Genomic DNA, 55201 nt, shown 5'->3' on the forward strand with positions numbered 1-55201 from the left:
CCATTGGGGTTGATCACGCTGTCAGCAGCCTTCACCCCAAGAAGATCCGCCGTTTCACATTCGGCCCGTTCCTGTCGCCAGCATTCTCCGCCGCGTCCGGCCCCATGATGGACCTGTTGCGGGCCGCGGCCCCGGCTTCGGAAGAAGAGTGGGCATTGCGGATCCGGATGGAGACGGTCCGCTCGCATGGGGAATTCCAAAGCGGCGGCATTCTCAGCTCGACCCGGCGCCAGGAGTTCACCCCCTCGCCGCAGCAACGGGACGGCTACCTGATGACCACGCTGGCCTTTCAGGCAATTTGCGAAAATCATTCCGATGATTTCCGCGGCGTCCGGAAATATGTGATCACCGGCAAGAACCGGATCACCGCCCACGGCTGATCCCCGCACCCCGGCAAGACATTCAAAACGAAAGCAGACTGACATGAATCAGAATGAGATGCCCCTGTCCGAGGCAGAAATCCGGTCCCACTACAGCGCCGCAACGACGGTGCTGACATCCCTCGCCCATGCCCCCCGCATTGCCAAGCCGGTTGCTGAAGCCGCGGCGGCGCCGGCGGCCGCCCGTTCGCCGGGGATCACTGCGTCGCCGCGCCGTATGCGGTCAACAACTCCCGGCCTGGCCACCCGCGCTCCGCGCGCAGCCACCGGCACTGTCCGGCTGATCGACCGCATCTCGAGCCTGGGGGACGATGAGCTGCCCGGGCCGGTTCAGGCGGCGACGGTGCGCGCGCTGCGCCGCGCGGTTGCCATTGCCTATACCGTCGGGGATGCATTTGCGCAGCGCTGCGCGCTGGCTGAGATGAAGCAGGCCAACAAGACCGGAACGCTGCCGGCAGCAAGCCGTGCGGAATTTTCCCAGCTCCTGACCGCGGAATCTTTGATCGTGCTGTCGGTCTTCGGAAATGCCGCATCCTATCTGCTGGCCTCCAACGCGGGAGAAGCGCAGGTCGAAATCGGCCCGGTTGAGGAGATCCTGACCGACAATGCGCCTCAGGCCATTCAGGGCGCCCTGTGGGAATTGGATCAGGACATCGCGGCCTTCGCGGGCGGCGATGAGACCAAGCTCGTCCCGGTCGTTCTGGCCTACTGCGAGGCGCTCATGTCGCGTGTCCGCGATCGCGCGGCAACAACTCCGCACCTGGAAGCCTTCACCGACGCGGCATGGCGCGTTGAAGCGGATGATCTACCGATTTCCGGCTTTGACCCGGCGCGCAAGGCAAAGGGCAGCCAGCTGGTCATGGCCTTCAAAAAGCCGGAAGAGGTGATCGGCAACGCCGTTGCCAAATCGCAGGCGCTGCGCCTGTCAAAGATGCTGATGGCCTACGATTTCCAGCGCAAGCTGAACCCCTTCGCCGAGCTGGGCGGGTTCATCTTCACCTTCATGGGGGATGGGAACCCGGGCACCGGTAAGACCACGCTCATTCAGATGATGGGCGGCCTGCTGAACGATTACTGCCAGAATGCCGGCTACCCGTTCCGCTATGAGAACTTCGGCATCGATCAGATCGACAGCTACCAGGGCAAGTCCGGCCAGAACGCCAAAGCCTTCATCAACAATGTGATGGATCCGGCCGTCATCGGCTTTGGAACGGTTGACGACATCGACCAGATCGCAGGCAAGCGCGGCGACAGCCAGTCCTCCGTTGGCCAGCAGGAGGTGACCGCGGTGCTGATGGAGGCATTCGCCGGTGCGAACACCATCGTGCGCGGCAACGCGACGTTTGGCATGTTCTCGAACTATCCCGAGAACGTTGATGATGCGCTGCGCCAGCGCGCTGGCGCCCGCTTCCTGATCGATGGCCCTCAGAGCCGCGAGGACTACATCGACATCCTGACCCTGCTCCTGGGCAAGAACCACGCGATCCCGGTTGGCGATCACGACCTCTTTGCCACCCAGGAGATCTCCCGGGCCGTGAAGGCTTCCTACGATCGCCATTCGCGTCCGCAGGAAGACGCCCTGGCACAGGTGTTCGATGCCGTGACAGGGCGCGTGGGCGAGCTGGACACCCTGGAGAAGATCGGCACCTATCTGAAGGCGATCCAGGAGGCCGACGGCCGTTTCACGGGCCGCGCCATCAAGAACATCACCGACGCCGTGAAAGTCCGCGCGATGGACTTTGAACTGCCGGATGAATGGATGGAGAATCCGGAGCTGTTCCTGTTCAAGGACTATGACGCCAAGAAGGCAATGATCGAGGAACTGCGTGAGCCGATCACCACCGCAATGGTGATCCAGGAGATCAACCGCTACGCCGACAGCGAATTCCGCTACGCGGGCAAGTCCGATGAGGCGGAAATCTCCAAGATGGTTCGCAACATGGGCCTGCAGAAGAAAGCAGCAGCCCGCTTCGCCTCCTGAACGCAAGGCGAGGCGCGCATTGCGCGCCTCGCCAGCCAGGTCATCTGCCGCGCCATGGAACGGCGCGAACAAGGCGGGCCGCCGGATATCCGGCGGCCCTCTCTATTGCCGATGTGAGGCCAAGCCCTGATTAGCGCCGCGCCGCCGCTCGCCCCTCATCTGTCAGCTCCAGAAACGCCGTGAAGGTGAATTGCTCTCCATCCCCAAGGTCGATCGGCTCTTCCTCGGGGATCAGAACGAGCCCCTTGCGCACCAGCCCCATCCAGACCCGGCGGCCCGGCACCGGCATGCCCCATAGGTCCAGGCCATTGCGCTCGGGAAGGTCGTCCTCACTGATGGGACGCGCGCGACCAGTGTCAGATAAGCGCAGCGCATTCAGCGCGGCCTGCTCCATCTCGCTCAGCTTCAACTCTTGCATGGTACTTCCTGACCTCCCTCCCCGGAATACCGTATATTTTTTCGCATTTCAATTGCGGCGCACCACCCCGTCTGGTATCTTTTTCGCATATCGCGCCGCTCGCCGGCCAGAACACCTTTACTCGGAGCAATCGATGATCAGACTGATCGAACGCGGCCTCATGTTCGGTAACCTGGTCCGGGTTGAAAGCCCGGTGCAAGTTGCCCGTTACAACCGCGCCCTCAAACAGCTGACCGGCTTGCAGACCGCGCTCACGGATTTTCATATCGACATTTCAGGCTACAGCCCGGAAATCGGTGACGAACTCAACGACCGCCGGTACCTGAATCACAATGGCTGCAACCGCCAGTTCATCCTGTTGACCGTCGAGCAGAAGTCGGCGCCCTTGCTGAATGCGCATTTCTCGACCAACAGGGAAATCCTGAAGCGCTTCATCGAGGCAAACGAAGCAGCTCTGACCAGCCTGACCGCCAGAGATGCCTTTGCCGGCGAAATGGAGAACTCGGTCTTCTCGATCGATACAACGGATCACCTCCTGAACCACCGGCAGGTGGTTGTGTGCGGTGATACGACCTCAAACCACATTGCGGCGGCCGATCAGCTCAAAGGAAAAATCGCCCGGTTTGAAACCGAGCGGGATGCCTGGCGTGATGATGTGCTGATCGCTGAGATCGTCGAGCTTGCCCGGCAGACAGGAGACATCACCCGGCATCCGCTATCCTTGAAGGAATGCGAGTTTGAGACGCCGGACTATTGGACATCTCACCTGGGCGGTGCATATGTTTTTGCGAGCCTGGAGGAGCCTGTGATCATCGCTTGCGACCCGGCCCGCCTGAACTGCGACCGCAGCGCGGAGGTGATCCCCTTGGAGCACCGCAACCGGCTGGCGTCTTTCCTGGAGCAGAACGGTCTCGTCGAGAACCTGTTCGCGGCGCCGCGCGAGAAAGCGATCCGGATCCTTCGCCAGAAGATGGACTTCATCCTGATCGGCATGGCGGCCGAGACCGGCCAATTCACCGGCGGCGTCTCCCGTCGTGAGATCAACGCGCTCCCGCGCATCCTGGGGGATGCCCTGCCCTGCTCGTACCGGGCGCTGCAGGACGTCATGCACTGGGCCGAACACGGCGGCAGCTGGCCTTTCATCGAGAGCACCCACCCCGCCTATTTCTACATGCTGCGCGCAGCTCCCGGCCCGAACCGGGATCTCGTCAACATGCTTCTCTCTGAACTCTGCCCGAGGGATGTCCAGAAGATGTACATCTTCCACAAGGAGATGTTCTACGGGGCGTACCGCGGATGGGCTGATGCGAAAAAGGAGTTTGTCTCTGACTTTTTGGCGCGGTCCTACGCCATGAACAAGTCCGGGGTCCGAGAAGAACTCTTCGGCCCCGGGAGCCAAGAAGCCATCAGCAGCGAGGCCGCACAATGATTGCCCTGCTTATTGCCCTGGTAGTCGCCTACGGGGTTCGCACGCTCATGCACTATGATCTCGAGGAGCGGATCTATCTTGGCTGGAAGTTCCGGGAAGAACTGGGCTTTCCTGCCAAACTGAGCTTCGAGGAATTTACCGACCATCACACCAGGGCGGCGCGCCCGCAGACCTGGTTCATCTCTGGCCTTGCCGGCCTCTTTACGGCGGGCATTGTTCAATACCTGGCGGAACGGGCTGATCTGAGCCGCCGCGCTGTTTAAGAGGGAGATCCCTGTGAAGTTAATGAAGCCGCCCCGCGCATGGAGGCCAGTATGATCATCAGCCTGATCCGCCTGATCATCTTTGCCACAATCGGGATGTCCATCGCTTATCTGATGGCGCGCTACTACATCAGCTCCACTCTGCGTGAGGAGCTCGAGAGGGAGTGGCAGGAGCTGCCGATCGCTGTCCGCGGCCCATCCTGCGACCTTTGGGTCGGTATGCGCATGGCTCGCAGCGCGAATTCCATCCGGCTCCGCGCCTTCCTGATCGCCTTCGCGGTTCCGACACTGTCGGGGCTTGCCATCATTCTGACAATCAACTTCCTCTGAAAGGGTATTCTGTGAAAAAGATTCTGAAATGGGGTGCGCGTCTTGTCTTTGCAGCCGCCGCCGGCGTCTTTCTCCACTACACGCTCCCGCAGCATGACATCGTTCAGGTCGTGGGGACCGAGAACCGCCGGATCGACTTCGGCGAAAACTCCATGTTCTGGGCTTCGCCGGACTCCGGCACGGAGAAGCGCTCCAACCGGGATGTGTTCTTCATCCAGACCAAGCTGGCCAACGGGTCGACCATGGTCTACCGCAACGAAGACACCGGCTGGGACTGGCCGCCCTACTTCAAGTTCGACAGCCAGAACCTTCAAGCGGAAGCCGCGGGCGCGGTCTCGACCAACAGCGACCCGCAATACTATGCGATCACCCATTACGGCTGGCGGATCAAATGGTTTTCCATCTTCCCCAACGCTGTAGCCCTGAAGCCCGTTGCCGGTCCGGATGCCTATGTCGTGCCATGGGTGAGCGTTGCAATCCTAGCCATGCTGGCCGCCGCCTGCCTGGGCATGCTGGCCGTTGTGCGCCGCTTCAAACGCCGTTTCATTCAGCCCAAACTGGATGAGGCGCGGGAGTTTGCCGAGGACGGCATCGAGGGATTGAGCGCAGCAGGCGATGCAGTGGCCGGACAAGCCCGCAAAAGCCTGTTCTCCTTCACGCGTTGGATCGACACATTTAAAGGCAAGCCGCGTCTCTGACCCAAGGCGCACAATCCAATCGGAAAGCCGGGCCCTTGCGGCCCGGCTTCAGTTTGCGCAGGCGCGCAATACCGCATCTAGCTCAGCAGTTGCATCGCGGATCAGTTCGGTCGGGTCACGGCCGTCCCACGGTCGCTGATTTGCTGCGGCGAGACGTTCCGACAGGGCCGCAAGCCGGTATCCGGATCCTTCTTGGCATGGTGCCTCTGCCGCTGACGCTTCTGTAGCGTCGACAATCACTTCCACGATCGAATCCACGTGTCCGACTATGGTCTCGCTGACATCGGAACAACGCACTTCCCCGACAAAATTTCCGACGACCGCGCTGGCAGATATGCCCCCGCCCTCACGCGAGAACCTGATGAAATTTGGCCCCGACATCATCGTCAGATCGCGCCCCGCAACCGCTGCCGAATATTCGGAATGTGGTGGGAGAGCCCAAACATCCCCTTCCTCGCCGAATTGAAAGCCGTAGACGATTATGTCATCGTCGAAAGCGCAAGCCATATACGTCCTCAATTTCAATGAAGCGATATCAGGCTTTGGCGCCTCGGCGCCAGCAGGCACACTTGCGAATGATGCTGCTAGCGCGAGCCAGGACAAGGCTCTAAGGCGTTTATGAAATGGCACGCGGTCCTCCTGAGGCGCTGGGAATACTGGGTTCCAGATGACCCGCGACGCTGTGCCCTGTCAACTTCCGGTGGCACTAGGGGAAGAAAGAGCCGCCCTGCACATCCTAACGCGTCCAGAGTGGTGGGACCTGAACTGGGCTGCCAATGTTCGCAGGTGTTTTTTGAGCGATCCGAGAAATCGGCCACCAGGCCGATTGCATATGAAGACTGGAGCTTGGGCTCCAGTTTGCGAGAAATCACCATGTTGGACTTCAGCAAATCAACATCTTCCCCGTCATACAGGCGAGGCAGACGTTAAAGAGCGCGGACAGTGCCCGCGAGCAGCCGCATCGCTTCACACAGAAATTTAGCATGTGATCCCGCAGCGGGATTGGCTATGCTCGTGGGCAGCTGACGAAGGGAACACCGCATGTGCCAAGTCTTTGCCGGACAGGACCCGGCCCGCTACGCCTCGACCACGCGGAGGCTCCGGCTGAATGGGCTGAGTACCAGCATCCGGCTGGAGAATGCTTTCTGGGAGATCCTCGACCAGATCGCCGAAGCAGATGGGGTATCGACCCCCGCCTTCATCTCCAAACTGCATTCCGAGGTGCTGGAAACCCGCGGCGAGCCGGAAAATTTCACCTCACTCCTGCGCACCGCCTGCCTGGCTTTCACGGCGCAGCCGCATGCGCGGGCACATCAGGACCATGGTATGCACCTGGCCGCCGAATAACGCCTCCAGGGCTGCCAGACCCTGTGTATTCCGTTTTATATCAGCGCGCTAAGCTCAAAATACCGCTGTAGTAAGCCGTTACTACCCGCAGGGCGCGGAGACCCGCCATCCTGAATTGGTAAGAAATTAGAACCGATTCAGGAGGCCCCCTTGGCCAAAGCGATCCACAGCATGATCCGCGTCCTCGACGAGACGCGCTCGACCGATTTCTACCGCCGCGCCTTCGGGCTGGAGGTGGCGGAGCGGCTCGACTTTTCCGAGTTCACGCTGGTCTACCTCAGCAATGCGGAAACCGGCTTCGAGCTGGAGCTGACCGTGAACAAGGGCCGCACCGAGCCCTATGACCTCGGCGACGGCTACGGCCATCTGGCGGTGTCGGTGAGCGATCTGGACGCCGAGCACGCCCGGTTTGAAGCCGAAGGCTTTGCGCCGCGCAAGCTGGTCGAGTTCGCCCCCGACGGCAAGTTGGTCGGCCGCTTTTTCTTCGTCGCCGACCCAGACGGCTACCAGATCGAAGTGCTGGAGCGCTCCGGCCGCTTCCAGTGACGCTTGCCCGGCCTCCGCTGCGGCGGGCGCCGGGCATTATTCTACCGGTCCATAGGGAGGAGACCATGACCAAGCCAGACCCGCGGGGCTTGACCCGCCGCCAGCTGTTGAGCCGCGCCAGCGCCGCAGGCGCCGCCTTTGTTGCCGGTGCCGGCTTCATCGCCGCGCCCGATGCCGCCTGGGCCTATCAGACAGCCCATATCGAACCCGCCGCCTTTGCCACGCTTGTGCAAATGGCGCGCGACATCTACCCGCACGACCGCATCGCGGACGAACACTACGTGACCGCCGTGAAGGGCTATGACACCCTCGAGGCGGCGCCCGCAATCATGGCGGGGATCGCCGCGCTGGATGCCGCTGCCCGCGGCAAGGGCTTTGCCTCCTACCTCGCCACCGGCTGGGAACGTGACCGCGCGGATATCCTGCGCGGCATGGAAGACAGCGCCTTCTTCCAGCAGATCCGGGGCGGGCTGGTCACCGGGCTCTACAACCAGAAAGCGGTTTGGCCCCTTTTCGGCTACGAGGGCGAGAGCTTCTCTAAGGGTGGCTACCTCGAACGCGGCTTCGACGACATCAACTGGCTCTGAGGCCGAGGGAGGATTGGCACCATGACGGCACCTTTTGACAAGAACGACGACAGCGTCGTTGTCATCATCGGCACCGGCGCAGGCGGCGGCGTGCTGGCAAACGAACTGGCCCAGAAGGGCATCAGCGTGGTCGCGCTGGAAGCGGGCGGGCGCTATCTGCCCGAGGATTACATCAACGACGAATGGGAAAGCTTCGGCCAGCTGGCCTGGACCGATCCCCGCACCACCTCGGGCGACTGGCGGGTGGCGAAGGACTTCAGCGGCCTGCCCGCCTGGATCGTGAAGGCAGTGGGCGGCACCACCACCCATTGGGCGGGCGCCTCGCTGCGCTTCCAAGAACACGAGTGGAAGGCGGCGAGCACCTATGGACGGGTGCAGGGCGCGAACCTGCTGGACTGGCCCATCGACGCGGAGGAAATGGCCCCTTGGTACGCCAAGGCCGAGGAAAAGCTGGGCGTTACCCGAACCGGCAACCGCCCAGGCCTGCCCGGCAACAACAACTTCAAGGTGTTCGAGGCCGGCGCCCGCGCATTGGGGTACGAGAAGGTCCACACCGGCCGCATGGCGATCCAGACCCGCGAGGACGGCGACCGCATCCCTTGCCAGCAGACCGGCTTCTGTTTCCAGGGCTGCAAATGGGGCGCTAAATGGTCTTCGGCGTATACCGATATCCCCGAGGGCGAGGCCACCGGCAACCTGGAGGTACGGGCGCACGCACACGCCGCGCGCATCTTGCATGACGCCAGCGGCCGGGTCACGGGCGTCGAGTATTTCGACAAGGACGGCAACCTGCAAATGCAGAAGGCGCGGATCGTCTGCGTTGCGGGCAACTCCTTCGAAAGCCCGCGGCTGCTGCTGAACTCCGCGTCTTCGATGTTCCCGGACGGGCTGGCGAACTCCTCGGGCCAGGTCGGGCGCAACTACATGCGGCATGTGACCGGCTCGGTCTACGCGGCCTTCGACAAACCGGTGCGGATGTGGCGCGGCACCACCATGGCGGGCATCGTCCAGGACGAGGCACGGCACGATCCCTCGCGCGGGTTTGTCGGCGGTTACGAGCTGGAGACTCTGAGCCTCGGCCTGCCCTTCATGGCGGCCTTCCTCGATCCCGGCGGCTGGGGGCGCGAGTTTACCTCGGCGCTCGACAGCTACGAAAATATGGCCGGTATGTGGATCGTGGGCGAGGACATGCCGCAGGAGACCAACCGGGTCACCCTGAACCACGATGTGACCGACCAGCACGGGCTGCCGGTTGCGAACGTGCATTTCAGCGATCATCCCAACGATATCGCGATGCGCGATCACGCCTACAGGCAGGGCATGGCGGTCTATGACGCGGTGGGCGCGACCCGCACCTTCCCGACGCCGCCCTACCCCTCGACCCATAATCTCGGCACCAACCGGATGTCGGAAAACCCGCGCGATGGGGTGGTGAACCGCTGGGGCCAGACCCATGACATCGCCAACCTCTTCGTCTCGGACGGCTCCCAGTTCACCACCGGCGCGGCGGAGAACCCGACGCTGACGATCGTGGCGCTGGCGATCCGCCAAGCCGATCATATCGCGGGCGAGCTGTCGCGCGGCAATATCTGAGGCCTTCCGCGCTTCCCGGGCGTCACGCCTGGGGCGTTAAACCCGAATGGCGCCTGCCGCAGCAGCGGCAGGCGCCATTTACCGTTCATGCCGCCGCCGATCTGGGCGGCTACTATGCAGCTCGAGCTCGCCCTCAGCGGATTGCAAACCCCTCTCCGGAGGGATCCAGACCGATGCGGATCCCATCCCCCGTACGCGCTTTCCAGATTTCGGAGACGACCAGGTTCCGGATCGGTCCCTGGACCGCAGCGCGGATCGCTTTCGCAGCTCCCTGGGCAGCCAGGACGTCCATGGCAGCCTTGTCCATGACCACGGCGAAGCCCATCTCCCGGAAGGTCGCGGCCAGCTGTGAGAACTCAGCGCTTGCCAGCGCGTGACCAAGCTCTTGCGAAGGCTGAGCCAGGCGGATGACGCGGCGCGCAGATGCAAGCAGTCCGGCATCCAGCAGGCTCCGCAGATCCTCATTCTCCTCGCGTTCACGGGCAAACCCCAGTGCCTGACGGCTACCGGCCGGATCACAGATGCAGGACATGAAGATCCAGGCCCCGCGCAGCGAGACCAGCCGCCCGTCAGCCGCCCGGAACATGCCGGTCTTGAGGACTTCAGAGACCAGCTCCTGAACGGTCTGATCTGAGCGCTCGATATTTTCGAGCATCAGAACCAGATCCCGGTGCCCGTCCCCCGCCTCGACCAGCTGACCGGTGCGGTCAGCGCCGACGGCGCCAGGCAGCCCGATCAGCTGATGCATGCTGCTGCGGTCCCGCATCTGACCCATATCGATGCGCACAAAAGGCAGCTCCATCGCGCTGGCGAAGGCCCGTGCGACCCGCGTCGGCGCGGCGGCCGCTGGCCCTGCCAGCAGCATGGAGGAGACCGGGCCGCTGACGTCCAGGTTCAGCACCGCGGCGCGGGCCTCTTCAGAGATCTCTGCGATCGCCGCTTTCTGATCCGAGAGACGATCATGGATCGAGGCTTCAAGGCGGGTGAGCCGGAAGATTTCATCCTCCGACGGCATCTTCGGCCGCCGCAGTCCGAGACGGTCCGCCGCTTCGCGCACATGCTCGATGGTCAGAAGCGCCTCCTCGGAGGCATGCCTGCCTGCGGCCTCCTCAACGGCGACCACGCAGGCCGTATCGAGGAGGTCGAACGCTTTGTCAGGGAACCTGCGCTCCGGCTGATAGAGATCGGTGATCCGGCAGATTTCCTCCACAACCCCCTCGGTATCCTCGAGATCGTGGTGGCTCAGATATGACCATGCCGCGCCGCCAAGAATCTCGATGGCCTCTTCACGGGTCGGCTCTTTGATCTGCATGGTGTCGAACCTGCGCATCAGCGCGGCGTCCTGGCGCAGTTCACGCATTTCGGCCGGTGTCGTGGCTCCGATCACGGTGATTTCGCCGCGGCCAAGCGCGGTCTTCAGCATGTTGGCGCCATCCATGCCGCGCCCATAGGTCGAGCCCGATCCGACCACCATGTGGAACTCATCCACGAACAGGATGGCTTTCTCTTCACGCAGGCGGGCGATCAGGATTTTCATGCGTTCCTCGAAGTCACCCCGGAACTTGGTGCCCGCAACAAGGTCCTGCAGCGCAAGCTCGTAAAAGGGGCGCTCTGCAAGCTTCTTGTCGGTAGCCGCCGAACGCAGCCGCAGCGCCAGTCCTTCCGCGATCGCGGTCTTGCCCACCCCGGCTTCGCCGGACAGGATGATGCTCGACTTCCGGCGGCGGCGCAGAACGGAGATGATCCGGTCGATCTCCTCGTCCCGGCCGACAACCGGATCGATGTCGCCGCGGGCCGCCTTTGTGCCCAGGTCCAGCAGACATGCATCGACATCCTTGCCGACGTCCGCCTCGCTCCGGCCGGCGCGGCGGCCGGCGGAGTTGTTGCTCTGAGGCTTTTCTGCCGCTTTCTCCGCCCGATGCTTGTTCACGAGATCCGCCAGCGGCGGATTGGCATCCTTCTCCTCGCCGAACAGCATGGCGTCGTCAAAGTCTTCGAGGCTCTTATCAAGGAGCGCCGTATCGCGCTGCTGCGCACTCTCAGCCGCCTCCGCATTCCGGGAAGCCATGTAGTCATAATCGGACTGATAAAAGTCCACATCCTCTGCATCCAGCAGCAGCGAACCGGCGCCGCAGTCCTGAAGAGCAGATTCAGCGATCATGGAGCCGAGTGCCGCACGCACCACCTTGAGGTAGAAGTCGGCCAGGGCCGTTTCCGGCTCATCCGCATCGGGGCCTTTGAAATCCTCTCCCATCAGAGCAACGAGCTTGTTCATTTCAGCCGACAGCTCGAGGCTGGGCGAAGCGGAGCTGAACTGATGGTGCTCCCGGAAAGAGCGGGCCAGAGACCCGCGGCACGCGTCGACGTCGCCGCCTGCGCTCTGGATCAAAGCCCCGAAGCCGGGCTCATCAAGAAGCTCATGCATCAGATGCTCAACGCCAAACAGCCTGAACTGAAACCGCCGCGCCAGGTCAGCCGCTGCCGAGAATATGCCCGCTTGCAAGGGGAAGCGGCGCAGATCAGGAAACCGGGGATCCGTTCCGTCAAAAGCAACGGCGCTGGAAACATCTTGCATGACAACCTCTTCCTTCAAAAACTTTTGCAATCTGGGTGCCGCCACGGAAGCAATGACGGTGTTCGCGGATATTTACCTGAGAGGCATGCGAGAATCTATAGCATAACCACCACTGGAAGAAAATTTATTTCGATTATTCGCACTTGTCAAATGTGTGAATTTGTAAATCCTAAGCACAAAAGCCATGCCGGCAGCCGAAGCCGCACTCCGGCTTGGCAGAACGGTCATCCGGAGGGCTACGCGCCTCACCGCAAAGGTTCAACGCATTCCATAGGCGCTTCGCCCGGATAGAACATCAAGGTAAGGATCCAGAGCTTCTCCGATGCTCTGGGGATCGGCGCCAATATCGCGCAGCGCGCTCAAGAGCGCCTCACCCGCGTCGTCGCCCATCTCATCCGGGTCCAGGTCATCTGCATCAAAGATATGTGTTGCTCCGCCGCGGGAGCGATCAGCCAATGCGTCAGCAATAGCCATTTCCGGCAGCAGAACCGGCCAGCCGGTTTCAGAGTGCCCCATGGGGCAGCACCAGTTCAGCAGCATATCGAAATGCTCCGGCCCCCGGCAGCGGATGCGCGTCCCTGTCAGCACCGCCGTTGTCCGCCCACGGACCAGGATCTCCGGCATTCGCTGAATTTGGGTTGTCCATCCGGCATCCGCAACAGCAGATGAGCCGCCGACGATGAAATCGCACCCAAGGTGATTGCGCATGGAGTGTGTGCTCAGAAGCTGCATCCCGCGGACTCTCCTGCATCCCCTGGCGCTGACTCAAGCGCCATTTCTGAAACCATGCCCTGACCGATCGCAAACTCAGCTTCGAAATCGCTGAACAATTGCCGCAGTCGGCCGGTCTTTTCCAGCTCAGCCATCTCGGCTTCACTGAACCACCGCGCCATATTCTCGCGGTACCCCTCGAAGTCAACAAGCCCCTCCGTCACCAGGTCCCGCGCAAGCCCCTGGTGGATCTCTTGAGCCGTGCGGCCGTAGATCCCCATCGTCGCGCTGAGCGCATCTTCGCGGTCATCGTCCGGGCTGACCAGCGGATGGAGGAAGCCCAGATCGTGAATATCGCGATGCTTCAATGCCGGCCGCTGCGCCATTGCAACGATTTTGTCTGCCCAGATCGAGCGCGGAGTTGCGGCAAGCAGCTCGCTGCGGGAAACGGTGCCGCCCATCTCCGGCCGCCTGACTTCTGCAGAATATGCAGCAATGCGTTCTGGCGGGCAGATGTAAAATTCGACTTTCACTTTCACTGCACCAAGGTAGCCCGGATGCTCCCAGCGGATCTGCAGACGATCGACATCCCCCATTTTCGGCTGCGGGTTCGTCATCTTGCTGGTCAGCGAGACGCTTGAGCCAGGCATGATCAGAGAAGAACGCAGCTGCAGGGCAGCCTCGATATTCGCAGACCTTGACATGAGATTTCGCACAGTTTCCGGCGCCCCCATGAAGTCCAGGTCTTCCGACCACCTGGGAGATCCATGGATGATCGAAAGAGATGTTCCCCCATGGAAAACGAGATTGGCGCCCAGCTCGTCAGTCTTCATGTAGTGGCCGATTTCCTCCAGCGCCCGCAACTGCAACTCCTTGGAGATGCGGATTTTCATGTCGCTAGTCAGAGGCTTCCGGTTCAGCCTGATCATCTTGTCGACCACTTTGCTCGTCCTTTTTCTGTTTTTCCTCGCCTCTCCGGGCGATACCTGCCTACCGGCCAACCGGCGGCATTATTGAATGGCGCTGCGCCGCGCCACATCACATGCCGGGGCCTTCAGCGCCCTCCTCAAGGTCAGCCATACGGTCACTGAATACGAAGATGTGGTCCGTCAGCGCAGCGAAATCCACATCCTCCTCCTGGAGGTCCAGCATTGCCAGCACGCGCTCTCGCGCATTGATGACCGGATCATCCGTCCGGTCTTCATACTTGCGCCCCGGCCGCAGATTGTCTCCGGTCACGCCCGCATCCCGCATGATCTCGGCGATTGCATCGTTGAGGTTCTCTGCGATCTCCAGCTCACCCGCCTGGCGAAGCTGTTCAGCTGAGGTTCCGAAGGCGGGAAGGATCTTGTGAACGATATCATCAACCCGCTCATCAAATTGTCTTTTCGCATGACTGCTCATTTTCAGGGCTCCATTTCCGAATTGCTGTTCAAACCTGCGGAGGGATGCACAAAGGCGATCGCCTCCTCCACCGCATCGCGGCTGTCTTCCTCCACCCAGTAGATCTCCCCCGGCTCACCGTCATTTACAGCCGAAAAGGCGTAATCCGTGTCCTCATCGTAGCCCCAGCTCTGGATCTGCAGATCCGGAAACCGCTTGGCCAGCGCTTCGATGAATGCATGCGGAGAGGCGTTGACGGTGTCGAAGCGGACGGTAAAGCCGCCCTCTTCGGTGATCAGAAAAAGGGCGTCCTCAGCGTGCGCACGGGTCCCCCAATGCGTCTCACGCCAGGCGGCCGGGTTGGAGTATCCGGTGGCATCAACGCTTCTGGCGAGAGCCTCGCCCGCCTCAAGAATGCCGGGGTGGTCCTGTTCCGCTTTGCGGCGGGCCTCATCATATGGCAGTCCGCTATAACCGTGGCGCTCCAGCACGCTGATCCTTGTCCGGGAGAACTCCGGCGGCATCAGATGCTCGAACGGATCCTCATGAGAGGTCAGGGCAATGTAGTCGACATCGCTTGAAGAGAGCGCCAGGGCAAGATCGCTCAGCCCCAGGAGCCGCTGAGGGACAGCTGCCGTGATATCCAAAAGCGGGACAACCCCCGCAAAGGTCAACGGGCACCAGGCTCCGTATCCCGGCTCCCCTGCCCGAACCATCTTCAGCGCCTCATCAGCGGAGCGCCCGGTCAGGATGCTGGCGAGCCGCCCGAGATCCCCTTCGGAAATGGCCCCGCTGGATGCCGAAAGAGAAATGCGATTTGTAACCAGGTTTCCCATTTTCAGAACTCGGCCCCGGCAGGCCCGAAATCTTTCTGCCGAACCGTTGCAGGGAATTCCTCCCGCAGGCGCCGGGCCAGGCTGTCAATCTGGTCTGAGCAATCCAGAGAGCGCGCATGGCGCAGAATGGTCCGATGCAGCTCTCCGGCGTCCTGCCCCTCATCGATCTCGATGTCTTCCGCAAGATCAGCCAGCTCCAGCCGAGGCAGGCCAACGGATGCGCCCGGAATGCTCTCCAGTTCGTGCTGCAGGGCACGTACCACATTGGGATTTCCCGCATCGCAAATCTTGCGGGCCAGGACGGATGCAAGATCGATCCGGTCTGCAGGAGGCAGCGCCAGAATGGCTTCAGCTTCGCCAAGCTCCATTTCCCAAGAACCGCGAAGGGGAAGCTGGTATCCGGTCCGGGTCCGCTCATCCTGGATGTCAAAGGTTGAAACCGCCTCCAGGGGCGCCCTGGCCGTCACCATCATCAAGAGCCCCTCACCATTGAGGGTGCGCCCGCTTTCCACCCGAAAGCCCTCCAACCGGCGGCTGGCCAGCGCAGCCTCTGCAGCACGCGCCTCACCGGGAAGGTCAAAGATCATGAAACTGGGCCGTCCAGCGCCTTCGAGATCACCTCGCAAATCAGCGATATTGCCCCCATGCACCAGCAGCTGCTCAGCGCCAGGCTCCAGCGAATACCCTGCCGGAAGGCCCTGGGCCTCGTTGCCCGGTTTGAGCCAAAGGGGGATCATGTCTGCTGTTCGTGTCAATGCGGTCACCTGCGCTCTCCTGCTTTCTGATAGCCTAATGTTTTTTCGCGAAAATTCACGACAATCATTGCAAGCCGCATGCGGCCTTATAAGCAGGAAGGGCTGCCAATTCCGCCCCAGTATCTCCGGATAGGATTTTCGGTGCAATACTTTTTCGCAAACGAAAAACGCCGCCCGAAAGGGCGGCGTCAGTTTGTCAGGTCCCGGAGGAATTACATGCCGCCCGGAGCCATGTCGGCTTCCGGCGCCTCAAAGGAAGCGAACTGCACCTTGGCACCCTTTTCGATGCCCGCGACGTCCGGGAAGCGCTCCTGCAGTGCGGCCGCGGCTTCGTCGGTTTCCAGCTCCCAGGCGCGGCCCAGCTTGGTGACGGTGACCTCCGTACCGCCGGCGGTCACGGTGTCGCCTTCGGCAACTGAGCCTTCGATGACCGGCACGCGGGTCTTGTCGCGCTCGATCGCAGCCGCGCGGGCTTCTTCGGCCTTCGCAGCTTTTTCTTCTTCGGTCAGCTCTTTTTTCGGAGTGCCGGCGCCTTTGGCCGCCTTCAGCTCTTCTTCGCGGGCCTTGCGGCCTTCCTTGCCGAGCGCGATGTCGCGACGCGCCGCTTCGCGGATCTTGGGCTCGACTTCTGCCAATTTGGCGGTCTCGATCTCCCACTGGGAGCCCTTCCAGATGCCGCCGGCTTCCTTGATCGCGGCCTGCGCATCACGGTAGCTGTACGGCGTGAAGACGTAGGTTTTCGAGGGATCCTTGGAGCCCGTGCTGAAGCCGATATTGTCTTCCAGTTTCTTTTTCTCGTCAGCCATAATGTCCTCCGTGGGTGGGCTGTTCAGGTTGATCGTCTGCCTACAAGGGTAGGAATCAGGCGCGAAAATTGAAATACCTTTTTCGCATTTCAGGGCCCGGCCGGTGCAGTTTCCTCCGCCTCAACAGCTTCCGCCGCGGGCTGCGGGCGCTTGGAGCGTTCGATAAGGATCGCTGCCGCTTTTGGGTTCATTGCAGCAACCAGGTCGCGGGCGCCTTTTTCCCGGAAAATAACCTCTGGAGAGGGAGATTTCCCGAATTGGCCGCCCATGATGTAGCGCCACTCTTCCCAGGCGGCTTGCCGCCTCTCAGGAGACTGCCACTCCATGCCGATGACACCTTTCCAGGTGACATTGAGCGCCGCGTCTGAGGAAACACCAGCACCCCCCGCAAGCCTCCATTCCTGGATTTCCTTGAAATTGATCCAGAGGTCACCGTCTTTGAGCTTTTTGAACCACTCGGCTTCCGCATCCTTGCACTCTTGCGGTGGGACTTTATTCGACCTAGCCCGGTGCTGGATGACGGAGAAGTTCCGGCAGGCCTGTGCAAGCGTTTCTCCTTTGACCGGGCTGAGCTCGATGGTGGAATAGCTCTTGGAGGCATCTGCATTCTGTACAGAGAAAATGAAACAGCCCGCTTTCTGCGCCTTACCGAGATACGCACGGCCAACGCAGTGATTGAGGCGGGAAGATTCCCTGCGCAGCATTTCAAAACTGGTCAAATTGCGGATCACCAACCCATTACTTGCGTGGAAAGCATCCATCAGGCGTGGGAAACTTTCCGCTCCATAGTGAGCAAATTGCCCCTCTGGCAGAATGTTGTCATCCGTCTCATAACCGGTTGCCTCGATGAGTGTCGGGATCCTGGAGGCATACCGGCGCGCCATTTCCAGCAGTGAGCCAGCGGTGTTCTTCGTCTGGCCGGTGCAGATGGCAGTTGCAACCTTGGTGGCCCAGGAGAAGAACTCGTTTGAGACATCCGGCACCGCCTCGCCTGTTCCATCGATGGAATTCAGCGCGGTTGGCAGCACAGCCGTTCGGGAAAAATCCTCGATAGCCTCGATCGCATCAATGGTCGACAGAGCAATGGCCCGGCGGTCAAAATCGGCCGGATCGAAGTCTGCAGCCTTGGCCAGGGTTGCGTGGAAAGCTTTCCAATCCCCCTTACAGGCTGCGAGTGTCCTGGACACAGGAATGCCGAGGGCATTTTCCAGCGGGATTGCACATCCCGCGAGCACATCATGATAAATCAGCCAGGACGCATCATCCTGCGGCATCCGGTCAGGCGGCAGTTCAGAAAGATGCTTGAGGGCGACATCCAGGCTGACAGTGCCGGATACCGTGAAGCGCCGCAGCCGGTTCACGCCGAGCGCATCCTCGCCCCTGGTCTCCTCACCTGCCTCAAAGAGCCGTCCTACAGGCAGCCCTTTCGAGAGCTTGCCCAAACGCTTCAGCGCCGCTTTGCTGAGGTGTGTCCGCTTGATAAGCAATGGCTGCAGGGACTCGCGGTTGTCGACGGCCCGGGCGAGGAGCGGATTGTCCGCGATCATCCCGGCAAGCACCGGAAAGGAGGCCGCGGCCTGGGCCCGGTCACGCGCGGTTTCACCTGTTGCGGAAGCGTACCAGTGAACCGCACGCGAGCTCGGGCGCTCCACCGCTGAAAGCGCTTTGCGGGCGGCCTCGATATCACCAGTGCTGTCGGACGGAATGTGACCAAAGACCTGAGCGATTGCCTTGCGCACCGCGAGAACCTGAAAGCCGGAAATCGGGGCGCCGACCTGATGGGATGAGGTCCGGATGGGCGTATAGATGCCGCCGGTATTCTTCATGAAGCGGTTGCTCATCAGCCAGTCGGCCTGCTCCGAAGTCAGGTCGACGCTTTCATCTTCGGACACCTCAGGCGCGGCTTCGCTTTCGGACTTGCCGGGTCCGGCCAGGAAACTCTCCCACTCGCTAAGCTGCTCCCGCATGGACATGGCCTGTTTCTGGCCAATCACGGTTCCACGCAGGTTGGATGAGGCGATGAAAGTCCATAGTGCCATGCTGCCAACCGTTTCCGGCGTGATGGCAGCATGCTCCAGCGCCACCGGCCTTACTGTCGGCAAGCCGCCATGCGCCGGGCTCGCGGCGTATCCGGAGAGCCTTCCGGTTTCGCTCTGCCAGCGCAAAATCATCCACGATGGATCCTTGCCGGATCCGGCCATGTAGATGTCGGCCCCGTCATCACGGGGCCGGAATTCAGTTTGGAGCTGCATTTCTTATCTCCACTCGACAGTTTCAAAGCTCAATTCTTCAGCCTCTTCTTCAGGCTCAACGGCCGCCTCATCATGCCCTTGAGGGCATTCCTGATGAGCCGCCGCTTCTTCGCCGGCCTCAGGCGCGGCATCGAAGCTGTGTTCCGTTGCGCCAGGCTGATCGACTTCGTTGATCGCGCTGTTGATCAGGTTGCGGAACTTTCCGTCCGTCAGCAGCGGCACATCGAGCGCCTCAAGGATGGCCAGTGCGCGCTGGCGCTCCTCATCGCTTTCAAAGCGGATGTGAACGATGTGGTCCCCTTTGGTGCCCGGGCGGCGGTACGCCTTGGCTGGCGCTTCGGAACGTGCCGGAAGAGGCTTATTGTACATCAGCTCGTAGAGCCCCGGACGCTCGGCGTAGAAGTCATAGGTCGTCCGGCGCAGCGGCAGCATGTCCAATTTGAACGATCTTGCGGTGACCGTGAGGATCAGCTCCGCATCATTGCGGTCGCCCATGCCGCGGTTGCCGCTTACAGCGCCCCAAGCCTTTGCAAGCCCCTCTTTCTCCACCAGGCCATCTTCCGTGAGGAAGCGATGCACGAATTTCGCAGCGACGCGCCCGTTGGGAATGGTCACCGGCAGATTTTCCATGTTGACCTTGGATTTGTTCACGACAATCCCGCGATGCACATGGTCGTCCGTATCCCGGTAGAGGGAGACGGTTCCGAGATCATGGCGGGCGGCCTCATTGATGGCCTGCAGGATGTTGCCGGACAGGACCTGCACCGGCAGACGGCGGGTCATGAGGCTGTCACGGTCAAATTCCTCGAGGTAGCTTTCCTGGAAGCTTTCCGAGAGGCCCGGCCGGAAGAAGATGCGCTCCATGTCGATGCTGAGGATCCGCGACAGCGAAGTCGTTTCCGGCTTGGCCATGCCCGGCGAGATGGTCTTGATCTTATACGCCGACGGAATGTCGTAGAACATGGGATCGTTCGGCGGAACCAGGCCGACGATGGTCCGGTTGGTGGACGCTTCAACATCGAATTCGGTCGGGAACCGCAGTGAAACGCCCGGCTTCATGTTCTCCAGCAGCCATGCGAGATCGGTGAACCGGGAGTGGCGGACGAGGAATTTCTGGCCGACCGCGCCCGGGTTCTCCAGCGCATCTTCCATCGCTACACCTTCCGGCAGGAACGGCCGCATCAAGATGGGGAGGTTCTGGTAAATGCGGTCTGCCCATGGCTGGAAGCCGTCGGCGCCATAGAGACGGCGGCACGCTTCAACCTCGGTCACGAGCTTGTCGCCGCTCCAGGCCTCTTCATTGAAGTGGTGGATCCCGGTGTGGATGTAGAGCGGCGAGAGGAAGGCGGAGGTGTCCAGATCCCCCTCTTCAGTTTCCATGCCGGAATAGATTGTCGTGGCACGGACTTCGACCTGCCCATCGAGCTGTTTGGGGCGCAACGGGTTTGCATTACGGCTCTCGAGTTCTTCGATCAGCGCATCGAACTCCATCCGGATCCTCTGGACCAGGTCATCCTGCTCCCGTGCGGTCAGCATGATGGAACGGGCAAGGACCTTGTTTGACAGAGAGTCGATGTCGGTCTTCGCGGTGCCGGGCCCGGTGTCGACCGCCTCGTTGCCGCGGTTTTGATTCTGCGGGTCTTCGGCGAATTCCGGGAAGCCGAGACGGCGGGACAGAGCCGGCATGGACATCAGCACGTTGCGGGTGGCCTCATCGCCAACCTTGTTCAGAAGATCCGGCACGTCATCCAGCAGAAGCGGATGCGAGCGGTTGCCATCGACCGATGCGCCGAGCGACCGCAGTTTACGGTTGCGCTGCTGCAGGATGCGCATTTCCGGTGTCAGGCCGGTCATAACGGATTTGACACGCGGGTTGTGAACCTGGCCATAGCGGTTGCCGCGGCCCTGGCTCTGCACGTATTTGATGACGTCAACAGGCGCTTCCAGCTCCAGCATCGTCCGCGGCCGCTGGTCGGCAAACTTCGGAGAAGCGTGGTAGCTGCCACCGGTCGCGCCGGCGGAGTTGTAGATCAGGACGTCCAGGCCGCCAGCGTTGAAGTTGTCGACGGTCTCACGGCGGTTTCGCCCCTGACGGCGCTGGATGCGGTTATCCCGGTAGCACAGCGTGCGGCCTGAGATTTCCCCGACGGTGACACCATTCTGCTCCAGTTTTTCAACCAGCGCATCAATCGGCGAAACCGGAAGGCTGTCCGGGATTTGCTCGATCTGCGCATCGATCAACTCAAAGGTGCGCGCGATATCCGGGTAGACCTCACGCGCGTCGCGGAACTCCCCTTCGATTTTCACACGATACATACTCGCATGAATACGGCGGATCTGGTCCTTCAGGGTCAGATCAGTTGCCGCGTTCATCGCATCAGTCGAAGTGCGGCCATCCGGCCCTTTCGACAATTCCTGCAGCAAGCTGGTGTTCGTCGAATGGAAGGTGATCAGCGGCTTGCGGCCTTCAGCGATTTCCTGCAGCGCGTCATCGACCACCTGATCGATCTTGATCGCATTCATGGTGATACGTGCCAGGTTCGCCAGCGGGGAACCCAGAGCAATGGAATATTGGTTCATCTCGTTGGTCATGGCTCGCGCCGCTTCGCGGGACATCCCCTGCTGCAGCATACCCATGTAGGCAGCCGACTGACGCCGTCCGAGATGCTCCCCGATCTGGCCCGAGCACTCGATCATCAGTTCAACGACCGGAGAGAAAGTGTTCATGATCTCCTGGTAGCGCAGCATCTGCTCGTCGTCGGGCAGTGACACCTGGAAATCGATGTTCGAGAGATCATGGTCGCGCCGCAGAAGAACGCCGTCTTCAGCCAGCATGGTGGCAAAAGCCTCCTGGGCGACTTCACCGCCAGACACCATGTTGTCCAGAAGCTCGTCGAGACCAGCATCCGAAGTCTGCGGCAGCAGAGGCTTGTAGAGGTTCATGCCCGAAGGGTCGCGCGACGGCGTTGCGGTGCCGTAGACCACGTTGGCCGGCCCAACCTGGTCCAGCATGTTGCGAACATTGCGCCCCTGCCGGGATTTCGGGTTCAGCGCATTATGCGCCTCATCCAGAATGATCAGGGTGTGCTCATCCAAGGCGTTCGCAGCCCAAAGCGATGACGGGTCATCCTCCGCGCCACGGAATGAAGAGTAGGTGCTGATGATCAGGTTGTTTTCCTCGGGCCATGCTTCAGAGGAAAAGATGTTCCTACGGCGCGCAGCTGGCGGAGACGTCAGCTCCTGAACAATCTCCTCCCCGGTTTCGGGGTCGATAGTGACATCCCGCATCCGCGTGTTTGCGGTCATGAACAGCGTGCGGCATTCAGGCCAGGCGCCTACATCCTTCAGATCGCGGCCGACATCGGGCGCATTGATTTCGGCACTCTCAGTCAGGTAGAGAACCTTGTTGCGCGGATCTGCGCGCAGATGCTCGCGGGCGATGGCGGCCAGAGAGCGCCCTTTTCCCACGCCGGTCTGGTCGGCGAGCAGGAAGCCGCGACCGCGTTCGCGGGCGTTCATGCGCATGGCAACCGCATCCACCTGCTCCGCAGTCAGGATGTCGCCAAGGCTATCAATCGACTGGCCGAGTGCAGCGGCAACAACTCCGTCCACGCCCCCGCGGTCCTCAAAGTCGCGGCGAACCCGATCGAGCGCCTTGGAGGTGGCGCCCTCCAAGGCAACCGGAATCATCGTGAATGGTTCTTTCACGGAAGACAGCGGCTGATAGGGCTTCTGACGCAGGTTTTCTTCACGATCATCCTCAACATCCTTCGCGGTGGCTTCCACCCCGTTGTGGAAATCGCGGATCCTGGCCTGCGAGCGGGAGATCTCGCGCTCCAGGTTCATCAGATCGTCTGTGGTCAGCACGGAGAAGGTGCGCAGCGCAGCCTGCGGCAGAGCATCCAGTGGCTCCGGCCGACGCTCACCGATCAGCATGATGGTTGATGGATCGCCGTCCTGCATCCCATCCGCAACGGCGGAATTGATTTCTGCTACCACTTCGAGCGCATAATTCCGGCCGACTTCGGCGCGCAACTTCTGCATGGCGTCATTCGAGGCGCTCAGAGGAACGCGGAAAATGGTCCGGCCCACTGCCGGGCGGCGCGCGAGGACGTTGGAAGCGTAAGCACTGAGGCCATCGGCAGGCATGCCACCCAGGTCATGAACCTGGAGCGGCGCATCATCACGGCTGATGCGCGGCATGGCGATACGCAGGTCATCCGAACCGCGGAAGTCGACCGCGGTTTGCCCACGCACAGCCCGGCGCATAAACGCGATCATCGCTGGCGAAGGCGACAGAACGGAATCCGGTTCGGACTTTGCCGAAAGAACAAAGCCGGTTGCTGTTGCGATCCGCAGCGCAGCGATGAATTTGTCCCTGGAGGCGTCGTTCTCGATGGCAATGGCAGAGATTTCGCGCAGCATGTGGTAGCGCACCGCCGCAAAGACCTCGTCCATTTCCATATCGAGCTGCCCGTGCGGACCCGGCTCGCAGGCGGCTTCAACGACACGGCGGTAATCTGCAGAGTGAAGGGTGCCCCGCGAGCCCATGACGACCAGGCTTGAGGCGATCACCTCAAGGTCTTCCTTCCGCCCCGCACGCAAGAACAGGGTTGTGTTCTCGCCCTCCCCCTCGTGAACAAAGCGGCTCCGGCCGTCTGCCTGGTTCACCCTGCGGAAAAAGCGGCCGGTGCCATCCCGCACAACTTCCTCGCCGCGGATGTTGAGGCCGATCGTTTCGATGTTCTTCGGATCCGGCTGATGGTTTTTGGTTTTCGCAATTTGCGCAACAGCTGGCGCCCGTTCGGACAGGTTGATGGTCCATTTGTCCGACAACAGGACATCACGGTCGACCGCAAAGGTCTCACCGCCGAGGGCCGCAGCCAGGGCGTTTGCGCCGAAGGGGATTTTCCCATCCGGGAACAGCATCCGCAAGGTGCCCCGCGTTTTCAGCTCGGTGAAGCCGAAACTCAAAGCTTTTTCGCGGATCGTTTCAGCAAGATCCCCTTCGGTGGTGCGCAGCAAGAGACCTTTGGCGCCACCCGGCACCAGCACGCGGCGCAAGATTGCGGCGTTATCGGCAAAACCCACCCAGGCTACAAGGTTCGCACGGTTATTCTCTGGCTGGTTCTGAGTTGCCATATCGATAATCCCTCAATGTGCTTTGATCAGCGTCGTTTCAGATTTTCGCGTTTCGGGGTGAAAACAGCAAGCCGATCAGAAGGGGAATAAATCAGGAAAAGAGCAATGTTTGTGAAATTATTTTTGGGCAAGCGCCCGGCTGCTACAGATGCGGGGCGGCCTTGCGGACAAACATAAAAAAACCGCCCGAAGGCGGTTTTTCTTTTTCGCATAGAGGCCCTGTATCAGGACATCGGCTCGTTGCCGATTTCGTTCAGCATGTCGTCGATGCTTGCGGCTTCCTCGGCCTGGGCTTCCGACTGTTCCGCAGTCTGCTCAGCCTCGTTTGCAGCAGGCTTCTCAGCTTCAGTCGACTTGGCGGCGGGCGCCTCCTCTTTGGCTTCAGCAGTTGCGGCCGGCGCTTTGACCACGGCCAGAACCGCGTCGTGCAGTTCGGTGGCATAGGCCGCACGCAGCTCATCGCAGCACTTCAGCGCCGGATAGGGCGAGCCGTAGCGGTTGGCTTCGTGGGTCTTGGCCGCGAAGAAGTCGCTGCCGCCGTCGAACTTCTGCAGGTGGATGGACGCGTTGTTCCAGGTCATCGAGGGGTGCTTCACCAGCGACACGCCATTGGCCTCGAAGAAGTCCTTCAGGTCGGTGTCGGAAACACCGCGCCAGCCGTCTGCGTGGAACGACGCTTTGGCATCTTCCTTGGCGGTGGACAGGAACGCATCTTTCAGGCGCTCGGCGTATTCGGCCGCGATTTCCAGGTTGCCATCACGGTCCTTGCGGGCCAGCGCGCCGGACAGGCGGATACCCAGGGACGGTGCTTCGTAGGCATAGGGGTTGACGGTCATGATCCGGGCTTTTTCGCCAGCCGCTTCGGCTTTCTCGATCGAGGCCTTGGTTTCCTCGGCCGACTTCGGGCCGACGGTGATGTTGCGGACGGGCACGATGGTCAGGCCCTGGGTCGACAGGATATTGCTGAAGATTTCCTTCGCTTCCGGGTCCAGATCCTCGATAAGGCTCGTGGCGAATTCGATCGGGTCCTTGTGGACATAGGTGTCGCCTTCACGCTTGCCCGGCAGATAGTAGGACATGGTCGCGAAACCTTCGGAGGTATCGACAACCATCGCCGAACGGCTCGAAGCGAAGGCGTCGGCCAGCGCGTCGCGCATTTCGTCCAGGCTGGTGACCTTCTGCTCGTTGTCGCGCTTCAGCACGCGCAGAGAGATGATCGGCTGATCGTTCGAATTCGTGCGGCCGGTGTCGTAATAGGACACCTGCTGGTCTGCCAGCAGCTCGTGCTCATCGCCGGGGTTCTTGATCCAGGCGTTGGTCCATTTCGACTTGTAGGTGCCGTCGTTCTGCGCCGAAACGGAGTCAAAGCGCAGGATGCCGCCGACGGGGGTGTAGGAGGAGGTCTGTGCCTTCGATTCCTTCTCGAAGTCCTTGACCTTCTTGTTGCCGGGATCGATGTCGATCTCCTGGCCGGCGATCGGGCCGCTCAGGACCTCAACCTTGATGGTCTTCTCGCCGTACTCGAGTACCTTGCCCACCATATTGGCGCTGCCGCGCAGCGTGCGCGGGGTGTTCTTGCGCATGGACTTGTTCAGGGCTTTCAGCAGGGTCGACATTTAGGTTTTCCTTTTTTCGCATCAGTAGTCGTCCTAACGCGGCACAAGGCCGTCGTTGACAAAGCGAGAATTAATCAGGTTCAAGAAAAGCGCAATGCGAAAAATATCCTATACGATGTTTTTTTCGCAAATCCGCCCCGGCCGCGCGGGCCGGGGCGATCACCGCAGATCACGCGGTCTGTTTACGGCGGCTGCCGCTGGACTTCTTTGCGCCGCCCATCATCTTGTCGATGAATGCGGAACAGTCCTTCATGTTCTTCTTGACCGCTGCCGGCAGGTCCACATTGTTTTCTTCGGCAAGCTTGGTGGCAAAGGCGAGCTGTTTTTCGGATGGCGGCCGGGGCGGCGCCTTCTTCATCGCAGCATCAATCCAGGCCGACAGCGCCTTTGAGGATTCCTTGACATCATCCGGAACCTGCGTGCCCGCCTCGCCTGCAAGCTTGGCGGCCAGGGCAAGCTGCTTCTCCGAGGGCGGATAGGTTCCGCCTTGCCCCGCGGGGGCGTTCGGGTCACGCTTGGGAAGATGCTCATCAAGGAATGCCCGGCACACGGAAGCATCCGTTGTGCATTTCGCAGGAAGCTTGATCTTCTTGCGCTCAGAGATTGCCTTTGCCGCAGCAACCATCTTGGGGCTCGGCTTCACCGTCTTGCCGATCGTGATGCTCACCGATCCGGACGCGTTGGTGATATTCTGGATCTCCTTCTTTGTCTCCTGGAAGATTTTCTCCAGGGCATCCTCGGCGGCCAGCCTCCCCTGCTCCACGAGATCGAAGATCGTCTCCCAGATCGCTGTGCGTGCCGGATCGACGACATTCGGGCAGGCTTGCATGAGGGATTTGTAAAGCCGCATGCCGCCCTCTGTCGGGATGAAGCTCTTACCCTTCATCTTAACCTGCCCCTGCTCGATGAGACCCTTCACAACATCCCCGCGTGTCGCGGGTGTTCCGATGCCCTTTGCCGCCTTAAGCCGCTCGCGGTTCGGGCCGGGCGGCACCAGGCGCCAGGCCTCCTGCATCAGCTTGATCAGGCTGCCTTCGGTATAGCGCGCAGGCGGCTTGGTTGTCACGGTGCGCAGCTTTGCGCTCTCGACGTTTCCTTTTTCGCCAGTATTGATGGCCGGAAGCTCCTGCTCGCCATCTTTCGCAGATGAGCCCGCGCCGCCAAGGATCTCTTTCCAGCCAGGAACCAGCGGGACCCGCCCGGATGTCCGGAAGTCCCAGTCATGCCCTTTCCATGGGAACCGCATCTCGATGGTGGTTTGGCGGTACTCAAAATCTGGTGCCAGCGCCGCAAGGTACTGACGGACGATGACATCAAACAGTTTCGCTTCATCCTGCGTTAGGCTTGGCACGGTCGCACCGAAGCTTTCGGCCGTATTGACGTTGGGGATGATTGCATAGTGAGACAGCCCCTCGAGGGCCTTGTTGGAAAAATGCCCGCTTTTCCCTTTCCGCACTTGCGGAGACTGCAGGAGCGGCTGATGACGTCCGAATTCCGGCAGGCGCAGAAGCGCCGGCACCAGCTTGGGAATGTCCGCAATGTTGTTTTCGGGAAGGTATTTTGCTTCACCGCGCGGATAGGTGATCAAGGTTCGTTCTGAATAGAGCTTCTGAGCGATTTCCAGCGTCTTCTCACCGGTCCAACCGAACTTGGAGGAAGCGGTCGACTGCAGGGCGGTGAGATCGAACAACTTCGGAGGCCCTTGCCGCTTCTTCTCCGACTTTGAACGCAGATCACCCTTAAAGCCCACAACCGCGGCGCGCAGACCCTCCGCGATATCGCGCTTCATGATGCGGCCGGACGTGTTTTCCTGCTCCTGCAGAGCTGCCTGGTCTTCAGTCAGCTCCTCTTCATCCTCATCCTCCGCATCTTCGATCTGCTCTTTGAGAAGCGATTTCGGAAGCTTGGAGCAGGTCAGAGTGAAGGCGCCAGCGGCCACCGAGGTCAGAGCGTCGACTTCGAACATGTCCTGCGGCTGGAAGTTCTCAATCTCCAGCTCGCGTTTGCAAATAATCCCGAGAACCGGGCTCTTCACCCGTCCGATGCCAATAGCGCCGCGCGAGCCCGGATCCTTGAGGCAGGCGGTCGCGGTACGGGTCAGGGAGAGGTTCGTGGTCTGGTCGGCCTGTTCCCGGGCCTGACCGGACATGTAAAGGCCCCGGAATTCTGAATTCGGCCGAAGGTTTGCAAATGCCTGCTGCAGAGACTTCGGATCCTCGGCGTTGAAGATGCAGCGCAGCACCTCTCCGCGAAACCCGAGATACTCGACGATCTCATCCCCGATCAGCTGACCTTCCCGGTCGCAGTCGGTTGCGATGATGATGCGGCTGGCGGAACGTGCCGCGCTGCGGATTGCGTCGAGCTTGGCCTTCGTCTCAGGCACAGGCTTCTTCTCATAAAAGCGCCCGGGCCACAGAAGCCCAGGGCGCCATTTCCCCGCCCATTCCTCACGAACCTCATCAGGCTCTTTCAGAGTCAGGATGTGCCCTTGCGCGGGCAGAACCTGGCCGAATTTAGAACCGACAGCCCGCTTGATTGCCTGGGCTTGCTTTCCTTTTTCGCAAATTACAATCGAAGAACTCAATCGAACACTCCTTTTCGCCCGCGCGTCAGGTCAGAGGGCGGATTCCATTTCATTATTCGCAAACTTATACGCAGAAAGGGGCCTTGTGCAATCACCCTCGAACAGGGTGTCAAATGTAGTAACGATATGCATGGTCTGCTCATCGTCATGATCATGCCCGCGCAGCGCCATCGAGCAGCGCAGCTCGCGCGCTGCTTCCAGCAGGCTATCCGACATATGATCGCCCGACAGAAGATGCAGGAAGGCAGCCCGGCGGAACAGAAGGCCAGGCTCCATCGCGTGATCCGGGTGCGGACATCCCAGGATGATCTGCTCCTTGCCTTCCAGGGCGCCGCCGAACTCATCCAGCCAAAATTCCTCCAGGCTCCAGGCCTGGCGAAGCATTTGCATCAGATCCCGCCCTGTCCGCAATGTGGCCCCGACGCCTGCAAGCCCTTCAGCCTGCTCCGGCCACACTTCACGCAGGGTGCGCGCAACGCTGTCGCGGAACGCGCGCAGGATCTCAAGATCCGAACTTGTTGTGTCACCGGCTTGAAGCGCCATGCCCGCTAGCCGGTCCTGAGAGGTTGCACCGCCTTCAGGCGCCGAAGGCCGCTTGAGGGTTTCTGTCTTTCCATACCGGTCAAGCATGATCTTGGGGGAAGACAGGAATTCCGCCTCCATATCCGCGAGCCGTTCATGCCCGCGCTCGTCAAGCTCCATGCCAAAGGCAAATACCGACGGATCAGCCGGGATGCCGCTGAACCAGTCCCCGAGGGGCTTTTCCCCTGAAGAGAGCGGCGGCGGCGGACCCAGCAGGCTCAGGTAATCCAAGGGGATCTCAGGGCTGGCAGCCCGCTCCTGCGGGAAAAGGGTCAGGTCGGGCGGTCCGCCTGCAAACCTGGCCGGACCGGATTGCTCCGCAGCAAGCTCGCGCCGGATATCGAGGGTCATGGTTTCCTGACCCGATACCTTGGATTCCGCCGCCGCCTGCTGTTCCGGCGCGGCCGCCACACCCTCACAGGACATGATCGCTTCGGTCAGAAGCCCCACAAGAAAGTTCCGCAGCTCGGTGCGGTCATCACGGCTGGCCCGGGCGTCCTCCATCAAGCGGCAGGAGACCAGCGTGGTTACGGTTCCTTTTTCGGAGTAATCTTGACGATCTGGAACTTCATATTTCGCAGACAAGTGCCTGCAAATCTTCTGCCGGAGTCCTGAATCAGGAATCCGCTTTACGATTTTCTCGCAATGCATCGCGTTGAACATCCGGTTGACGTCCTCGGCAATGTTTTCCCGTGTCTGTTCATCTGACATAAGAAGCCCTCCTAGAGGCCATGATCCACACCGATACCGGCGCCGATGCGGGAGCGCCAGAACGTCACCGAAACCCCGCTCGGCATATTCGGGTCGCGCTCTATGATAGTTCGGCACAACACCTTGATATCGCGATCAACCAGGTGAGAACCCTCAATGATAATCTGGGAGTTGTGCTCCAGCAATGGCTTCGCAAAGTATTCCAGGTCTGTCTCGGATGCCTCGAACCCTTCACTGTCGACGAGGTAACCCATGACACCCGGTCCTTCTGCGCGCATCTCAAATCCCTCAAGGGTCGACCGCGCAGTGAACAGCGCGCCTTCTTCTCGGGGGATATGGAGATCGCAAGCAAGCATGCGGGTCATGACCTCACGGCCTTTCGCACCCTTGATGGGGCCTAGCTTGATGCTGCCATCCATCATGGGCACTAAAGACACAGGTTTTTCTGCTTCAGAGTCGAAGTTCATGCCTGACCTTATAACGGGAGCTCGGGCTGGGTTTCATCCACATTTGCGTTCTTCCCGGACCGGGTCCGGGTTTTGTTCACCCGTACTCCAGATGCGCCGGCGTCGCCAGTCACAATTTCCGATGAAGCGCGCCTAGTGGTCTTCATCCCCCGATAACTCATTGTATTCACTGCGCGCTCGTCGGTTTCCATTTTTGCATGTAGTGCAAGTCCCATTTTCACATCCAGTGAATTCGGCACAAACAGATATCCGATGTCGCAAGCCTGCTCTTGCCCAATCCTCCAGATGCGGTCCTCGATCTGCGTCATGTTCGAGGGGGACCAGTCCGGCTCCACCACACGCATCCGGTGCGCCGCGGTCAGAGTGATCCCGGTTGCTCCTGAGAGCGACATGATGAACAAACGGGATTTCGGATTTTCCTGGAAGGCATCCACTTTGGCCTGCGCCTGCTGCGCATTGCCCTTCGAGCTGCCATCATAGACAAGCACCCCGCCTGGAAACTCGGCTTCCGCCATTTCGGCAATTTTGCGGATAACCTCTTTGTGGTGCGCAAAGACCACCGTCTTCCGGCGAAGATCGGCCGGAAGATCCTTATCGTCATGCAGCTCATCAATGATGAAGCGGGCCGCATGAGGCGCCTTGAGAACGCCGAGGTTTTTTCGCACACGCGCGATTTCCGAGAAATGGGGGCTTCCCGGGTTCATGCCGCCGATTACGTCAATGACTTCACGGGCCTGCCGTGTCTGCCCGGCGGTCAGCTTCTTTCCGCGGATGCGATCGTGGATTTCATCCAGGTCCGCCTCAGCCTGCTTGAGAACCTCCAGATCCTCCTTGGAGAGGCGGAATGGCATCTCGATCGGGGTGCGCATCTTGGGCGGCAGATCCGTATCCCGCTTCAGGCGCCGGATGAAGGAACCCGACCCGCGCATGCGCATCTGCAGTTCCAGCTCGCGGATCGGCTTGCCGGGCATTGGAACGATAATCTTGCGCGGCTTGCCCCCTTTGAACTTTGACTGCACCTCCCGCTGGATCAGGATGGGAGGCTCATACCGGTTGAGAAAAGCCTGCCGCGCCTCAGGGCCCCTGCCCCAGATATCCGGCCGGCTTGAGGTGAGCAGCGGCCACAGCTCGGCGACCCGGTTCGGCTTGGGTGTACCGGTCAAATGGACCAGTTGCCCGTTCTTGTTCATCGGAATAGGCCCAAGGCCCTCAAAGCTGTCGAGATCGCCCAGAATGGCCTGGGTCCGCTGGGCCTCAGGGTTCTTCAGGTTATGGGCCTCGTCAGTGATCACCAGGTCCCAGTCGATCGCGCGGATCTTGTCGATGTTCTTCTGGGCGATATCGTAGTTGATCACCACGATATCCGTATCAGGAAAGGTCGAGCCTTCAGCGTAGCCCACGGTCAGGTCACGGTTGATTTTCCACTTCTCAATTTCGCGAACCCATTTCAGCTTCATGTTCGCCTGGCAGAAAAAGATGGCACGTTTCGCATCCGGGCGGCCATTGAGAATGCCGATCCCCTGAATGGTTTTCCCGAGCCCCATGTCGTCAGCAATGATGGCCCCCTTGCCGCTGTCCACCACCATTTGGATGCCGCCCTTCTGGAAATCGAAGTAATCGATCCCCTCCGGGGCCGGCACAGCGAAATCATCGGGAGCCTTCTGGGTCTTGCTCAGCGCGATATTGCGGCTGGCTGCGCCAAGCGCCTTTTGCATTTTCTGCTTCACGGCCGCTGGCATGTACATTTCCAGGTTGCCTGCCAGGAATGGATCGCGAGTCCGGTAGGGCCTGGTGCCGAACCGCTCTGCAATGGCAGGCGTAGGCTGTTCGATCGGTGTCCAGCCCGCGCCCTCAAGGAAGTTGCGCCGCTCCCAATGGTCCTCTGAGCAGTTCGCGATAAAGTCGACCGACCCGGCAGCAACGACGAGATCCACCCCTCCGCCGGTGCGCTTTTTCGGGCGGCCGATAAAATGATCAAGGTTGTCCCCATCGCCCCTGCCTTTAACGGCCTGTTCTATCAGGCGGGCGGTATCCGGCTTGAGCTTGCACCCGTACTTTTTTCGCAGAATATCTGCCAGATAGACGGGGGGCGCGCCAATGGAGGGCATCGATGACCAGATCGAATAATCGCCCTCTTCATTGATGCCATTCATGCCATGCAGGAACATGAAGCGTTCCATGCCCGTATTGAACAGTTCAACCGGCCCGCTCGCGACCAGGTTCCACCGCGGCCGATCCCCATCGAATTTCGGGGCTTTCTTTTTGAGTTCCACATTAATGGGCATTGCGCGCTCCAGTCTGATTTTAACAGATCGTATTGAGACCTCCCGAAAGAACAAAGTACGGCCGACGCGCCGCAACGGTTTTCATGTGGATATCTGCGAGAAAAGTTGTGATCAGGCATCGCAATTGACGGCTCAACTGTTCCGCGAGCGCTTCATGGCAGCCACATCTTCAAAGAACAGCGTCGCAAAACCAGGGCGGCAATTTTTTGCGCAAACCCCTTCATGCTATGGAGTTTTCTTGACAACTGCCAAAATCGCTGATGCGAAATACCAAAAAATCAAGTGAGCTCCCGCCAAATCTGGTGGGGACCTGATTAAAATGCGGATTTCTCACCTCAGAGCGCGAAAAATATGTGGACAAAGCGCGAAAATCATGTTGAGAGTTGATCATTGAGCGGCGCATCGAATGCTTCTGACGCAACGGAAAACAGCGCCTTCGCAGCAAGGGAATGCACGCCCCGGATGGGGTCGTGAGGATCTGACAAATGATTTCCAGACGCTCCGCACAAGCGGGAATAACCGAAAGGAAAACCGGATGACAGCAGCAGACGACATCGTTGAATCTGAGGTTCAGAAAATACCCGAACCATCTGCTGAAGCAGCTAAACTGAGTTTCAAGGTTGAGGAAATTACGCCGGAACGCGCTTCCGAAATGCTGGAGACGGCCGCAAACCCTCATGAAGACCGCAAGGCTATCGCGACCTATTCGCAGGCCATGGCCAATGGCGCCTGGATCCTCAACGGCCAGCCGATCATCTTCGACGAAGACGGCCGCCTCATCGATGGCGTCCAGCGGCTGAATGCCTGTGTATCTGCAGGTGTCCCCTTCAAGACCATCGTGGCCCGCAATGTTCGCGCCGATACTCTCCATACGATCGACCAGCACCGGCGGCGTTCGTACCAGGGGGTTCTGGAAAGCCGCGGCGTCCGTCATGCGGGCAAAGTCGTCCGCACCATGTCAAAGCTGATCCGCATTGAAAACGGCAGCCTCGGACGTGAAAATCTGCCGATCAGCTGGTCCCGTTACGACCGGGTTCTGGCTGCAAACCCTGAGCTGCTCGAGGCCTGCGACATCGCCGAGGCTACCAAGGGCAGCATGCTGCACTCCACCGCGCGCCCGGTTCTTGCCTTCATGGCGCTGCGCGCGGGCCTGAAAGAGGAGCTCATGAGCTTCCTGCGCGAGCTCGGCCCGCATCGCACGGCCGGGCTGGACACCCCTCCGGGTATTTTCTGCATGCATCTCAGCATTCTCGAGCAGAAAGATACGTCTGTCCATGTGGACCACGCTCTGGCGCTTGCGACCCTGGCCTTCAACGATCACGTGCAGGGCAAGAAGGTCAACAGGCACTATGTTTGGGAGGAAGACTACGGGTCCACGCCCATGGACGAAGATGGCAAGCCTATCTCCCGCGCGGCTCTGCGGGAGCATGCTCCGGCCAACCTCGGCCTGCCCCTGGTAGACGGCTATCCGGGCCTGCGCGAAGGGCGGTATGATACCAGCTCCACCACTGATGAGTTCGGCGGCCAGATCGACGAAGAAATCCAGCACGGAACGCAGACCGATGAGGGCAAAGAGCAAGTCAGGATGATGACGGTGACACCCGACATGGCTCGCAAGTGGCTGCAATTCAACGCTGGGAACCGCAAGGTTCAGAAGAACCACATCGAGGTCATCAAGCGGGATATTCTGAACGGCCACTGGATGCTCAATGCGCAGCCAATCTGCTTCACCGAGGATCCGGTAGCAGCATCCAACGACAATTCGGCGCCAAAACCCCGCCTGCTGAACGGCCAGCACCGCCTGCGTGCGATCGTGGCGGCTGACGTCCCGATTGAGGTCCCGATCGCGGTCGGCATCCCGGAGGAGGCTTTCGCCACTTTCGACACACACGCGAAGCGCACTGTCCGCAGGGCAGGCAACCGCGTTGACGATCGTGTTCTGGCGGCCGCTGGCAAACTTCAGTGGAAAGAGGACAACAATCTTCCGTTGACCGGCACAGGTAATACGCCGTCCACGACCGAGATCATCAACACCCTGAACGACCACCCTGACATGGCAAATGCCTTCCCCCGGGCGCGTCGCAAAGGCATGACAGAGATCGGATCGGCCGGTGTGATGACCTACTTCATCTACCGCGTCACGCGGGAGCATGCGGAATGGGGCGAGGATTTCCTGGACGGCATCGAGCACGGCGCCAATCTGGAAAAGGACAACCCGATCCTCAGCCTGCGCAATATGGCAAAGGGGCGCCGCGGCGGGCTGAGCCGCGCCGAAACGTTGACCATGCTCATCGAGCACTGGGAGACCTACAAGGCATGGCGGAAGAAGAAAGACAAGAAAAGCAGCGACAGCCAGCTTAAACTGGTTTGATGCCTCAACACCGGGACGGCATCGAGGGCGGGTTCATCCCGCCCTTTTTTATTGCCAAGTAGCGCTCAAGTCAGCACGGGCGACTAAATGTTTGCGAATTTCTTTTTCTTGAGCCTTGCGGAATTTGCGAAAAAGTATCATGCTTAACGCAAAGATTGGAGATTGGAATGCAACATGATCGATCGTTTCTACGAGCCGTCACACACAAGGATTACAGGACCACGCTCATCAAGCTGCTCGATGAGGGCTGGTCTGCAGAGCGCACCGGGAAGAACCATTTCAAGCTGTCACACCCTCTTGCGGGAAAATCCGTCATTGCATCAGGCACCCCCAGTGACCGGCGCGCCTGTGTGAACCTGGTAGCGGAGTGTAAACGGGCATTGCGCCTCGGCGCTCAAGTCACCCCTGCCCCGCAACCGGCCCAGACCCTTCTGGAAGAGCTGCGCTCACCGGATGAGAGCTCGGGCAAGAAACGCAAGAAGAAGGATCGCTGGACCAAGTCGGATCGTGAAATGCGGGATCTGCGCAACCGGCGTGCGCTTGCTGCTCCGCAGATGAAAGCTGTACCGCCTGTCCTGCCGTCAGCATTTTGCGAAAAACCATCACTGAACGTCACCCCCGATAGATTGAAAGAATCCCTCATGCAGCAAGCCGCCCAGAAAAAGACCCAGCCCTCCAAAATTGCCTCGGAAACGCGTCATGCCGCGCCGTCGCCATCGAGCCGGGCCGTGAAACCTCGTCGGCAGGATGCCGCGGTGATCCCTTCGCCCTCTGCTGGCCTGCAGACGCTGCCGAAGGATCTTCTCGAAATTGCCATGAAGATTGCCCGTGGTGAACTAACCACAATTGAAGTCACGCCTGACATGGTAGGTAAGACAGTCGTTCTGGATGGATCGGGATGGCTTATTGACGGCACCGCACCCGCATCATCAAAGCCGGTGGCACGCAAGGCACCGAAACAGTCGCAGCCCTCAGTGGAAGATGACCTCACTGCGCGTATCCGGTGTGTTTTTGAAGAACTCTCTGGTGATTGGATTTCGGTCGGGCAGCTTGTCGGCTTGGTGGATAACCTGAGCGGCCGCGCCAGCGCAGCGCATCGTCAGGCTATCCGGCGCCGTCTGAACACGCTCACCATGAGCGGCGTGTTGCGGAACAAGGATGTGGGCGTAGGTAAACGCAAGTCTTTCCTGTATCAGCTGAGCGACTAACCTCTCGAAAATGCACGAATGAGGCGGTCACAGACCGCCTTACTGCAATGAAATGCCCGTGAAGTGGGCACCGATGCTTGGAGGTCTGCCAATATGACCGAACTTTACTATCGCCTGTCAGGCACCACGGATCCCGAGGAACGTCTGGAAGATGCCTGCCTCTCAAAAGCAATGCATGACACCTACGGTTCCGGGATCACGATCCTACCCCCAGAAGTCACCCCCCCAGTAGGCGTGACCGTCTTTGGGCGCGGCAGGCAGCGGGGGGTCGGCACGTCCAGATCCGGCAAGGCCAAGATGGACTACGCCCGTGACCCCGGGTTCCTTTGGGGTATTTCCAGATCTTTCAAGGTTTGTGGGCTTCAGGAAGCGGAGCTGGAAGTTGCTCGGCTGCATGCTGCAGGCAAGGATGCCTTTGTAAAGGCAATGCAGGAAAAGCTCATGACGGAACGGGTTCCGCGCGGGATGAGCCTGCACGAGGCGATCGGCGACATGGTGTATTCCTTCATCGAAAGCCCCGACTGCCTAATGGTTCAAGAACATGTTGAAATGCGCAATGAGCGCCGCCTGGTATTCGTGGGCGGCACGCTGGCCACGCATTCGCCTGTCGCATTCCATCTCACCCCCCTGGATCGGTCCAGACTGGTGGCAGAAACGGGCCGCCCGGCCGAAGAATTGCATTTCACAGACCCCGAGAGCCGCACCCCGGTTTGGAATGCCGAGCTGTCCCGGCGGATGGTCCGCTTTGCAAAGGAGGTCGCCGCCCGCTCGCGGTTGCGCACGATGACGATTGATGTGGCGGAGCTGGCAGATGGCAGTCTGGAAGTCATCGAGTTCAATCCGGGATGGCCCGGCACTTTTGGCCTTTTTGCCTGCGATCCATATGCAATTGCTGAGGCCAGCAACGCGCTCCTGCCCGCGGATCTGACTGGGGAAGTTCAGCCCCAGGAAACGGAAGCCCTCACCGCGCCCCAGGAAGCGGCTGCGGACATCGATACCGATTGGTGGGATTAGCCCTTATCCGCTATTGTAGCTATACTCTTCAATGAGAGGGATAGAACCGGGCATTCGAGCATTCTGTTCCTCTCAATCGAGTGGCCGATCTTCTGCTCGACAACCTCCACCGGGCAGGTATGTCTGAAGGGAACATCGGATTCTGCTCTTTGCCTGCAGTCGTAACAAGGCATGCGCGCTGGCTCTATGTCGATTGGAGACAAGGCTGGTTAGGCTCATTTTCATGTGAACTCAAGATTCCGCCCCGAGTTAGCTGGGTAATAAGCCTTGACCGGCGAGAATGCGTCAACCACAAGGACAGCATTGATTTATTGAGCCCTTCTCAAAGGACGATGAAAGATGTCAGGCGCTAAATTTCTCGCAGTTTTTCTGACATTATGCTCATTGGGAGCATACTGGATTTATGACGGCGCCCTCGCTTCACAGCGTGAAATTCCCAAACCACAAACCAGTTCTACAACTGGGGGTATTGCTGAAAACTCTGCACGCGAGCTCGAACTGGAAGCGCACAAAAAGTGGCTCGAGGGCCTATCAGAAGATGAGCTGCGGCTAGCAGGTCAGCGATGCGCTGACAGGCTCACGGAACGGCTCGACATAGAGCGCGGACAGCGTTGGTTCTTTGTCCACTGGGATCCCTTTGACTTTTCCGGGCTTGAAACGGCTAGCCTTATGGGCATGAAGTTGAGTGCGCATGGATCGTCCACGACAGGCTATGCTCTAGCAAACTTTCAACTTCCAGCACTCATCTTGAACAGAGAGACCGGAGGGGTGTCTGACCAATTCCGTTTTGTTGTTTCGGAGCCCCAAGAGCGAGGATGGAGCATAAAGGAAGTCCTGAGCCTGCATGTCTGCCGCCTTACAGGCCCATCTTCCGTGGAGATCTACAAGGCGAAAGAGCTTGTTCTCTGATCAGCTACTGCCGCTTCTTAATAGAGAACCGGATCGTCTCCGGATCATAGCCGCGCCGGACCAGCTCTTCGATCAGCGGCGGATCCCATGTCTGGCTCAAAGGGCCCGTCCACTGCACCGCGCTGAAGGCGTAATGCAGCAGCGCGCGATCAGCACGCGCCGTGCCTGCGCCGCCGGAAAAGATCAGGTCAGCACTCTCGCCGTCCAACTTTCCCCATTGGGCTTTCAGCTCGCCGGGAGCCGGGCGCGGCGCTGAGAACTTTCGCCGCCCTGATGCGGCCCGCTGCCAGGGCCTGGGCACAGGCAAAGCCTTGTCCGGTGCAATATCATACTCCATGGGTTCGTTGAGATCGATCGGCGGCGGCAGGCGTCCGCAAAGCAGTGTGTCGACCGCATCGATGATTTGCCGCGCGGTGACGGGCCCAACCATGCGCCGATCAGGTGCAGACCGGACCGCACAGGACCGCAAATAGCAAAGCCGCAGATCCGGGCTGAGATGGTCGATGAAATCGTCGCCGATAGTCCTGACCGAGTGCGGAACGGAAATACGCAGCCTCTCATTGGGCTGGCCCGTTTCATCATAGAGCTCCAGGCTATCAATCGCCTGGACAAGCGCATACGGGCTCAGACTTCTGAAGACGCGGGCATCGGGGTCCATAAGCGCCGCGACGCCGCGCAGAACAAACAGCGTTGCAGCGCAAGCCTCGATATCCCGGCCCGCCATTTCAGGCAGACGCCTTTGCTGTGCTGGCCCATTTTGCAAGCTTGGGCTCCACCATTGCCGTGATTACAGCGTCGTCCGCATCGCGGACCTCATAGCAGACAATACGGATTGCTGCGCCCAGAGCCGCAAGGATAAGCCCTGTGGATTGTCCGTGCCGCTCCAGGTCATTGGTGATGCCGCCAAGGCAGGCTGTGATACGGCGCAGCTCCGCGCGCGGTTTGCGCGCGCATTTGGAGGCCAACGCTTCCCGGACGGTATCTGAAGCGATGCCGCAGATGTCGCCGCTGTGGCTCAGCCGCAGAAGGTCAATCAGACAGAGCGCCAGGTCGATTGCCTCACCCGCGACACCGTCCTTCCCGGGCGCTTTGTAGGAGGCCCCGCGGGCAATGATGATCTCCTCTGCCAGCTCGCCCAGCTCGGTCAGCGTATAGTCCAGAACATCCAAAGCGGTCCGGCCATTGTCGATATCTGCGGCCCTGCCGACAACCGCGTGAATAAATTTCAGCATGACATCTCTTTTTCGCATTACACAAGGGCGAGCCTATGTTATTGTTTTTCGCATATCAACGTGAGAATTTGCAATGCCGACCGAAATTCAGATGCCCGATGTAATTGAGACCCTCTTCTGGTATGACGGACCGATCCTCTTCACGGCAGAATTCCTCGGAAAGGTGCGGCTTGTGACCTTGCTGGACCTGGAGGACAGCCCCGAAGGGGTAACGGCCATCTACATGGTGTCCTCTCCAGATCCTGACATGATGACGGCGATGCGGGAAAACCGCCTTCCCCTGCGCGATGCCTCAGATACAGGCCCGCTGTTCCGGCTTGCATCGCAGTGCTTTGCTGACGGCAAGACCACCTATGAGGAAGTTGAAGCCTGGCCAGAGGACACTCTGCCGGAGCCAGGTGTGCTCTTGTCGCTTGAGACGGCCGGTTAGGTCTGCCGTTCCAACCGCATGATTGCGGAAAACGTAACCGTACAGGCCTCCAGAATGTCAAAACCTGCTGCTTTCCGCATGACCGTCGACGCTCCGAGCGGGAACCGGGGCGTGTTCTACCTGGTGCCCTTTGCCGGTGACCGGGAAGGCAAACACCACTTCAAGGATCACAATCACGCGCGGAATTTCGTGCGCTACCTGTTCTCTCAGAGCAAGGCGCATCCTGCGAATGCCCATACGGCCCGAAATCTATATCGCGAGTTCGGCGAGGATGCCCGGATTCTCAATGAAGGATACGTGGATAGGCCCAAAGCGCTTCTGGACGACTTCCTGCGCAGAAGGTTCCCGGCCCGAAATGCCCATGAGCAACTGATGGATGACGGGTGCTATCCTTTCTTCATCCTGCAGGCGGCCGGAGGCCCGGTCATCAGCAAGTTCGTGCATCGCAAATCCGGCGGGGTCAGCTTCAGCCATCCTGCGCTCAACGCCCTGAAGTCCGACCTGCGGTACCGTGGCGGCACCTGGGGCAGCCTCGCACAGGATGCCGTGCGTTTCGCGGGCAAAGACCCCGTGCAGCCCTTCTCGAAGGTTCAGGACGCAGAAGCGCTGCGTCTGTCGGAGATTTTCCTGCATGCGGTTGTTCGCAAGCTCATGGGGAACGGCCCGTAGGTGCTCCTGACGGTCGCGCACCGCGATCAGGCAGGCCACAACCCGCTCTATCATATTCACCGGTTGGTACGCAAAGGGCAGCCAGGGCCGGGCGCCGCCTGAGCCGCGCCCTGCCCTGTCCGATCAGAAGCCCGGGCTTTCTTCCGAAACTGCCTCAGGCCGCGGCAGTTTTGACCAGATCCAGTCGTGTTTCGGCGCAGGATTTGGCGACGGGCGGGTCTGCTCCGGAAGCGTGCGCCCTTCGATGAGCGGCAATGCATCCGCGTCAACGAGATTGCGGCCCGCAGCGGACTGAAGCTCCCGCCACGCCATCCTGGTGAGCCATGCAAACTCCCTTGCCGCATCGGCAACGCTGTCCTGATCGAGCGCCTGCATAGGCCGGTTCCCCATACCCGCCGGGACCTGGCCAATCGCCAGCAGCACAAAGGCCGGATCTTCGGTATCCACCGCGGCAAGAACTTTGTCGCCCTCGATTAGATCTACGCAGGGGTTTTCATCAGACACCGGCTCGGCTGTTCCCGATCTGCTAAGAAAACTTGCGGGGATCGGTCGGCCATCAAAGAAAATCTGGGCATACTCCAGGTCCCTGCGATTGACGGTCCGCATTTCGATCCCTGCACTTCCCTTCGCGACAGGGGTCTCGCCCAATGCCACAACGACCTTGTCACGCTCTGCTGTGTCATAAGTCTCCAGCACAATACTGCGGTCCTCGGCGGCCTTCGCTAATTCCACCTGGGCTTCCCGGTTGAGAGCGGCAACCTGGCGCCGGTAGGCGGACAACGGCGCCTCGCCGAGATCCTGCATGCAGCCATGGACATCCGGCAGCGCGCCGCGGTAGCCACGCATGTTGAAATACAGTTCACCCTTGCGGATGCCATTCACCAGGACATCGTAGCGCGGCTTCTTTTCCAGCATGTGCGGAGACTTCCGCGCCTGCAGTGTGAGCTTGAATTCGGGCATCTTTTTCATGTGCTGTCCTTCGCATGCGAGTTTCCCCATCATCCCAGTCCATGATGAAAGAATACACGGTTTGTTTTTTCGCATTTCCTCGGTAATGTTCGGGAAGTCCAAGGGGGATTTCGATGAAGCAGTTTCTGGTCAATTGTGACGCCAGCCAGAGCGACAGCTCATATGTTGTGAACGCTGAGAGCAGCGAAGCGGCCGCCAAGATCTATATCGAGGCCAGCTTCAACGGGCTGCTGGCCGAACACGTCGAGGATATGGAGCCGCACGGCACATTGCTCACCAGGACGCTCCCGCCCCTTCACACCGAGGGTTTGAAATCCTGGGAGGGGCTGCGGGAGGCCCGCTTTGATCTCGACGCACTTATCGAGGACTACCACGCCGCGGCGGATCCGGAACCCGCACCAACCCTGTAAGGAGCCCTCTGATGGCAAAGTTTTTGCAATGGTCCGATCTTCATCGTGAGTTTGGCTCAGCGGAAGCCCCGGTCCCGTTCCCGATGCCGACTGAGACGTGCCCGGCGTGTTCTGTCGATGCCATCCTGATTGCGGGCGACCTTGACCGGGCCAGCAGCCATGTTGCTTCCCTGGTGGAGATCCATCAGGCGTGGCAAGTGCCCGTCGTGTCGATTTTCGGCAACCATGAGCCATATGGCTCAAGCCAGGAAGAAACGGTTTCGTGCGTTTCAGAAGATCTTGCGGTGGCTCGCGCCGCCGGCCATGACATCCACGTCTTGGATCGGGATGAGCTGATCATCGGCGATACGCGGATTCTCGGTGCCACGCTTTGGACGGATTTCGATATCCTCGGAAATCGGGAAGCCCAAATGCTTGGGGCCGAATATCTCATCAACGACTACCGAAAGGTTCGCAGGGCGCCTGGAAGCGATGATAAGCAACGCGCCGAAGACACGGTGGCCTTTCACCATCGCGACCGCTCGTGGCTTCTGGACGCGCTGGCCCGGCCCTTTCAGGGAAAAACCTTGGTCATGACGCACCATCTTCCGGTTCCGGAGGTTCTCGCGCAGAGGGCTGACAAAGGCCCGTACGCCCCGGCCTACGTCTCCGATATGCGTGCTGACATTCTCGGTCTGCAGATCGACATGTGGGTCAGCGGGCATACGCACTGGGCGCGCCGTGGCCTGATTGAGGGGCTGCACGGGCCGATTGCCTTCTCGGCGAACATGGGCGGCTATGTGCGCTCCGGACAGCGGCAGGCCACCAATTTCGAGCCTTACCGCCTGATCGACATGGACGCGCCCGAGCTGGGCCTGGATGAAATCGGGATTGAGGAACCAATTCTTGCCGCCCTGCCAGGCGCCGCCGAAATCCTCGCATCGCTGCGCGAACGGGACCTTCAGCCGGACTGACAACAGGCCGCGGGTAAGGGTTTCAGCCCGGTCTTGGAGTTGCGAAATTCATTGTCGCCAGAGATTACAAGTGATAGTTTTTCGCAAACACTTTGCAAGGAGCCCAAGACGGTGCATTTCCTATCCCATCAGCTGCCCGGCGCATCTGCGTTGCGAGAGGCCCCATGCTGAGCACAGAGCGCATCCCAGAAGTCCTGAATGCTCGGGTGCATGGCAGGTCACGTTCCGGGGCAGTTTACATTGGGCGTCCCGGCCCTTGGGGTAATCCGTTTTCTATCGGGAAACATGGCACTCGCGAGGAGGTCATTGCCAAGTATATTGCCTGGCTCCACGATCATCCTGATTTCGTAGCCCGTGTGCGCAAAGATTTGCGTGGGAAGGATCTGATCTGCTGGTGCGCTCCGTTGGCGTGCCATGGGCATATCTTGCGCGACCTCGCGCTTGGCCGACCGTTACCCGAAATGACCAGACCATCTCAGCCGCGATTGCTGTGAAGCTGTCCATTTGCCCAGTCCCAGAACCTGTTCAGGCCAAAATTCAAGATGGAGACCTTGAAATGAGCATTTGTCCCAAATGCGGCTACAGTCCCCCTGACCCTGACGGGCGGGGCAGCGCCAATACCGAGCGCGAAATCCTTATCCGGGTGCCCGAGCGGGACTTCCCTCTGATGCGGAAGACTTTTCGTGAGATGGAAACCAAGCTTGGCATGTACGGCTATGGCGAGTTGGCAAACAAGCTGAAACCCTATGGCGATAGGTTCGCAGAGAACTGGGAGCAGTGGCGCTATTTCGATGATGGTGCAATGGCCATGGTCATGTTCGGCATCGTCAATGGGTTCCGCGCACGCGTGAAAATCTCGCCCGGCTGCCAGGACCGCGTGATCGTTAAGGTTGCATTCAAGATGCGGGATGGCAATACATCTGAAATCAAACTCGCTGACAATGCGACCGAGGAAGCGGCGAGCTGGTTCCAGGACTACTTCGGCGATATTTCAGACCGCCTTGCCCCGAATGAAGAGGACATGAAGACATGAAGGTCGAACCATTTCTGCTGCAGAAATCCGAGAGCCGGCCGAACTCATTTAGCTGGCACGAGCAGGGCTACCCAGCCAAGGACGGAACCTGCTCAGTGGCCCTTTATCAAAACGGCACATCCTGGAACTTATCACTGTCAACCAGCCGGGATGGTGACCCTGGAAACCTCGTGGTTTTTGAGGTGGACGGTCCGGACACCCGCACTGGCGGGTATGCCAGCCAGGTCCTCAACATTCTGGCCGCTACGATTGGCAATGAGACCTGTGAAGAAACGGTTCGCCAAGCCATCGCAAGCCACCCGCTCTCCCGGGGCTTTGCACTTGAGGGCGCCCCGCAGGATATTCTGTCACCACCCCTGACACCGAGAGATGTCGAAAGGCTGGTCAGGGACTGCGTGGATACCTCATGCCGTCAGAACTGGCTGCGCGGACTTGAAGTGCTGTCACGTGATCCGGACAATGGGCGCGTTTTTCTGCGCGCCGATCTTGAGGGCGCTCGCAAACACCTCACGGAGCAGCTATCGACGACACCTGGGGATACGGATCTCATCGTGGCGGCCGAAAGTTACGGTATGGTGCCGCTGTACAGCTTCTTCCTAGGTCGGAACCCGGTGTTTGATGTAGAGGCCGGTGTACTGCATGGCGTCAGCGAGGCCCGCGCCTTCAATGGGGATTTGGTCCATCACGGCGACTTATGGGTGTCCCAGCTAATCATGACGCGTCTGGAGGTTCCGGGCGGCGCCCCGGAGGATCTCCGCTTCAGGATCGAGTGTGCGCTGGATAAAATTTGGCAAGATGCCAAAAGCCAGTCGACCCCCGCCCCGAGCGGTCTTCCCGCACCCTGATGGGACGTGTATCCCGCCTTCCTGCCCGGAACCGCGCGGGGGCAAGCAGCCCCCGTCATTCGGCGTCCCATGTCTCTCGATCCTCTATGTGCCAGGTTTTTGATGAGCCAGGAATGCACCAAGAAAGACCATGAACAACAAAGACCTTCGAATTGAACCCGAGCTCTGCTTGAAACGTGGCGAAGTCGTCCGCCTCATTCCCGATGTAAAGCCCAACATCGCCATCCGCGCGTTTGATGAGGCTCTGCTTGCCTCGCTGACCGGGGATCTGATTGGCGGCCTCAAGATTTCCCGGGCAGAGGCCGAGGGGGCGTCTATGGGAGGCGATTTCACGCCCCATGTCATCACCCCGCACGGCGCCCGCCTTCTGCGCAAGCTGTTCGAGGCCGGATTGGTCGAACAGAAGACGAAACGAGCCTCCAAGGACCTTTCCGCGCTGGACGCATACATCGATAGCGAAGCGGAGCTGATCGAGAAGTCCATTCAGTTGCGGGAACAGCGGCGCATTGACCAGGCCGCAGAGGACGCGGCCCGGCAAGCGCGCGAGGAGCGGGCAAAAGCCATCGCCGCGGATCCGTCGATTGCCACCCTGGAGGACATTTCCGCCCGTATGATCGATCGCATCTTCATCCATGCCCGCGGGTATGGGCACGGCGGCGTGATGAAGCTGGCGGGCTGTGAATGCCACAAGGATGTCTACCGGTACGTTTCAAACAGCGGAAATCGTCAGCCCCCCAAACCCTATTGCTGGTGGTTCGATCCAGACGGAAACCGCCACGGGGAAACCATGCCATCAACGCCGCCAAACCGCCGCAGCGATCCGAAAAGAAACTGGGGAGCAAGGCGCGAATAGCGCCCTGCCCGGAAGGGCTTCGAATTTTCCGGCGATGGTGCGAAAATTCTTCCGACAAAGGAGAATTCCAATGCCTGCCAAAGACTATCCCAGCATCCTGCGCCACCTCAGCGAACGGCGCGCAGAGCAGTTCCATGACATTGTCGAAACCCTCGAGGCCGCCCGGACTGCCGGCGCCATCCCCAATGCCCGGTACAACGACGCGAAACTCCCCTTCTCCCGGGCGATCGAGGAGGCATGGGACCAGGAGATTCAGCGCCCATATCTGTGGAACCGGGACTACCCGGCAGGAGATGCAGAGCGGGACGCAATGAACGCCTTCTCCGGCAGCCCGGCACCGCATCTGATGGGCTCCTTCACCAAGAAGGCGATAGCTCTGGGCGATACCCCGGCAGGGGTGGCGGTCCGGGAGTTCCTTGAAGAAATCTCTCCGCTGATGGAGCTGATGGCGCATTGCAAGACGATCACCGTCAAACGCCAGCCAAAAGCGGAAGAACAGCGGCCGTCGGAGGTTTACAGCGCTCCCGCGGCTTCTGGAACTGCTATGGGTCAGGTGAATGATGCACTGAATGCGGTCACCAAGGAGGCCCGGGACCATCTGGCCTCGCTGATCTATGCAAGGGAAGAGCGGGTCCTCAACCGGTACCTCAAGGCTGTCAGCGACAACATGCGGCCTGAAGAAGGCAAGCGCCAGCTGCGTGATTTCAGCCCATACGCGTTTGCGCGCCAAATTGGCCACGGCCATGCGTCCGCAGACTTGCGCAAGCCTCTGGAAGAGCTGACCCAGCACCGCTACGACCAGGAAAAGAAGATCGTGGTCTACAAAGCCAGGGACGATTACCGCAACATCCTTCAGGATCGGTCGGTCAAACAGGCGGATGAGCTGTGTGCCGCCTTCATTGACCGCAACCTGGCAAAGCTTGCCAGCATCGTGGATGCCAAAGGCAACTTCTCAGGCATCGAGGTCATCGGCCACGCGCCGAACCCGGCGGGCATGGACGCAAGGCTGCGCGTCAATTTTGACGACGGCTCCCATTTTGAGGCTCGCACTTCTGTCGTCTGGTCGGCCTCCCCGCTCGGCACCCCATTCACCCGCTTCCCGGTGACATTCCATGATGTCGTGACACCTGACGGGGAGATGACCCGGAAGATGTCGCAAAAGCAGATGAATGAGGACTTCATCGCGGCCTCCCGGCCTGATCAGGAGACTTCTCCGTCCCCCTGATACGATTTTGCGAAAATCAATATCTTGACTTGCGGCAAGCCATCGGGGACATTTGCGGAAACAATTCGTGAAATGTTTTTTCGCATAAAGGGGTGCGCCAGCCATGAGGATCGAAGGTGAACATATTGCGGTCCGGATCGTTTCTGACGGTCCGGATTTTTTCAGGAAAATGGCCGAGCAGCCTTTCACCGATCACTTGACCCTTGACGAAAACGAAGCGGTTGACGTGGTTGAGCCGGGCTCTTGCCTCATTGAATCCTCCGATGGCACCCGCCACTTTGTGAGCATTCAGTCCGGACGCATCAGCGGTCCAGCGAAGGTCATGCAAGTGCTTGCCGAGCCGCCGAGGGAGCTTCTGAACGCGGAAATCCGGCGCCAAGCCTCCGAAGCGGACGGCAGCAGCTCCAATTCTCCGGCTCGGTCCAAGGTGTCCGGCAAAGTCATGCGTGCGCTGTTCGCGGCCGGCTCATCTGTGGTGGCAGCGGCCGTCATCTCCTACCCGTTTTTCTACGAAATGCCTGTGGAGTATCAGGCCGGAGCATTCTGCCTGGGCGCGTTGAATGTGCTGGCCGCCGTTTTCCTCGTCTTCGGGAAACCGGGTGACAGGACCGAAGCACAACCCGTCTGAAGAGGCGTTTCGCCGCCAACGTAAGGAACTGCCTGATGGACGAGCAGATCATCAAGTACCCGAGGACCCCGCACATCGAGGGGTCGAAGCTGCAACCCGGTGACAGCGGCCACGATCAGATCACGATCGCGAAGCTGCGGGAGCAGTACCCGGGTGCCGTGTTCATCAGTGAGGAGAAGCTTGACGGTGCCAACACCGGCCTCTTTTTCGACCGCAATCTGGACATGACCCTGCAGTCGCGGGGACATGCCCTTCGCGGCGGCGCGCGGGAGGCGCAATTTAACCTCTACAAACAGTGGGCCTGCCAGTTCGAGGCGGAACTTCTGGAGCGGCTGGAAGACCGGTACCGCACCTACCATGAGTGGACCTTCGCAAAGCATACCCAATTCTATGACCAGCTGCCGCATTACCTGCATGAGTTCGACATCTGGGACATGAAGGAGCAGATCTGGCTTTCGACGCCCCGCCGCCACGCGCTTTTGGAAGGTTTGCCGGTAGTCTCTGTTCCCGTGATCAGTGCCGAATGGCCGAAGGATGGCAAGCATCTGGCCTCCATGGTCGGCCCGTCGCTCTACAGGAGCAAAGAATGGCGCGAAAACCTGGCCGTAGCAGCAGAGCGCGCTGGGGTCGATCCTGAGCGGGCGCTCATGGAGGCAGGTGCGGACAAGCCGGATGCGGATCTGGCAGAGGGCATTTACATCAAAATTGAAGACGCGGATCAGGTGCTGGCCCGCTTCAAGTATGTCCGGAAGGGATTTCTGCAGACCATTCTCGACAGCGGCACCCACTGGCATGACCGGCCAATCGTGCAGAACCAGCTGAGATGCGACGTGGAGCTGTTTCCAGCCGCCGGAGGTCCAGGCTGGTGAGGGGCATGACCGAGAAGGAAGTCATCGAGCAGATGTACCAGCAGGACCGCAAGCAGGCCCGCCGAAATTACATTGAAGCCGTCACCGAGGCCAGGCGCCTGCGGGAAATGCGCCTCGATAACCTGCAGAAAGACAGCAAGAAGGAGCAACCTGGCTGTGACGCATGAACAACGCCTCGCGCAGCTGCGCGGACTTCACCGCACCATCGCTGAGATCGCCCGGCAGGACGTCAGTTTCTGCCGTGCAATTGGCCGCATCCCGGATGAGGTCGAGAGCCTCATCGCGCATCTGGCGCGGGATCCGGAGTGCTGGCGCCTGACCCGGTCCCTGCACGCAGTGCATGTGCCTTCCTTCGCAGCCGCGGTCGGTCTCTATGCCCAGATGCCTTCGGGCAGCGATGAGTTCGCGGAGGATCGCGCAGCGATTCACACCGCTTTCAGCCGGGCGGAAACCCTGTTTGCGCAGGCCCGCAATACGCTCGACGCCGGGATCGTGAGCCGGGCGCGCCTCGAAGCAGAGGCTCTGGCAGACCGGGCCCCTCTGCCCGCACCTGCCCCTGAGCCTTCCGGCCGGTTCGGCCGCATCACCTCGGGGCTGGGAAGTCTCGGAGCCTCGGCGGTGAGTTCCCTTTCAGACACGGCAGGCGGCATGTTCGAAGGGGTGGCCACTCGGGTCGCAGCTCTTCCAAAACTCGGCAGCGCCCTCGGCGGCTCTTTCATCGATCTGGTCTCGGAGAATGTCACGTCACCTGTAGCGGTCCGCTTGGGAGCGTCGCGCAGCGCCATTGCAAGCGCCGCGGCTACCGGGACCGGCCTGGGTGTCGCCATCGGCATCCTCTGCCCTCCCCTGCTGCCTTTGGCGGCCGGAGGCGCGGTTCTCGCAGCGCTGGACGCCTACTCACAAGGGGTGGACGAACTGTCCGTTTTGGAAGCCGCGGAACGGGACAAGCGGCGCCAGGCGCTGGCCGCAAGCCGTGCCCAGGCGCTGCGCGAACTGGCGTTCGGGGCCGGCGCTCTTCAGATCGAAAGCCCGGATCTCAGCCTGACCGTCGATGCCGAAACCGGCGCTGCGGATGCGGTTGTTCTTTCCGGGCCGCAATCGGGGCGCTCATACTCCAGCCTTACGGATGAGGAGCGCGCTGAGATTCAATCCCGGGTGCGCGGGGACAGGAATAGCGATGAGGGCCGCGACGGGTCGGATCTGCTCATCCTGGACATTCTTGCTCTGGGTCTGACAGCAGCGGTGGAAAGCTGATGGCGCCAACGACAGCATTTGTGTCCATCGACTATGATGAGGCCGATCCGGCCAGCTACCGGGGCGTTGAAGTCACCTTCGACCGGAAGCGAATTGCCTACTGGGGCACCGGCAACCCTCAGGCCGACTGGGCCAGTTTCCGCGCCTGGCAGGATGAGCGCTCATTCGGCTTGCTTGTTGGCACCTTGAGTTCGGTCACGCATTTTCTTCACGACGTGCCAGGCTGGCGCATGATTGAAGATGACCGCGGCCGAGAGATCCTGGTGCCTGAAGACCGGCCCGGCTTCGAGGATCTGAATGGCGTTCTGATCCCGCCCGCAGCCGCTCCGAATATGTGAAAAGTCTACATGCAACCCGGATGCGGAGACATCCGAAACTCAAGGGCCCATCTGATGACCGTAGCACCCATCACCCCCGAGGAAGTGAAAGCAGGCGCCGCAGGCGCCATTCCCGATTTTGTCCTCGAGGCATTCAATGCGCTCCTGGCTCAAAAGGCCAGGAATGGACGCGCCACCATCTACCAGGATGAGGTGATTGATCTTATCCTTCAGAAGGCGCCCGAACCCACGACCCGCGACATGATTTTCAACCGAAACTGGCTGGATGTCGAAAGCGTGTACCGCTCGGCCGGCTGGAATGTGACCTACGACAAACCGGCATACTGCGAGACGTACAAAGCGCATTTCATCTTCAATATGCGTTGATTTCGCTTTATAGACATCTGTTTTTCGCATAGTTTTATTGCCTAACGGATAGCGGATGCGGTCTTTCCTGGATGAAACCGTCGCTCACACCGGCAAGGAGTCGAATATGACACTATCGAAGGATGCCATTATCTTCGGCCTGGGTTACCTGCGTGGTCCCAAGTCAAAACTCTCGTTCGGGGGTGAGGGCGCGGACAAGCGCATCACGGAGCGCGCCCGAGCCGCCTTGGAGGAACTTCAAGAGGCTGGCTATGCGGTCGCCGCACCGGCGGATACGCAAATCCGCGATCGTGAATACTATATGGGCACCAGCAAAGAACCGCATCTGGGGCAGCTGGCCAAAGACGCGGGGATTGATCCCTTCGGCCGCGATATGAGCTGGACCACCTTCGAGAAGGTGGCTGATGGCCCTGCCGCAAGCCCCTCGCCATAACAGGGTCATCGATCAAGGTGCTGCAGCCCTTAAATTGTTTGTCAGGTTTTCGGCCAAGTATGCGAATTTTCGTCTGACAACAAACCTCGGGACCGCTCGGGCGGCGGAAGACCTCGCAGGGGCCCGCAAGACTTACAAGGATCTGGATATGCAGCATCTGAACAGCTCATCAAGACACATCAGTGACGAAGCCGTCCTGGCTGTCCGAAAGGTTGTTGCGGCGCTACAGGAGAAAGACTGCCACGGCGCAGTCACTCTCTTGGGCATGGCCGTGGGACGCAATTCGAGATCAGAGGGCTCCAGCGAAATGATCCTTCGCTGGGCCTCAGAAGGGCCGGATCCGGACGAGCTCTCCCTGTATTGCGGCAAGGCCATTGTCCGGCCCATGCGCGAGGAAGTCTTCGAAGGCTATATCGATGAAATCGTGTCGGCTTTTGATCTTGTGGCCGCTGAAGCCGCGGTCCGGGAAGAGCCGGAACTGATGCCAGCCTGATTGCTGAGTTGTGACCGGCAAGGGAGCATAGAATGCCTGCAAAACACGTTGAGAAGAGCTACGCGCTTCTGACCCCGGTCGGACCTGACGGCGAAAGCTTTCCCCACGGGCTGACCGCAAGCCGCTGGAGGGTTGCCACGGCCCAGCCGAAAGAAGGGTCACTGACCGAACGCGTTTTGAGCAATGCGCAAGAGCATGATACCGAAGAGGCCGCGGCCGCCGCCTTCTTTGCGCTGATGCGCACGGGTCTGCCCGGGGTGCTTGATGCGGCGAATTTGCGTTTGCACGAAGACACGCCCCTGGCCTTCGCGGAGGCGATGACCGACCACGTGCTTGAAGCCTGTGAAGCGGCCGGCGGCGACACCGCCAGGGCTGATGACTGGGATAACACTGAGTTTTCGGCTTTGCGGGATGCAATGGTCGATGCATGCCCGGAGTATTCCGGCGAAGATCCGGACAGCGGCCCGCAGATGGGTTAAGCAGGTCATATGCGGGCCCAAGACTTCATCTTCCTCGACTTTGAGGCTTCCAGCCTCAGCCCGCAGAGCTGGCCGATTGAGGCTGGCGCCGCCTGGCTGGATGAGAAGGGGAATGCCTGCAGCTGGTCGAGCCTGATCAGGCCGGCCCCGGCATGGCCGCGGAGCGACTGGGCGGACGCGGCAGAAAATGTGCATGGAATCTCGCAGCAAGAGCTGGACCATGCGCCGGAGGCTGGCAGAGCCGCACAGGAACTTGCTGGCCTGCTCGCCGACCGCACACCCGTTGCCGATGCACCAGAGTTCGATCAGCGCTGGCTGGAACGTTTGTTAGCGGTCCGGTCCGGATTAGACGTGCCCTTGATCCGGGACTTCAACGACGTTGTGGATGAGGCATTTGACGGGCTGGTCCTCGACCGGCTCTACGAGAAGCTTTCCAGGCAGCCGCGGCCGCATAGGGCAGGCCCTGATGCCCTGCGCATGGTGCGCGCTTTCGCCCATGCCCGGGCAATCGCCGCCGGACAGCAGGACTAAAGGGCCCGTAGCTCCTTGGCCATTTCGAGGTAGCCGGCGTAGCCATAATCCCGGTACATCTGTTCATACCAGGCCGCCCAGGGCTCCCGGCGCTCTTCGGGGAAAACGTCGAACCAGGATCCTTTGCGCACGCTGACCTGGCCATCCGGCAGCCGCTTGATCTCGATCTTTCTGGCAGTCATCGATCTTCTCCATCAAAGTCGGCAGGCATCACCCAAGCAGATGCGTTCCCCCAAAGCCGCGCGCCTGATTATGAAATGCGGCTTGCGAGGTTTGCAAGCAAGTCGCCGAATGATATGATTTGCGAAAATGTAACGGAATAGATATTTGGGTTTATACCACATGAGAGACCATCCCATCCTGGCCCCCTCGTTATTCATCCCGATCGGTCTGCTGTTCGGCATCTGCGGGATTATGATCTCGGCGATGCTGGAGATGACGCCGCAGGAAAAGGGTTACGAGGGGCTTTTAGGTGCGCATGACCTCCAGGTCGTACAGCTGGAGAGCCATCAGCTGAACGAGATTGCGCCCATGGCAACCAACGGCACGCTTCGCATGCTGCCGGGCACTGGCTTTGACCTGCGCGACAAGGGTTCCGGCCAGATGGTCGAAAACTATGCGCTGGCCTGCCTGAATCTTCCGGACGGGAAGACGACCGCGCAGATGGTCCGGTTCCGTTCTGGACGGATAATTGGCGTGAATGATGCCGAACTGCGAGCGCGCATCCGTGCCGATAACCCTTGCGAGAGGCCAAATGGCCTCTGATGAGGCAGGATCGCCAGCAGACAGTCTGCGCCCCAAAAGGGGCGCAAGAGCTACATTGAAAAATTGGATTCCGAAGTCGTGCGAGAGCACAAGGCAGAGTCGATCAGTGCGTCATTCACCCAGGTGAAACCGATCTCGATGCGATCGCCGGGATCGGCCGCACCGGTGTCCTGCTGCATCTTCTGCTCGATCTCAATGTCGTCCACCCCCAGATAGAAGCTGACCTCTCCGCCGGTGCGCAGAATGCATCCGGCCGCGCGGTCATCAGGACTGCCGATTGCGCTTCCGGTGCGGATGCTGAGCCCTTCGATGTTGTCGATCGCCGTGAAGATGCTCACCTCCTCCGGATAGAGCCTGCGCACCGCCTCGGCCAGCTGCGCCTGCGCATCACTTGGCCGCTTCCCGATGAAAAACAGGCTCACTTCGCTGGTGTCGAGGTGCGCGATATGAAACCGGCGCTCACCACAGCGCTGCAGCTCGCCTTCCCAGAACGCCTCTCTGACATCCTCGCCGTGGCGGGGAGGATGGAATGCCTCGCCATCGAGGTATTCCACGCCGTATTGCGCAACCACACCAACCGGTTCAAGCCCGGCTGTGCTGCCGCGTGCCAGCGCCACGACACTGTCATAGACCGGAGTGGCCCCAAAGGACTTGAGCACAGTGACTTCAACGCCCTCGTTCATGGCCACACCGGTCAGGGTCGCATAGAAGCTCTGCCCCTGCTCCATTTCATGGCTGGGAAGCTCAGCAAAGGCGGCCAGGCCATGCTTGTCTTTGAACCAGGTCATCTCACATCTCCATGCTTGTGGAAGTCTCAACCGAAAGCCCGATGTCGCGCAGTGCTCCAGCCGCATCATCGGCAGGCCATACCCGCCCGAGATCGTCATGAACCAGGACCACTCCTGGAACCTCATCCTGAGGATCATGCCTGACCCGCCAGCCGCCCTCTTCTGCCAAAGCCAATAGGGCTTCCGGCATTTTCTTTTTCGCTTGCTCGATTTCATCTGCGAGATAGAACTCCCGCAGCCACGATTTGGCGACCTGTTTAGACCAGACCTGACTGATCAGCTCATTCCCGGAAATACGGCCGGCCTTGAATTGCGTGTTCGGACAGTTGATGTCGCTGCCGCCGCCGTCAGTGTCCACCTCGAACACAATCGCATCAGGCGCCATGTCCGGAACGAGGGCGCGCATCGCACGCGTAAACTGCGGCCAGGGATCGAAGGACAGGCGGTGCGCCACTGCCGCTTCAGATGCCGCGTGAATGAGGGGGAGCATGTCGGCATCAAACTTGGAGGGGTGACGGTTCAATACCGGCTGCACCCACGTATGCCATGCGCCAAATTCCATGTGGTCGTCCGGCACGAGCTGCGGGATGTGCTGGATCAGAGCCTCAGCGGTCTCCTGGTGCTCATCCCGCTGCATTTCGCGGCTGCTTGGCTTGTTTTCACTGCTGGTCATCGCGCACCCCATATGACTTTCGCATTTTCATTAATCAGCATTACCCTGCTCGATATGAATCTAGGAGGGCTGTATGAAAAACGCCATCATGCAACTGGAGGAGCAAGAGCGGATCCGCTTTCTATCGGGCTCCTGCATCCGGGCAAACATTGCTGTTCTGAGCGAGATCATGTCCGCATCCGGAATTGCATCAGTGCAGATGCGCGCGCACTCTGCCAATCGCCGTTGCCTGATATCCCCGGATGCTGACTGGGTCTATACGCGGGATCCCGATGCGGTCGCCTGGCCTTTCGTGAAGCTTCGTTCCGTCGATGACGCGGGCAATGAAACTGTGGCTGAGAAGCCATTGCGCGCAGCGATTTCCCAGGTCTTCGGCGATATGATCGAACATGGTCATCCGGACTGGCGGGACGGCACCTCCAGCATCAGTATGCAGCTGGAAGGCGGCAAGGCGTTGCTCAAGGCAACGGTCAGTACGCCCGAGGGCCACGACCGCAAGGTTCAGGCCTACCGGCGGCAGCCCATTGACCTTTTCCTTGAAAAGGAACCGGTGGCGGAGACGGATACGGGTGCCTGGTACAAGATCGAAACCCAGGCCGAAGCCGTGGCCGCGGGAGATTTGAGTCAGACAGCGGTTGCGGATTTTTATCCTGCGCAGATCAACACCGGGCATGTTCACTGGTTCGCGCACCTGGAAATGGGCGAAACTGATCCGGTTGCCGGCGTTGTCCTCGCGGCCCAATCCCTGGATGACTTCGATCTGAACCGCTGGCCCGCAGCATCCCATATCACCGGCTTCCGCAATGAGTGCCCCTACCCCGCACGCGCAGCTGATATCAGCACCCTAGCCGAGGCTGCTGGCCTCCATATTGAGCCAAACTGGATGGGCCGGGACCTAAAGGATGGCTTTGAAGCAAAGATCCTCGTCACTTACATCTCTGACACAATAAGCTTGAAGGACTTGGAGGCCTGGCGCAAAACTCCCAATCTGCGAGAGCTGGCCGAGGAAATCATTGAAGGGGAACCTCAAGGGGTGTTTGACGTCGTATCTGTTGAACAGATCCCCGTAGCAGAACTCACCAGCCGTCGTGCGGCGTTAAATGACTGCGCGCCCCTCCTTGATGGCCCGCTGATCCCCCAGGCGAAGACTGAATCCGCGGGCCGGATCCTGCGATCCCAAATGGAG

58 protein-coding genes (2 of these 58 cut by a window edge) are annotated in these 55201 nt (G+C 60.1%); 36 read left to right on the plus strand and 22 right to left on the minus strand.

Going from position 1 to position 55201, the window contains the following annotated elements:
- Window positions 1-380: the end of a hypothetical protein gene (locus AB9K35_RS17475; protein ID WP_369928023.1), read on the plus strand. 712 nt of this gene lie to the left of the window's left edge; the window shows 380 of its 1092 coding nt (coding positions 713-1092); its start codon lies beyond the left edge, outside the window; the stop codon is at window positions 378-380.
- 43 nt (window positions 381-423) lie between these two features.
- The gene (locus tag AB9K35_RS17480) at window positions 424-2361 is read left to right on the plus strand and encodes an ATP-binding protein (protein ID WP_369928025.1); all 1938 of its coding nucleotides are present in this window, start codon (window positions 424-426) and stop codon (window positions 2359-2361) included.
- Window positions 2362-2491: 130 nt separating this feature from the next.
- Here AB9K35_RS17480 and AB9K35_RS17485 read toward each other — a convergent pair whose 3' ends face one another.
- On the minus strand, window positions 2492-2779 hold the full coding sequence (locus AB9K35_RS17485; protein WP_369928027.1) for a hypothetical protein: 288 nt from the start codon (window positions 2777-2779) through the stop codon (window positions 2492-2494).
- A 133-nt stretch (window positions 2780-2912) separates the two neighbouring features.
- On the opposite strand from AB9K35_RS17485, the gene AB9K35_RS17490 reads away from it, so the two are divergent.
- Genes AB9K35_RS17490 through AB9K35_RS17505 form a run of 4 tightly spaced genes read left to right on the plus strand, consistent with a single transcriptional unit; the run spans window position 2913 to window position 5499 of the window.
- Entirely contained in the window at window positions 2913-4208 is a 1296-nt protein-coding gene (locus AB9K35_RS17490) for a DUF6638 family protein (RefSeq protein WP_369928029.1), read from the plus strand.
- A complete protein-coding gene (locus AB9K35_RS17495; RefSeq protein ID WP_369928031.1) occupies window positions 4205-4471 on the plus strand; it encodes a hypothetical protein in 267 nt (88 codons plus the stop codon). The genes AB9K35_RS17490 and AB9K35_RS17495 overlap by 4 nt, the downstream gene beginning before the upstream one ends.
- 51 nt (window positions 4472-4522) lie before the next feature.
- Window positions 4523-4801, plus strand: coding sequence for a hypothetical protein (locus AB9K35_RS17500; protein WP_369928032.1), 279 nt, complete (start codon window positions 4523-4525; stop codon window positions 4799-4801).
- A gap of 11 nt (window positions 4802-4812) precedes the next feature.
- Window positions 4813-5499 (plus strand): DUF1523 family protein, encoded by a 687-nt coding sequence (locus AB9K35_RS17505; protein ID WP_369928034.1) that lies wholly within the window; start codon window positions 4813-4815, stop codon window positions 5497-5499.
- A 48-nt stretch (window positions 5500-5547) separates the two neighbouring features.
- On the opposite strand, the gene AB9K35_RS17510 is transcribed toward AB9K35_RS17505, so the two are convergent.
- A complete protein-coding gene (locus AB9K35_RS17510) occupies window positions 5548-6129 on the minus strand; it encodes a hypothetical protein (RefSeq protein ID WP_369928036.1) in 582 nt (193 codons plus the stop codon).
- A gap of 411 nt (window positions 6130-6540) precedes the next feature.
- On the opposite strand from AB9K35_RS17510, the gene AB9K35_RS17515 reads away from it, so the two are divergent.
- The 4 genes from AB9K35_RS17515 (at window position 6541) to AB9K35_RS17530 (ending at window position 9572) form a co-directional block, all read left to right on the plus strand.
- Window positions 6541-6846 (plus strand): ribbon-helix-helix domain-containing protein, encoded by a 306-nt coding sequence (locus tag AB9K35_RS17515; RefSeq protein WP_369928037.1) that lies wholly within the window; start codon window positions 6541-6543, stop codon window positions 6844-6846.
- A 150-nt stretch (window positions 6847-6996) separates the two neighbouring features.
- On the plus strand, window positions 6997-7392 hold the full coding sequence (locus tag AB9K35_RS17520) for a VOC family protein (RefSeq protein WP_369928039.1): 396 nt from the start codon (window positions 6997-6999) through the stop codon (window positions 7390-7392).
- Window positions 7393-7457: 65 nt separating this feature from the next.
- Entirely contained in the window at window positions 7458-7979 is a 522-nt protein-coding gene (locus AB9K35_RS17525) for a Twin-arginine translocation pathway signal (RefSeq protein ID WP_369928041.1), read from the plus strand.
- 21 nt (window positions 7980-8000) lie between these two features.
- The gene (locus tag AB9K35_RS17530; RefSeq protein WP_369928043.1) at window positions 8001-9572 is read left to right on the plus strand and encodes a GMC family oxidoreductase; all 1572 of its coding nucleotides are present in this window, start codon (window positions 8001-8003) and stop codon (window positions 9570-9572) included.
- Between the two features lie 133 nt (window positions 9573-9705).
- Here the strand turns inward: AB9K35_RS17530 and AB9K35_RS17535 are convergent, their stop codons facing one another.
- The 14 genes from AB9K35_RS17535 to AB9K35_RS17600 form a co-directional block, all read right to left on the minus strand.
- Window positions 9706-12147, minus strand: coding sequence for an AAA family ATPase (locus tag AB9K35_RS17535; protein WP_369928044.1), 2442 nt, complete (start codon window positions 12145-12147; stop codon window positions 9706-9708).
- Between the two features lie 258 nt (window positions 12148-12405).
- Window positions 12406-12879, minus strand: coding sequence for a hypothetical protein (locus tag AB9K35_RS17540; RefSeq protein WP_369928046.1), 474 nt, complete (start codon window positions 12877-12879; stop codon window positions 12406-12408).
- Window positions 12867-13799, minus strand: coding sequence for a nucleotidyl transferase AbiEii/AbiGii toxin family protein (locus AB9K35_RS17545; RefSeq protein WP_369928048.1), 933 nt, complete (start codon window positions 13797-13799; stop codon window positions 12867-12869). The genes AB9K35_RS17540 and AB9K35_RS17545 overlap by 13 nt, the downstream gene beginning before the upstream one ends.
- 97 nt (window positions 13800-13896) lie before the next feature.
- Window positions 13897-14262, minus strand: a complete 366-nt coding sequence (locus AB9K35_RS17550; RefSeq protein WP_369928049.1) for a hypothetical protein — start codon at window positions 14260-14262, stop codon at window positions 13897-13899.
- A gap of 2 nt (window positions 14263-14264) precedes the next feature.
- Entirely contained in the window at window positions 14265-15077 is an 813-nt protein-coding gene (locus AB9K35_RS17555; protein ID WP_369928050.1) for a hypothetical protein, read from the minus strand.
- A gap of 2 nt (window positions 15078-15079) precedes the next feature.
- The gene (locus AB9K35_RS17560) at window positions 15080-15841 is read right to left on the minus strand and encodes a hypothetical protein (RefSeq protein WP_369928052.1); all 762 of its coding nucleotides are present in this window, start codon (window positions 15839-15841) and stop codon (window positions 15080-15082) included.
- A gap of 203 nt (window positions 15842-16044) precedes the next feature.
- Entirely contained in the window at window positions 16045-16638 is a 594-nt protein-coding gene (locus AB9K35_RS17565; RefSeq protein WP_369928054.1) for a hypothetical protein, read from the minus strand.
- An 89-nt stretch (window positions 16639-16727) separates the two neighbouring features.
- A complete protein-coding gene (locus AB9K35_RS17570) occupies window positions 16728-18890 on the minus strand; it encodes a PcfJ domain-containing protein (RefSeq protein ID WP_369928056.1) in 2163 nt (720 codons plus the stop codon).
- Between the two features lie 3 nt (window positions 18891-18893).
- Complete coding sequence (locus tag AB9K35_RS17575; protein ID WP_369928058.1) at window positions 18894-24032, minus strand: strawberry notch C-terminal domain-containing protein; 5139 nt, start codon at window positions 24030-24032, stop codon at window positions 18894-18896.
- Window positions 24033-24256: 224 nt separating this feature from the next.
- Window positions 24257-25648, minus strand: coding sequence for a hypothetical protein (locus AB9K35_RS17580; RefSeq protein ID WP_369928060.1), 1392 nt, complete (start codon window positions 25646-25648; stop codon window positions 24257-24259).
- Window positions 25649-25817: 169 nt separating this feature from the next.
- The gene (locus tag AB9K35_RS17585) at window positions 25818-28232 is read right to left on the minus strand and encodes a DNA topoisomerase (protein ID WP_369928062.1); all 2415 of its coding nucleotides are present in this window, start codon (window positions 28230-28232) and stop codon (window positions 25818-25820) included.
- Between the two features lie 30 nt (window positions 28233-28262).
- Window positions 28263-29525, minus strand: coding sequence for a hypothetical protein (locus tag AB9K35_RS17590; protein WP_369928064.1), 1263 nt, complete (start codon window positions 29523-29525; stop codon window positions 28263-28265).
- Between the two features lie 11 nt (window positions 29526-29536).
- Window positions 29537-29992, minus strand: coding sequence for a hypothetical protein (locus AB9K35_RS17595; RefSeq protein WP_369928065.1), 456 nt, complete (start codon window positions 29990-29992; stop codon window positions 29537-29539).
- Window positions 29993-30000: 8 nt separating this feature from the next.
- Window positions 30001-32160 (minus strand): DEAD/DEAH box helicase, encoded by a 2160-nt coding sequence (locus AB9K35_RS17600; protein WP_369928067.1) that lies wholly within the window; start codon window positions 32158-32160, stop codon window positions 30001-30003.
- 10 nt (window positions 32161-32170) lie between these two features.
- Between AB9K35_RS17600 and AB9K35_RS17605 the strand changes: the two genes are divergently transcribed.
- The 5 genes from AB9K35_RS17605 to AB9K35_RS17625 all read left to right on the plus strand — a co-directional run bounded on the left by AB9K35_RS17605 (window position 32171) and on the right by AB9K35_RS17625 (window position 37779).
- Window positions 32171-32563: a hypothetical protein gene (locus tag AB9K35_RS17605; protein ID WP_369928069.1), complete on the plus strand. Its 393-nt coding sequence runs from the start codon at window positions 32171-32173 to the stop codon at window positions 32561-32563.
- 120 nt (window positions 32564-32683) lie between these two features.
- A complete protein-coding gene (locus AB9K35_RS17610) occupies window positions 32684-34648 on the plus strand; it encodes a hypothetical protein (protein ID WP_369928071.1) in 1965 nt (654 codons plus the stop codon).
- A 167-nt stretch (window positions 34649-34815) separates the two neighbouring features.
- Window positions 34816-35856: a hypothetical protein gene (locus tag AB9K35_RS17615; RefSeq protein WP_369928073.1), complete on the plus strand. Its 1041-nt coding sequence runs from the start codon at window positions 34816-34818 to the stop codon at window positions 35854-35856.
- 93 nt (window positions 35857-35949) lie between these two features.
- Window positions 35950-36870: an ATP-grasp domain-containing protein gene (locus tag AB9K35_RS17620; RefSeq protein WP_369928075.1), complete on the plus strand. Its 921-nt coding sequence runs from the start codon at window positions 35950-35952 to the stop codon at window positions 36868-36870.
- A 339-nt stretch (window positions 36871-37209) separates the two neighbouring features.
- Window positions 37210-37779 carry a hypothetical protein gene (locus AB9K35_RS17625; RefSeq protein ID WP_369928077.1) on the plus strand — a complete coding sequence of 190 codons (570 nt, stop codon included), beginning with the start codon at window positions 37210-37212 and terminating at the stop codon, window positions 37777-37779.
- A 4-nt stretch (window positions 37780-37783) separates the two neighbouring features.
- Here the strand turns inward: AB9K35_RS17625 and AB9K35_RS17630 are convergent, their stop codons facing one another.
- Both AB9K35_RS17630 and AB9K35_RS17635 read right to left on the minus strand, forming a co-directional pair.
- A complete protein-coding gene (locus AB9K35_RS17630) occupies window positions 37784-38503 on the minus strand; it encodes a hypothetical protein (RefSeq protein ID WP_369928079.1) in 720 nt (239 codons plus the stop codon).
- Window position 38504: 1 nt separating this feature from the next.
- Window positions 38505-39011, minus strand: coding sequence for a hypothetical protein (locus AB9K35_RS17635; RefSeq protein WP_369928081.1), 507 nt, complete (start codon window positions 39009-39011; stop codon window positions 38505-38507).
- A 73-nt stretch (window positions 39012-39084) separates the two neighbouring features.
- Here AB9K35_RS17635 and AB9K35_RS17640 point away from each other — a divergent pair, with 73 nt between their 5' ends.
- Window positions 39085-39441, plus strand: coding sequence for a hypothetical protein (locus AB9K35_RS17640; RefSeq protein WP_369928082.1), 357 nt, complete (start codon window positions 39085-39087; stop codon window positions 39439-39441).
- A gap of 54 nt (window positions 39442-39495) precedes the next feature.
- Window positions 39496-40110, plus strand: a complete 615-nt coding sequence (locus AB9K35_RS17645) for a hypothetical protein (protein WP_369928084.1) — start codon at window positions 39496-39498, stop codon at window positions 40108-40110.
- A gap of 123 nt (window positions 40111-40233) precedes the next feature.
- Here AB9K35_RS17645 and AB9K35_RS17650 read toward each other — a convergent pair whose 3' ends face one another.
- A complete protein-coding gene (locus AB9K35_RS17650) occupies window positions 40234-41079 on the minus strand; it encodes a hypothetical protein (protein WP_369928086.1) in 846 nt (281 codons plus the stop codon).
- A 113-nt stretch (window positions 41080-41192) separates the two neighbouring features.
- On the opposite strand from AB9K35_RS17650, the gene AB9K35_RS17655 reads away from it, so the two are divergent.
- The 17 genes from AB9K35_RS17655 to AB9K35_RS17735 all read left to right on the plus strand — a co-directional run bounded on the left by AB9K35_RS17655 (window position 41193) and on the right by AB9K35_RS17735 (window position 51789).
- Window positions 41193-41489 carry a hypothetical protein gene (locus tag AB9K35_RS17655; RefSeq protein ID WP_369928088.1) on the plus strand — a complete coding sequence of 99 codons (297 nt, stop codon included), beginning with the start codon at window positions 41193-41195 and terminating at the stop codon, window positions 41487-41489.
- A gap of 11 nt (window positions 41490-41500) precedes the next feature.
- On the plus strand, window positions 41501-42442 hold the full coding sequence (locus AB9K35_RS17660; protein WP_369928090.1) for a metallophosphoesterase: 942 nt from the start codon (window positions 41501-41503) through the stop codon (window positions 42440-42442).
- Window positions 42443-42606: 164 nt separating this feature from the next.
- On the plus strand, window positions 42607-42936 hold the full coding sequence (locus tag AB9K35_RS17665; RefSeq protein ID WP_369928092.1) for a DUF4326 domain-containing protein: 330 nt from the start codon (window positions 42607-42609) through the stop codon (window positions 42934-42936).
- On the plus strand, window positions 42933-43475 hold the full coding sequence (locus AB9K35_RS17670) for a hypothetical protein (RefSeq protein WP_369928093.1): 543 nt from the start codon (window positions 42933-42935) through the stop codon (window positions 43473-43475). Before AB9K35_RS17665 ends, AB9K35_RS17670 begins: the two co-directional genes overlap by 4 nt.
- Complete coding sequence (locus AB9K35_RS17675) at window positions 43472-44320, plus strand: hypothetical protein (RefSeq protein ID WP_369928095.1); 849 nt, start codon at window positions 43472-43474, stop codon at window positions 44318-44320. Before AB9K35_RS17670 ends, AB9K35_RS17675 begins: the two co-directional genes overlap by 4 nt.
- 130 nt (window positions 44321-44450) lie before the next feature.
- Window positions 44451-45173 (plus strand): hypothetical protein, encoded by a 723-nt coding sequence (locus AB9K35_RS17680; protein WP_369928097.1) that lies wholly within the window; start codon window positions 44451-44453, stop codon window positions 45171-45173.
- A gap of 70 nt (window positions 45174-45243) precedes the next feature.
- The gene (locus tag AB9K35_RS17685) at window positions 45244-46398 is read left to right on the plus strand and encodes a hypothetical protein (protein ID WP_369928099.1); all 1155 of its coding nucleotides are present in this window, start codon (window positions 45244-45246) and stop codon (window positions 46396-46398) included.
- A 103-nt stretch (window positions 46399-46501) separates the two neighbouring features.
- Window positions 46502-47026: a hypothetical protein gene (locus AB9K35_RS17690; protein ID WP_369928101.1), complete on the plus strand. Its 525-nt coding sequence runs from the start codon at window positions 46502-46504 to the stop codon at window positions 47024-47026.
- Between the two features lie 35 nt (window positions 47027-47061).
- Window positions 47062-47895 carry an RNA ligase family protein gene (locus AB9K35_RS17695; RefSeq protein WP_369928103.1) on the plus strand — a complete coding sequence of 278 codons (834 nt, stop codon included), beginning with the start codon at window positions 47062-47064 and terminating at the stop codon, window positions 47893-47895.
- Between the two features lie 5 nt (window positions 47896-47900).
- Window positions 47901-48062 (plus strand): hypothetical protein, encoded by a 162-nt coding sequence (locus tag AB9K35_RS17700; protein WP_154667694.1) that lies wholly within the window; start codon window positions 47901-47903, stop codon window positions 48060-48062.
- On the plus strand, window positions 48052-49149 hold the full coding sequence (locus AB9K35_RS17705) for a hypothetical protein (RefSeq protein WP_369928105.1): 1098 nt from the start codon (window positions 48052-48054) through the stop codon (window positions 49147-49149). The genes AB9K35_RS17700 and AB9K35_RS17705 overlap by 11 nt, the downstream gene beginning before the upstream one ends.
- The gene (locus AB9K35_RS17710) at window positions 49149-49487 is read left to right on the plus strand and encodes a hypothetical protein (protein ID WP_369928107.1); all 339 of its coding nucleotides are present in this window, start codon (window positions 49149-49151) and stop codon (window positions 49485-49487) included. The genes AB9K35_RS17705 and AB9K35_RS17710 overlap by 1 nt, the downstream gene beginning before the upstream one ends.
- A gap of 54 nt (window positions 49488-49541) precedes the next feature.
- The gene (locus tag AB9K35_RS17715; RefSeq protein WP_369928109.1) at window positions 49542-49853 is read left to right on the plus strand and encodes a hypothetical protein; all 312 of its coding nucleotides are present in this window, start codon (window positions 49542-49544) and stop codon (window positions 49851-49853) included.
- 106 nt (window positions 49854-49959) lie between these two features.
- The gene (locus AB9K35_RS17720; RefSeq protein WP_369928110.1) at window positions 49960-50286 is read left to right on the plus strand and encodes a hypothetical protein; all 327 of its coding nucleotides are present in this window, start codon (window positions 49960-49962) and stop codon (window positions 50284-50286) included.
- Window positions 50258-50779 (plus strand): hypothetical protein, encoded by a 522-nt coding sequence (locus AB9K35_RS17725; protein ID WP_369928112.1) that lies wholly within the window; start codon window positions 50258-50260, stop codon window positions 50777-50779. Before AB9K35_RS17720 ends, AB9K35_RS17725 begins: the two co-directional genes overlap by 29 nt.
- A gap of 32 nt (window positions 50780-50811) precedes the next feature.
- On the plus strand, window positions 50812-51258 hold the full coding sequence (locus AB9K35_RS17730) for a hypothetical protein (protein WP_369928113.1): 447 nt from the start codon (window positions 50812-50814) through the stop codon (window positions 51256-51258).
- A 9-nt stretch (window positions 51259-51267) separates the two neighbouring features.
- Entirely contained in the window at window positions 51268-51789 is a 522-nt protein-coding gene (locus tag AB9K35_RS17735) for an exonuclease domain-containing protein (RefSeq protein WP_369928114.1), read from the plus strand.
- Here AB9K35_RS17735 and AB9K35_RS17740 read toward each other — a convergent pair.
- Window positions 51786-51971: a hypothetical protein gene (locus tag AB9K35_RS17740; RefSeq protein WP_369928116.1), complete on the minus strand. Its 186-nt coding sequence runs from the start codon at window positions 51969-51971 to the stop codon at window positions 51786-51788. The two genes, AB9K35_RS17735 and AB9K35_RS17740, sit on opposite strands and share 4 nt — an antisense overlap.
- A gap of 160 nt (window positions 51972-52131) precedes the next feature.
- Between AB9K35_RS17740 and AB9K35_RS17745 the strand changes: the two genes are divergently transcribed.
- Complete coding sequence (locus AB9K35_RS17745; protein ID WP_369928118.1) at window positions 52132-52554, plus strand: hypothetical protein; 423 nt, start codon at window positions 52132-52134, stop codon at window positions 52552-52554.
- A 50-nt stretch (window positions 52555-52604) separates the two neighbouring features.
- Here AB9K35_RS17745 and AB9K35_RS17750 read toward each other — a convergent pair whose 3' ends face one another.
- Entirely contained in the window at window positions 52605-53342 is a 738-nt protein-coding gene (locus AB9K35_RS17750; RefSeq protein WP_369928119.1) for a hypothetical protein, read from the minus strand.
- Window position 53343: 1 nt separating this feature from the next.
- Entirely contained in the window at window positions 53344-54015 is a 672-nt protein-coding gene (locus tag AB9K35_RS17755; protein ID WP_369928121.1) for a hypothetical protein, read from the minus strand.
- Window positions 54016-54088: 73 nt separating this feature from the next.
- Between AB9K35_RS17755 and AB9K35_RS17760 the strand changes: the two genes are divergently transcribed.
- Window positions 54089-55201, plus strand: partial view of a hypothetical protein gene (locus tag AB9K35_RS17760; RefSeq protein WP_369928123.1) — the 5' portion only. 150 nt of this gene lie beyond the right edge of the window; only the first 1113 of its 1263 coding nucleotides appear in the window; the start codon lies at window positions 54089-54091; its stop codon lies off the right edge, out of view.

Origin of the sequence: Leisingera sp. XS_AS12 (genome assembly GCF_041224635.1) — a bacterium.
Classification (GTDB): Bacteria; Pseudomonadota; Alphaproteobacteria; order Rhodobacterales; family Rhodobacteraceae; genus Leisingera.

What these genes read in the sequence shown, in the direction of transcription:
- AB9K35_RS17680 (WP_369928097.1), top strand. Translation starts at nt 44,451, where the DNA reads ATGAACAACAAAGACCTTCGAATTGAACCCGAGCTCTGCTTGAAACGT.
- AB9K35_RS17650 (WP_369928086.1), bottom strand. Translation starts at nt 41,079, where the DNA reads ATGAAAAAGATGCCCGAATTCAAGCTCACACTGCAGGCGCGGAAGTCT.
- AB9K35_RS17490 (WP_369928029.1), top strand. Translation starts at nt 2,913, where the DNA reads ATGATCAGACTGATCGAACGCGGCCTCATGTTCGGTAACCTGGTCCGG.
- AB9K35_RS17485 (WP_369928027.1), bottom strand. Translation starts at nt 2,779, where the DNA reads ATGCAAGAGTTGAAGCTGAGCGAGATGGAGCAGGCCGCGCTGAATGCG.
- AB9K35_RS17540 (WP_369928046.1), bottom strand. Translation starts at nt 12,879, where the DNA reads ATGCAGCTTCTGAGCACACACTCCATGCGCAATCACCTTGGGTGCGAT.
- AB9K35_RS17635 (WP_369928081.1), bottom strand. Translation starts at nt 39,011, where the DNA reads ATGCTGAAATTTATTCACGCGGTTGTCGGCAGGGCCGCAGATATCGAC.
- AB9K35_RS17525 (WP_369928041.1), top strand. Translation starts at nt 7,458, where the DNA reads ATGACCAAGCCAGACCCGCGGGGCTTGACCCGCCGCCAGCTGTTGAGC.
- AB9K35_RS17720 (WP_369928110.1), top strand. Translation starts at nt 49,960, where the DNA reads ATGACACTATCGAAGGATGCCATTATCTTCGGCCTGGGTTACCTGCGT.
- AB9K35_RS17685 (WP_369928099.1), top strand. Translation starts at nt 45,244, where the DNA reads ATGCCTGCCAAAGACTATCCCAGCATCCTGCGCCACCTCAGCGAACGG.
- AB9K35_RS17715 (WP_369928109.1), top strand. Translation starts at nt 49,542, where the DNA reads ATGACCGTAGCACCCATCACCCCCGAGGAAGTGAAAGCAGGCGCCGCA.
- AB9K35_RS17570 (WP_369928056.1), bottom strand. Translation starts at nt 18,890, where the DNA reads ATGCAGCTCCAAACTGAATTCCGGCCCCGTGATGACGGGGCCGACATC.
- AB9K35_RS17565 (WP_369928054.1), bottom strand. Translation starts at nt 16,638, where the DNA reads ATGGCTGACGAGAAAAAGAAACTGGAAGACAATATCGGCTTCAGCACG.
- AB9K35_RS17605 (WP_369928069.1), top strand. Translation starts at nt 32,171, where the DNA reads ATGCCCGTATTGAACAGTTCAACCGGCCCGCTCGCGACCAGGTTCCAC.
- AB9K35_RS17610 (WP_369928071.1), top strand. Translation starts at nt 32,684, where the DNA reads ATGCTTCTGACGCAACGGAAAACAGCGCCTTCGCAGCAAGGGAATGCA.
- AB9K35_RS17675 (WP_369928095.1), top strand. Translation starts at nt 43,472, where the DNA reads ATGAAGGTCGAACCATTTCTGCTGCAGAAATCCGAGAGCCGGCCGAAC.
- AB9K35_RS17550 (WP_369928049.1), bottom strand. Translation starts at nt 14,262, where the DNA reads ATGAGCAGTCATGCGAAAAGACAATTTGATGAGCGGGTTGATGATATC.
- AB9K35_RS17495 (WP_369928031.1), top strand. Translation starts at nt 4,205, where the DNA reads ATGATTGCCCTGCTTATTGCCCTGGTAGTCGCCTACGGGGTTCGCACG.
- AB9K35_RS17535 (WP_369928044.1), bottom strand. Translation starts at nt 12,147, where the DNA reads ATGCAAGATGTTTCCAGCGCCGTTGCTTTTGACGGAACGGATCCCCGG.
- AB9K35_RS17515 (WP_369928037.1), top strand. Translation starts at nt 6,541, where the DNA reads ATGTGCCAAGTCTTTGCCGGACAGGACCCGGCCCGCTACGCCTCGACC.
- AB9K35_RS17725 (WP_369928112.1), top strand. Translation starts at nt 50,258, where the DNA reads ATGGCCCTGCCGCAAGCCCCTCGCCATAACAGGGTCATCGATCAAGGT.
- AB9K35_RS17755 (WP_369928121.1), bottom strand. Translation starts at nt 54,015, where the DNA reads ATGACCAGCAGTGAAAACAAGCCAAGCAGCCGCGAAATGCAGCGGGAT.
- AB9K35_RS17730 (WP_369928113.1), top strand. Translation starts at nt 50,812, where the DNA reads ATGCCTGCAAAACACGTTGAGAAGAGCTACGCGCTTCTGACCCCGGTC.
- AB9K35_RS17665 (WP_369928092.1), top strand. Translation starts at nt 42,607, where the DNA reads ATGCTGAGCACAGAGCGCATCCCAGAAGTCCTGAATGCTCGGGTGCAT.
- AB9K35_RS17645 (WP_369928084.1), top strand. Translation starts at nt 39,496, where the DNA reads ATGTCAAAACCTGCTGCTTTCCGCATGACCGTCGACGCTCCGAGCGGG.
- AB9K35_RS17530 (WP_369928043.1), top strand. Translation starts at nt 8,001, where the DNA reads ATGACGGCACCTTTTGACAAGAACGACGACAGCGTCGTTGTCATCATC.
- AB9K35_RS17655 (WP_369928088.1), top strand. Translation starts at nt 41,193, where the DNA reads ATGAAGCAGTTTCTGGTCAATTGTGACGCCAGCCAGAGCGACAGCTCA.
- AB9K35_RS17750 (WP_369928119.1), bottom strand. Translation starts at nt 53,342, where the DNA reads ATGACCTGGTTCAAAGACAAGCATGGCCTGGCCGCCTTTGCTGAGCTT.
- AB9K35_RS17710 (WP_369928107.1), top strand. Translation starts at nt 49,149, where the DNA reads ATGGCGCCAACGACAGCATTTGTGTCCATCGACTATGATGAGGCCGAT.
- AB9K35_RS17575 (WP_369928058.1), bottom strand. Translation starts at nt 24,032, where the DNA reads ATGGCAACTCAGAACCAGCCAGAGAATAACCGTGCGAACCTTGTAGCC.
- AB9K35_RS17700 (WP_154667694.1), top strand. Translation starts at nt 47,901, where the DNA reads ATGACCGAGAAGGAAGTCATCGAGCAGATGTACCAGCAGGACCGCAAG.
- AB9K35_RS17640 (WP_369928082.1), top strand. Translation starts at nt 39,085, where the DNA reads ATGCCGACCGAAATTCAGATGCCCGATGTAATTGAGACCCTCTTCTGG.
- AB9K35_RS17630 (WP_369928079.1), bottom strand. Translation starts at nt 38,503, where the DNA reads ATGGCGGGCCGGGATATCGAGGCTTGCGCTGCAACGCTGTTTGTTCTG.
- AB9K35_RS17600 (WP_369928067.1), bottom strand. Translation starts at nt 32,160, where the DNA reads ATGTTCCTGCATGGCATGAATGGCATCAATGAAGAGGGCGATTATTCG.
- AB9K35_RS17620 (WP_369928075.1), top strand. Translation starts at nt 35,950, where the DNA reads ATGACCGAACTTTACTATCGCCTGTCAGGCACCACGGATCCCGAGGAA.
- AB9K35_RS17595 (WP_369928065.1), bottom strand. Translation starts at nt 29,992, where the DNA reads ATGAACTTCGACTCTGAAGCAGAAAAACCTGTGTCTTTAGTGCCCATG.
- AB9K35_RS17690 (WP_369928101.1), top strand. Translation starts at nt 46,502, where the DNA reads ATGAGGATCGAAGGTGAACATATTGCGGTCCGGATCGTTTCTGACGGT.
- AB9K35_RS17500 (WP_369928032.1), top strand. Translation starts at nt 4,523, where the DNA reads ATGATCATCAGCCTGATCCGCCTGATCATCTTTGCCACAATCGGGATG.
- AB9K35_RS17660 (WP_369928090.1), top strand. Translation starts at nt 41,501, where the DNA reads ATGGCAAAGTTTTTGCAATGGTCCGATCTTCATCGTGAGTTTGGCTCA.
- AB9K35_RS17740 (WP_369928116.1), bottom strand. Translation starts at nt 51,971, where the DNA reads ATGACTGCCAGAAAGATCGAGATCAAGCGGCTGCCGGATGGCCAGGTC.
- AB9K35_RS17735 (WP_369928114.1), top strand. Translation starts at nt 51,268, where the DNA reads ATGCGGGCCCAAGACTTCATCTTCCTCGACTTTGAGGCTTCCAGCCTC.
- AB9K35_RS17745 (WP_369928118.1), top strand. Translation starts at nt 52,132, where the DNA reads ATGAGAGACCATCCCATCCTGGCCCCCTCGTTATTCATCCCGATCGGT.
- AB9K35_RS17480 (WP_369928025.1), top strand. Translation starts at nt 424, where the DNA reads ATGAATCAGAATGAGATGCCCCTGTCCGAGGCAGAAATCCGGTCCCAC.
- AB9K35_RS17590 (WP_369928064.1), bottom strand. Translation starts at nt 29,525, where the DNA reads ATGTCAGATGAACAGACACGGGAAAACATTGCCGAGGACGTCAACCGG.
- AB9K35_RS17615 (WP_369928073.1), top strand. Translation starts at nt 34,816, where the DNA reads ATGCAACATGATCGATCGTTTCTACGAGCCGTCACACACAAGGATTAC.
- AB9K35_RS17555 (WP_369928050.1), bottom strand. Translation starts at nt 15,077, where the DNA reads ATGGGAAACCTGGTTACAAATCGCATTTCTCTTTCGGCATCCAGCGGG.
- AB9K35_RS17695 (WP_369928103.1), top strand. Translation starts at nt 47,062, where the DNA reads ATGGACGAGCAGATCATCAAGTACCCGAGGACCCCGCACATCGAGGGG.
- AB9K35_RS17580 (WP_369928060.1), bottom strand. Translation starts at nt 25,648, where the DNA reads ATGTCGACCCTGCTGAAAGCCCTGAACAAGTCCATGCGCAAGAACACC.
- AB9K35_RS17625 (WP_369928077.1), top strand. Translation starts at nt 37,210, where the DNA reads ATGTCAGGCGCTAAATTTCTCGCAGTTTTTCTGACATTATGCTCATTG.